The organism is Clostridium sp. UBA1652, assembly GCF_002320975.1.
In the GTDB taxonomy this organism is placed as follows: domain Bacteria; phylum Bacillota; class Clostridia; order Clostridiales; family Clostridiaceae; genus Clostridium_T; species Clostridium_T intestinale.
Genome location: NZ_DCLI01000056.1, coordinates 115,344 through 173,014, shown reverse-complemented (window position 1 = coordinate 173,014; position 57,671 = coordinate 115,344). Strand labels below are relative to the sequence as shown.

The following is a 57,671-nucleotide window of genomic DNA, read 5'->3' as shown; positions in this document are numbered from 1 at the left end:
GATTACAGAGGGCTATCACTTTATCCATCTCTGGATAGGTAGCATCAAGCTCCCACTTTGAAACAGTTTGACGAGAAACACCCATTTTTTCTGCCAACTCTTCTTGGGTCATTCCTTTATACATTTTTCTTAAAAATTGAATATTTTGTCCAAAGCTCATATTTTAATATCTCCTTTACATTATAATAAACTTATTATAATTGGATTTAGCCTTATCTTACACCAACCTTTAACTTCTTTTTTATTATTCTCTGCAATCTTAAGTTGCATATCAATTAGAAAAGGGTATATAAATTCTCTCACTCACATCCCTCTCATCATAAGCTTCCATTAAAATTTTAATTTCTGAAATGATATCAGTAATACTGCTGATATCTTCTTCAGGAATGCTAGAAATACATAATCTTAAATAATTACTATCCCTCGCTTCCCATTCTTCTTTCAAAAAGTACTCTTCCGTTGAGTTTATTAATATTCCGCGTTTTTTAAGATTGTTTTTAAGCAAAGTTATATCTATATATTTAGGTAACTTAACCCAAATAAATATTCCGTTCTCTGGAACATGCCAAATAAGGTTCTTAGGGCTCAAAGTATCTATAATCTCCTTTGCTCTTCTTAGTTTCGCTTCATAGGATTTTTTTACTTTTTTAACGTGTTTTTCGTACATACCTGATTTTATAAAAATATCTAAAGTTGCTTGGGTAAGTTTTGAGGTGTTAAGGTCACTTATATATTTAAGGTTTACTACAGATTCGTTTAAATTTTGAGGTAGTACAGCTACCCCTAATCTTAATCCAGGCATGAAGGTTTTAGAAAAACTCTTTATATAAACCGTACTTTTGGTAATATCATAATAATGAATAGGCATAGAACCTTTCTTATATCCTAAATCAGCTAAATAGTCATCCTCTATCACAATGATATTATACTTATTACAAAGTTCCGCAATTTTTTTCTTGTTATTTTCAGTGAGACTATACCCTGTTGGATTATGATGTCTTGGTATCACATAAAATGCAGCGATATCACCTTTCTTAAATAACATCTCAATCTTCTTAAAGTCAAATCCATCTTCTTTTCTTTCAATTCCCACAACATCTACTTCTAAATAACTAGCTAAGTTTAATGCAATACTATATGTAGGAACTTCTACAAGTAACTTGCCTTTATTATTTTTAAAAATAGCCTGAAATACCAAACTTATAGCCTGCTGCGCTCCATGAGTCACAATAATCCTGTCTGAAGTTGTATATACCCCATTACTTTCAAATTCAGACTTAAGTGATTCTCTAAAAGATTGCAATCCAATAGTTGATTCGTAATCAAGTAAGGTACTTTTATACTCTTCCATTGCATTATTAATTGAATGTGCAAATTCTCTATAAGGAATCAGTTTACTATCTGGTTTCACCGTAGCAAAGTCAACTTCTGTATTTTGACTAGAATATTTTTTTTCAGAATCTACAAGATAAAATCCGCCTCGTGGAATGCTATATACTTTATGTTCTCTTTCAAGTTCATTATATGCTTTATTTACAGTGATTTTATTTAATGAAAGCTTTAAAGCAACTTCCCTACAACTTGGAAGACGCATGTTTTTCTTTATTTTGCCTTCTTTAATTTGTTTAAATATAAATTCTTTAACTATATCTGTTTTACTTATATTATTCATAATTCCTCACCTCAGTTCTGTAATAGTACAGATTCTATTTTCCATAATTGAACTACCATATTTTATATTATATACTCAACCTATACCAATTAAAATAGTAAGGAATAAATAATTAAAAGAGGTGTTAGTATGAAAAATGGAATGATATTAGTACAAGTAGCCCAATATGAAGAAATAATAAAAAAGTTAAAGGAGATTCCTTTTAATACAATGTTTGCAAGTGCTGTACTGGAATCCAAAACCCCTGGAAGTGTTTTTGTTGATAATATTTACGAACCTAAAACTTTTTATATTGCTAATTTTTACGGAATGTCTCTCTTATTTGGAGAAACTGAAAATGAAGCTTTTAACCAAAGTCTCTCTGATTATATGTTAAATGTAGTTCACAATAGAATAAAACCAGAATGGCTTCAAGTGTATCCTGAGAAATGGAATGATAAATTAAAACAAATATTAAATAATAGGATAATAGATTATTCAGCATCAAAAGACACATACTCTAAGAGAAATCTTGATATATTCATTGAAAAAAATAGAAAAAGTCACTTGATTAAATGGACAAGAATAAATCTTAAATATAAAGAATTTAATGTAAATTCAGAACTTCCAGCTAAGTATAGTCTTAAGCAAATAGACTCAGATATTTATGATAATATTGAAGGTGCCGTTATACCCAAATATCTTTGGAATTCTAAAAAGCAATTTCTATCAGATGGCATTGGATACGCCTTAATGAAAGGTAATGATATAGTATCTATAGCCTTTTCTTCGTGTATAATTGGAAATTATTTAGAGATAGGTGTAGAAACCTCAAAAAGTTATAGAGGTATGGGCTTAGGAAAATATGCATGCATTGAGATGTTGAACTTCTGCAAAAAAAATAACTATGTGCCTGTCTGGGCTTGTCATAAAGAAAATATGGGGTCATTTAAGTTAGCAAAAAGTATAGGTTTTGAAGAGTGTGCTGCAATTCCATATTATGAACTTGTATCTAGTAACTAGTCTTTAAATTTAAAAGGTAGTGTTATTTTTAGAAATATAAAAAGAGGCTATCATCACTTTAAATAGCATTGTAAGTCAATAAAAATTAATGTTATACTAAATTTATAACTTTAATTTACATTGCTGTCAAAAGAGGTGAATTTTATGAAATTTACTATTGATTTCACTCCATGCAAAGTCATTAAAAATAGAGATTGCATGGAGTAATAATCTATTAAACTTTGACTTTGCATCTTAATTACTAATTATAATTAAGGAGTGGAGTTAAAATGAAAAACTTAAAATTTAATAATGAGTTAAAAAATTTTTATATATTACAATTAGGACAATTTATTTCGCAATTTGGTAATAAAATGACTAGTTTTGCATTAGTTATGTGGACATATGAAAATAGTGGTTCTGTGATATCCTCATCAGCTTTAACCGTTTGTACATTACTTCCGTCTATATCACTTAGTTTTTTTGCAGGTAGTTTTATTGATGGTTGGAATAAGAAAAAGGTAATGCTCATATCTAATGTGATTGCAACTATTTTTTCTTTGATAACATTAGTATTAATCTCTTTCAATCAATTAAATATTAGTTACTTATACTTAATTAACTTTACCTTAGGAGTGGTTGATGCATTTCAAGAACCTACCTCAAATGTGGTGATATCAATAATAGTTCCAAAGGAACATTACACAAAGATAAGTGGTATTCGTTCTTTTACAACTGCATTTAGCACTACATTTGTTCCTATTATTTCAACAGGACTTTATGCTTTGGTAGGGCTAAAAGTAATTATTATTTTTGATTTGTTCAGCTTTGTATTTGCATTTATATCTTTGTTATTTTTTGTGAGTATTCCAAATAATATTATAAAAAATCAAGATAAAAAGGAAAGTTTTTTTGCAAACTGCAAACAAGGAATTAATTATATTCTAGGTAGAAAAGATATTTTCCATCTTATAATTTTTATGGCTTTTGTAAACTTTATTGCATCTATATATAACAGCAACTTAGCACCTATGATTTTATCTAGGAATGGAAACAACAAATTAGAACTTGGTATGGTTAGCAGTATGATAGGTGTAGCTGGAATTATTGGAAGTATCATTGTAACATTAATGAAACAGCTAAAGAAAAGAATTCCTGCTATTATTAATACAATGATATTTTCATTCTTAATTTGTAACAGTATGCTAGGAATTGGTCGTAACTATCAGGTATGGATGATTGCTGTTTTTTTAGGAAATTGTTTAATTCCATTTTTAATAGCTAACGTGGAATATATTATGAGAACAGAAATACCAATAGAAATGCAAGGACGAGTTTTTTCAGCGAGAAATACCTTACAATACTTCTCTATACCAGTTGGCTACATCCTTGGTGGTATTTTAACTGATAAAATACTAGTGCCATTTATGAACAAGCCTTCAACTCTACAATTATTTTTTTCTTATATTGTTGGTAATGGTACAGGAGCAGGTAATGGTTTAATCTATATTATAATATCTCTACTAGGCTTTTTAGGATGTTGTTTCTTTAAATTTGATAAACATTTAAAATCTTTAGATAATTAAATTAACTAAAAAATTGTCGGGTTTTAAAATTCTTTTGAAGGAGTTTTTCTTATGATAATTAACGAAAGTGACCCAAGGGTTAAAAGAACCCGGGAACTGATAACTAATGCTTTTATTTCAGTAATCTCTAAAAAGGGGTTTGATTCTATAACTGTTAAGGATATAACTTCTGCAGCCACAATAAACAGGGCAACATTTTATGCTCATTTTACTGATAAGTATAACTTGCTTGACACCCTAGTAGTTGAGAAATTCAAAGAAATATTAGCCCAAAAAGTTCAGGGAGAACCTTCTCTTAACGAGAAAACTATACGAAGTCTGGTTCTTTGTATTTATGATTATTTTGAAGTAATAAAAGGGACTTGTAAATGCGGATATCTATCCATCCTTCCACTAATTGGAGACAAGATAATTGAAGAACTTTATTCTGCAACTTATAATATTCTTAAGAAGGAGCCTAAACTTGTACCAAAAAGAAATGAGGAAATTGAATTAATGGCAACAATGATTAGCACATGCATTTATAAAGCAGTTTATAGTAGAGAATTTCAAAAAATACCAATTGCTAAAGAAATACTAGTTGAAGATGTTCTTGACTTTGTTTTTAACGGATTAAATAAATATAGAGAATAATTGCAAATAAGTAACTAAAAAGTGCCACCTAAAAGGTTGGCATTTTTTAGTTACTTATTTAAACTGCTTAAAGAATTTCCAAATTTCTTTAGGTGCATCTAGATCAGCTGTACTTTTCCCCATCAATCGAGGAAACCTCTTATTTTTATTCGGAATTACATGCCCTACTCCTACTGCGGTATATAGCTCGACAGGCTTTTTCCCTTCACCTTTATATGAAACTTGAATAACTGCTGTATCCCTAGATTGTGTGTTGTGTGGTAGGAATTTGGCAATTGGAGCAGAATATATCCCATTCCTCTTGGAATAGAAATCAGCAGATTCATAAGCTGACATGGCTGTTCCCCTTGGTTTCATAAAGAATAACTGAATTACTCCTCCATGATATGGTACAACACTATCACTGGTACCTGCTATGAGAAGCATTGGAACTTCACCGTCGGTTTCTCTGCCAACAAAGTTGTCCATTGTTGGACGTGTAGCCATAATAGCTGCCAAAGCCTTAAACTCACCTGGGATTTCAGAAGCTAATCGATGTACTAACTGGCCACCATTAGAAAATCCAACCCCAAAAACTTTTTTAGTATCTATGTTATATTTTAATTGAAAGTACTGAATCATTTTCCTGACAAACTCTGCTTCATTAATATTTTCTCTTCTGGCAGGATAATCACCAACTTTTCTAGCATCATTCCAACTGCCTTTATATGCATTAGGATAAACAACTACAAAGCCTTCATTCTCTGCTATTTCATCAAATTCATATCCGGCAGCTTCTCTTACAACTTTTCCATTTTGCATGGTACCATGAAACACGAAAACTAAAGGCATATCCGCTTTATGTTTTTTGGGTATAGTTGCATAAAAATCTCTTTTTACGCCGTCTATTTCTAATGAATCACTTATTTCTATTATATCTATATCTGGCTTTTTAACTTTTGGGGAATATAAAAAATAAAAACTTAAAAATACAACTAAAAATAAAAATAGTATAACTATTAACATTATCTTCACCTTTCTATGTTCTTGATATTTACTTTAAACTTCATGTTGTAAGTATAAAGCACACAATATCAAGATACAACCGACAGATATGGATAACTGTTGTTTAAAATACACATTAACTAATGTGTATTCATCTCCTGAATTTTAAATATTCTTTATGGGATTCCCCATACAAAATTTATGCACCTTTGCCCTGTAGAAGTTCGAAGAACTTCATCAAATTCCTTTTTTAATAGCTAACGTGGAATATAATATGAGAACAGAAATCCCAAAAATAGCCTTAGACAAATCACTTTAATGTCTAAGGCTATAAACTTTGAAAATCCTATTCTATTATAACTATATTGTTTGTTTAGCAGATACAACAGTTATCTCTAATACCCTGCTTATGAAAGAAAATTTTTCTTTCATCATATCAAAATCTGAACCTTCTTCAAGGTATTTAGCAGTTCCTTCTATTAAGAATCCTGCTCCCATATGTGTATGTCCCATTACTTCTTTACTTCCTAAAGTTACCTTAACTTTATTATTTTGTTCTATGTTTTTTTGAGTTTTTCTCATTCCACCTGCTGGTATTAATAGTCTTCCATCTTCAGTAGCAACAAGATATGAATTCCAAGTATTAACTACATGCGCTTCGTTGTTACTACAAGATACTATAGCCACTACCCCTTCATGTGATATAACCTCAAGTAATTTTTCATTTAACATTTAAATTCCTCCTATGCGATTCTACAAATTTAATTACATTAAAATTTTTAAAAGTCTTAATTTGTGCACATTGACTTTCCTATGAGATAATTATACAATCAAAGTGTAATCATCAAAAGTGCCAATTCTTTTTATTTTATTGGATACAGTTTGTAAGGAGGGTGTTTTAAAGAATGATTGTTTTAAATAGTAATTCAGCAGTCCCATTATACTTGCAAATATATGAACAAATAAAAAAAAGTATAGTTTCAGGACAACTTTCGGAGGGCAGTAAACTATATTCAACACGAAGCCTTGCTACATCATTAAATGTCAGTAGAAATACAGTTGAAAGTGCTTATCTACAGCTTTGTTCAGAAGGATATATTAAAAGTAAAGCAGGTAGCGGATTTATAGTTGAAAAACTAGATAGTATGCTAATTGCTAAGTTAAAGAGAGAGCCTTCTATAAATATTGAAGAATATAAAACTAAATTATCTGATGTTAATTATGATAATAATTATAAATATAACTTTAAATATGGGGCTCTAAGTGCTTCTGATTTCCCTTTAAATCTGTGGAAAAGGTTGTCAAATAAATGTTTAGCATCTATTGATGCCGAGATGATGACATCCTACACTAATAATAAAGGTGAAGAAGGATTGCGAATAGAAATAATAGACTATTTAAATAAATCCAGAGGTGTTTCATGTAGAACAGAACAAATTATTATTACTTCTGGCTTCGAGCAATGTTTAGGTTTATTATGCCAAATGTTTAGAAATACTTCTTCTAAACTAGCTGTAGAAGATCCAGGCTACAGAGGTGTGAAAGAGATTTTATATAACCACGGCTTTGATGTCATTCCAATTGGCTTAGAAAAGGACGGAATAAATCTTAATGAACTGGAAAGCTGTTCTGCAAAAGTTGTTTATGTAACGCCATCTCATCAATTTCCCACTGGGTCAGTTATGCCTATTCAAAAAAGATTACAACTATTAGATTGGGCAAGAAGAGTAAATGGAATTATTATTGAAGATGATTATGACAGTGAATTTCGTTATAACTCTAGGCCTATACCTTCAATACAAGGTGTTGATTCAAAAGACTATGTTGTATATATTGGAACTTTTTCAAAGTCTTTGTCTCCAAGCTTACGATTAAATTACATGATATTACCTCAATCATTACTAGAAAGATATGATAAATTATTTAGTACATACCAAACTTCTGTTCCAATAGTTGAGCAAAAAATAATTCAACAGTTTATGCATTTAGGATATTGGGAAAGCCATCTGCGTAAAATATCTCTTAAAAATAAAAGAAGACACGATATCTTAATACATTCTATCAATGAATTTATGGGAGATAATGTTATTATTCATGGTAAAAATGCAGGTTTACATGTCTTACTAGAAGTAAATAATGGATTATCTGAAGAAGAACTAATAGAAAAAGCTAAAGAATATGGTGTTTTAGTTTATCCAGTGTCCATATTTTGGTTACAAAAAGATAAATATACTAATAATATGGTTTTTATTGGTTTCGGTAGGATGACTGAAAGTGAGATTACTGAAGGTATTCAGCTCCTTAGTAAGGCATGGTTTAGCAAGAATAAAAGAATAAAACTTCTTAAGAAATAATCTTTAAAAGAATAAAAGAACTTAACTTCTTTTATTCTTATATTCTAAAAAATATAAGAATATATAGTGTTAATGCGGGTTTAAAGCCTTTCAGTTACTTTTAAATAAGTTTTTCTTCCATAATAAATCTAGTTGGCCAGAATTCATAAAGACTAATTGATTCAATCCTTCCCCTAAAGCCTTTAAAGTTTTCGGAGACTAAAGGTAATGCTCTTTGAATAACATCAGGACTATCTATTAGCATAGTTGTATGAGCTGTCCAATCTAAATCATCAGCAAAGTTATTACTAAAGTACTTTTGTAAATTTAGAAGTTCATGGCTAACCAAAGGTGCTATAAATAAAACATCAAGACCAAACAATCCTATATTATTTAGCTTTATATCAAAGCTATGAAAGTTATTAGAAACTTTCTTTATTTTCTCTTTAAGAATTTCTTCTTCTGATATTTTAAAAGTTCCAAGTGTAATGTGATTAGGAAGATTAGGTGTTTGACTACCCTTAAAACCATTGTCTGATAATATCATTTGAATTTTCTTTAGCTTCTGTTCCGTTTCTTCATCATATTGCGCCATAACACATAAAAATTTATCTTTCATAATATAGATCCCCTAATAAAATATTTCACAAAACTTTTCACCATAAGGAACCTTATTCGTTTTAAAATCATCAACTACCTTTTGTTTATCATACTTCAATTGTTTATAAGTAATGTTAACCAGTTCATTGTCTATCTCCATAATAATGAACTTCACTATACCATCCTTGCCACACCCAAAAGCCCCGGGATTTAATATGTTTTTTAATGACCAATTTGTAGCATACAGAGGTAGATGAGTATGTCCAATTAAACCATAATCAACATCCTCATCATAATCATCTATAAATTCTTCTAAACTTTTCTTTTCATATAAAAGTGGAAACTCAATAATACTGTTTATCCTTGAATGCAGCATAAGAATCTTTTTGTTTTTAATATTAATTATTCTTTTAAAAGGCAGCTTTTCTAATTTATTCATTCTTTCTTCCCCGAGTTTATGAATAACCCAATCTTGATGATCCACTTCCCCTTTAGGAAACTTCATTAATTCTCTATTAAATAGGACATGTTCATTATTACCCATAATGTTTATAAACCTTTTGTCATTCATAATAATATCAAAAACTTCTACCGGATTTGGTCCTATTTGAAGAAAATCCCCAACATTTAAAATCTTTGATACTTCACAGTCTTTATTTATGTGATCCATAAAAACCTGCAATGCATGAATATTTGCATGAATGTCTGCAACTACTGCTATTCTCTCCATCATAAATCCTCCTTACTTAATAACCTCATCCTCATGTTTAAACTCCTCAACTTTTATTCCTGTATAGTCCTCTAAAAAAGTTATTGTTTCAATTCCATAAGGTGGGTTGTGAGCTCCAACAAAGGTTGTAACCCTTACTTTAATTCTAATTTTACCATCTATTTTTTCTATATTCAAAATCTTTTCATCCATATATTGCCTGCCATCGCCATAATATTGTCTTATAGCTGAATCTATATATGTAAAAAGCCTCCTGAAAATAAACTCTTGATTAAGCTTATCCTCAAAAACATAATTAGGTAGTGGATTACAACTAAAATCAATATTAGTTAGTTTTAATTCTGGTAAATTTCTAATTGAGCTTATGTCACTTATTTGATTATATGATATGTTTAATATTTGCAAGTTACACAATGAACTTAATGGATTTACACTAGTTATGTTATTATTGTTCAAATTTAAAATAGTTAAGTTATTAAGGGAACTTAGTTCCTCTAAAGATTTTATTTCGTTAAAAGATAAGGATAGATTTTTCAAAGATTTCGCTGAACTTATTCCTTTGATATTCTTAATATTATTTCTAGTTAGATTTAAAGTTTGCAAATTCTTCAGTTTTCCTAGAGAGTCAATTTCTTTAATTTCATTCCCTTCTAAACTCAAATACTCAACATTACTTAGATTTTTCAAAGAGCTTAAGTCACTAATCTTGTTTTCAGATAAATATAAATCCTTAAGCTTTGGTAAATTACTCAATGGTCTTATATCAGTTATTTTATTATTCCTTAAATTAAGACTTTCTAAGTTCTTCAAATTCTGAATTCCATCTAAGGATGTAATATCTTTATAATTAATGTCTAGACTAGTAATCGATTCTACATCAACTATGGTTAAATCTCCGTTAGGTTTATTTAAGACCTCTCTTACAGCTAATTCTAAATTTGTATCTTTAAAAATTAATTTTAATCTTTGATTATTTAATATTCTTTCTTTACCTTCAACTTTATAAAATGTGGAAAGAGTTAATATAAAAATAAACGTTATCAACTTCAAATTATAATATTTTCTCAAGGGGATACCTCCCAAAACAGTATTTATTTATAGCTTCTACTATATCAAATAATTTATGTCATAAAGTATTTTACTAAAGGGAACAAATCTGTAAAGTATGTACGCAATATCACATATTCTAGGATCAGGATAACAGATATCAAAATTAATCAACCAGTTTAGCAAATGTTACATTATATTGTGACACCCTTTTGACTTAAAAATTTTAATAAATCATTCTTTAGCTTCACAACTTCGTTGGTTGCATTATTCGCATAATCTGGTAGCATCATATCCTTGACAATTTTACTTCTTAGCCATATCATAAAGAAAAAATCCAGAACAAAATTTGGACATTTAAGTATAATTTTAAATATAGGTGGATTAATATCAACGCCAGCTTTTTGTATTGCTCTTAAATACGTTTTTAAAGTGATTGTTATTTTGTGTGCCTTTTTTTCATCACTTATATTATTTTCAAAATATAAACCGCCCAAAAGTGCAATATCCGATATTGAGTGTGTTATTAGATAGGCCTCCATATCCTTATTAATTGTGTAGGGAAGTTTTGCTGTTTTAAACATTTTTGATAGGTTTTCTACACGTTCTGTCTCTAAACCACTAATTTCTCCAACCATAGTAGCTATTAGAAACTTTGGCGCAAATCGAGCATACAGTATTCCATCTTTAATCTGTCCGCCAAAACCAGGAAAAGCTGGTAAAATCCTATCTCCAACAATATTTTGCCAGGTCGAAAACCCCATCGAAGAATTTGTCATCATAACTATATTTTTGCTTTGATTGTCTTTTAGTGCTAATAAAGCTGATTCTGATTGATCGTAATGAACTGTAACGAAAATAAAATCATATACATCATCATTCTCAAGCTTATCAATAACATTTACTTTTATAGATTTAACCGTACCCTTTTCACTATATTGTAGACCATTTTCTTTTAACGCTTTAAATCTATTAGAACGTGCAAACATAGTAACGTCAAGCCCTGCTTCAATGAATTTCATTGCGTATATGCTTCCTATAACACCTGCACCAAAAATTAAAATTTTATCTTGTTTTATTAACATAAAAACCACTCCTACTTATTCATAATATTCTCTATTGACTATCAGACAACGCGTTGTATAATAGGATTGTAAATCTTTATTATGGCTTTATCAACCATCAGATTTTTATTATTTGTTGGATGATTTTTGCTAATGGAGGATAAAATGAAAAAGCAACCCGAAATTACAGAAAAAACAAAACAAACCTTTATAGATGTTTTTTGTGAGTTATATAGTCAAAAGCCTATCGAAAAAATATCTATTAAGGATATTACTAGCAAGGCAGGATATAACCGTAGCACATTTTATCAATACTTCTCTGATATTTACGAACTGTTAGATTTTGTTGAAAATGATTTATTGAGCTACATAAAAGAGGAATTGATGAATAAGGAACCATCTACAGATCCTATACAAGATGCACTTCATTGTTTAGAAAAAAGTGATCATATCTCAACGCTTAAGGCTCTTTTGGGTGATTATGGGAGTGTTCATTTTTTAGCACGCTTGAAAAAAGAAATTCCATTTGATAGATTAGCCTCGAACTTACCAGAATATAATTTTTTAAGCCATTACTTGATTGAGTTTTACATATCAACATCACTTTCCTTATTTCGCCTTTGGCTCCAACAAGGAAAGGATCTACCTGAAGAAGATTTGATCAAGTTAGTAGATAATCTATATAAAAATGGGATAACGCCATATTCTAAAAATTGATGGAGATGTTCCTTTAAAGTTTTTCTATAATTTAAAATTTCTATCTTGTTTTTATAAAAATAAGTAAAACTTTCCACTTCATTTTCTACGGATTAAATGTCCATTAATGCATATAATAAATTTAAACTTAAGGAGGTAATCTTTATGAAAGATGAAAATGGAAAATCTGTAGGTGTATTATCACATATAGTAAAAACTCATGTGTCTGAATCTAGAAGTGAAGACATGATATCTGCTCTTACTAAAGATTTAGATTATATAAAAATTGATGATAAACTTTCAAATGAAGAAATATTATCTTATACCAATCCAAAAGTGGAGACAAATAAGCTAAATAAGCTATCGGATTCAGTTAATGTTTTAAACAATAACGAAGTTTGAAAGTTTCTGCAACTCCTAAAAATGAAAAAGAAAAATAATAATATATAATTATTTAATTCTCAAATGATTATTTAAGAATACAAGATAACAATATGACTAAACTTTTTTAAAACCCTTGCCAATACTCCAAAACCCAACAATAAACTGTTTAATGTTGGGTTTCAGAGAACTAAGATAAAAACTGCTTATTTTTTAGTGATTTATTTTGCTATTTTATTGATAAAATCAATTTCATACTGACTTTCACCATATTTATTTTCGTTGTCTATAATAGTACCCTCAGTTAAAGTAATACGCAGAACTATTGAGCTAGGATTGTCTTCATCACCAACTTCATCGAACCAATCAAAAACCTTTTTAAATTTAGCTCTGATTTTTGCATTCGTCTCTTCCTTAACCCAACCAAGATTTTCTGCTACCCCATGGAAAGCGTACCAATCGAATCCACATACAGAAACCTCATTGTTCTTCTCAATTTGCAGCATTTTATTCTTTTTTGCATCAGTAGAAACATAAAATACCCCGTCTTCATAATAAGCACATACCATTCGGACAGCAGGACGAGGATTACCAATAGCATTTGAGGATAGTGATATTGTGGCAAGGGCTATAACTACCTCTTTGTCATTTCCGCAACGTTCATCCATAAGTTTCAGCGCATTTTCATATTTACTCATTTTAATTCTCCTCTACTCAATTATTGTATTTATAGATGAAAGATCTATCTCCACAGTAGTTCCCTCATTTACATTAGATTTGATGGTTATTTTATGAGATAGTTTATCTAAAATCTTTTTACAAAGATAAAGCCCTATTCCAGTTGCCTTTTTATCCATACGTCCGTTGTATCCTGTAAATCCTTTTTCAAATACTCTAGGTAAATCTTCTTCAGCTATCCCTATTCCTGTATCCTCAATTATAAGAACTTTTTCTTTGGTTTCATGCATACGAATCGATATTTTGCCGCTTCTTGTATATTTTAAAGAGTTAGAAAGTATCTGTTCAATTACAAATGAAAGCCACTTTTCATCGGTGAGTACTGTACAATCCATCTCAATTAACTCAAGTGATATATTTTTTCTTATAAACATATGAGCATATTTTCTAACACTTTGCCTTATTATATTTAATAATTTATAATGTTGAAATACCAAATCAGAATAAGATCCATCTATTTTTAAGTAACTAAGCACCATTTCTACATATTGTTCAATCTTAAAGGTTTGTTCCAATAATTCTTTATTTTCTTCTTTTTTATCACTTTGAAGAAGCAGTCTCATTGCAGCTATTGGTGTTTTTATTTGATGAGCCCAAAGTGTATAATAATCAATCATCTCACTTTGTTTAATATCTGTTTTTGAGATGAGTTCTGTACTTTGCTCATAAAGTCTTTTTAAAATATTTTGGTAATCAGCTTCTATTAAATTATCAGCTAAAGGCATATTATCGATTCCTATATTAATATGTTTTTCTATATAAGCTAGTCCTTTATGCTTTTTATAATAGTTATTAAAATCAAAACCAATAAAAAAAGCTCCTACAACACAAGATAAAATAAATCCATAGAAAATCGTTTCAAAGGGTAATGAATATAAATAGAAAACTACTAAAAATATAGAAATGAAAATAAAGTTAATTATTAGTGCTTTTATATGATCTTTAATATAATCTAATATAATGTTCATCCTATTCCACCATATATCCAATACCTTTTTTGGTTTTAACAAAATCTAAAATATTAGCATCTGATAGCTTTTTTCTAAGTCTAGTAACATTAACAGTTAGCGTATTATCATCTATATAACTATCACTTTCCCAAAGTCTCGTCATTATGTCTTCTCTAGAAATAGCTTTACCAACGTTTTCAAATAAAATCTGAAGTATTTTAAATTCATTTTTTGTAAGCTCAATTTTATTATTGTTATATTCAAGACTTGTACTGCTAAGATTTAAAACAACTCCTTTGTGTTCTATGATATCCATTTTTCCACCAAAGGAATAAGTCCTTCTAATAAGTGCCTGAACCTTTGCTACAAGAATATTTAAATCAAAAGGTTTTGAGATAAAGTCATCCCCTCCCATATTTACTGCCATGATAACATTCATATTATCAGACATAGAGGAAATAAAAATTATAGGTACACTTGATATTTTACGAATTTCACTACACCAATGGTAGCCATTGAAAAAAGGTAACGAAATATCTAATAACACAAGTTGTGGATCAAACTCTATAAATTGAGCGATAACATCCTTAAAATCAACAACAACTTCTGTTTCATAACTCCATTGATCTAAGCTATTTTTTATTGATTTTGCAATTATCGTATCATCTTCAACAATCAAAATTTTATACATACTATACTCCTGTTTAATTATAAATTATATCTAAACTCCATAATATTATACCATAACATTACATAATTCCTCTTAATTTCTGCTAAAAATAACCAAAAGTCATTACAACATTTGCTGTAATGACTTTAAATTCTTGAGATACAGAATTTATATAATAAATCCTGCAACTATTGCTAAAACTACAATAATTGGTGCTGGTATTTTTTTAGATATTAATAGTCCCATTGTAATCAGTGTGACAATAATATTATCAATCACTAATCCACTTTTTTGCATTAAAATCACAGCAGCTACTGCAATTAATCCACCAGCAACAGCGTTTATTCCTTTTAATGATACTTTTATACCTTTAATCTTTTTAAGATTCTCCCATATTGGATAAATAAAGTAGATTAAAAGAAGTCCTGGTAAAAATATTCCTATTCCTCCTGCTAAAGCTCCTAATACTTGATTTAATACACTTCCTCCGCGTGCTGCCATACCTCCAGCATAAGCACTAAAGCTAAACATTGGACCAGGTAACCCTTGAACAAGACCATAACCAGTTAGAAACTCTTCATTTGTCATATATTGATTCACTTGTACAAGGTCACTATGCATAACAGGAACCACTACCTGCCCTCCACCAAAAACTAAATAACCATAACGATAAAAACTTTCAAACAAGTGAACTATTTTGTTATCCCATAATAATGTAAGAGCAATACTACCAAATGTTATAAAAATAAAAGCAATTAAATAGACCCAAGGGGGATTTATTTTAACTCTATTCCAAAGATTTTTTTCTTTAGAATTTATAATACTAACAACCCCACCAATAATTAAAACCAGTGGGAAAACCCAAGCCTCACGAATAAAATAAGTTGTTATAGCACCAAGAAGGAATAATCCTATGGTAATCTTATCTGTTACAACTTTTACACCAATTCTATATGCTGCTACAACAATAAACCCTACAGCCATTGGACCAATATAGCGGAGGCCAGCTTCAGATATATTCAAACGTCTTAAAATTTGGTATATGAATGAAAGTAATGTCATTAACGTAATTACTGGCAAAGCCCAAACTAACATTGTTAAAAATGCTAAAAGAGGACCTCCCATTTTATAACCAATTGCTACAATTGTTTGTGTACTGCTAGGACCTGGAAGAATACTGCATAAAGCAATTAATTCAACTAGTTCCTCTTCATTTAAATACTTTCTCTTTATTACCATTTGATCTGTAAATACACCATAATGAGCTTCTGGTCCTCCATATGCGCCTAAAGAACAAATAAATACATCCTTTAAAAAACTTCCCCATCCAACTCTTTTTTCATTTTTAATATTTTCATTAAATCCCATAATTTAGCCTCCTTCCAATCTTGATTTAGTATATCTATATTACTTGAATTTAAAACAACTCAGTGATATAATAATATCAGAAATTGATATCGAGTACCGATATCTAAATTATACATAGGAGTGATTTATAATGCAAGAGCAAATTTTAAGAAAATTTTTCTTAGGTTTTATTCAAATCCATATTCTTCATCATGCTAAAAAAGAACCGTTTTATGGCTCTTGGATGATAGAAGAACTTAGTGAACATGGTTATGATATGAGTCCTGGAACTCTATACCCTCTGCTTCATGGTATGGAATCAAAAGGGTTGTTAGAAAAAGAAGAAAAATTGGTAGACGGAAAAATAAGAAAGTATTATAAAAGCACAAAATTAGGTGATGAAATATTACAAGAGGCACGTAAGAAGGCCTATGAATTATTTAAAGAAATAAAAGAGTAATAAAAAGGGGGATGATTTTTATTTTCTTGTTAAGAAATGTTAAATATAAGGATGTTCTTAATATCGATAATCTAACTATTGAAAGTCATAAAGTTACTTGTATAGTAGGAGCAAGCGGCAGTGGTAAAACTACTCTATTAAGACTTCTAAATAAGTTAATAAGCCCAGATTCTGGAGAAATATTATATAATGGGGGTTCTATAAACAGTATTGATTCAGTTAAGTTAAGAAGAGATGTTGTTATGCTTCCTCAATCTCCTGCTATTTTTAATGGAAATATAAAAGATAACCTTTTAGTCGGATTAAAGTTTTCAGAAAAACCATTTGTTTCAGACACGAAGCTACTTGAAACTCTACAACTAATTAATTTAAAAAAGGATTTAAATGAAACACCTGATGCTTTATCTGGAGGAGAAAAACAAAGATTGGCTTTAGGGAGAGTTATATTAATGGATCCAGATGTACTTCTGCTAGATGAACCTTCTTCCGCACTTGATGAAGATACAGAGCATATTATTATTGATTCTTTAGTAAAGTACTCAAGAAAAAATAATAAAACACTTATCATGGTCACTCATGCTAAAAAAGTAGCTAATACTTTTTCAGATTATATTATTGAAATGAAAAATGGTGAGATTATTAGTGCTACGGAGGGATAAACTATGAATGAAGTTATTGATATTCAATTGTGGAGAATGATTGCCGCTTATATTTTTGTTGTACTTGTATTATTTATAGTTAAAAAAAGAGGTATATCAAGAGAAAAAGAAATCATTATATCAACTATAAGAATGACATTGCAACTTATATTAACTGGATATATATTAGTATATCTTTTTAATAACATAAATCCTATATTTACAATTATAGTTGTAGTTATTATGGAGATATTTGCTATAAATAATATTTGGAATAATTCAAAAGTTAAGCTATCAAAACAACTTAAAAAGATTATTGCAATCTCTATGCTGGTTGGTACACTATTAAGTTTAATCTATTTTTTATTTGTAGTAATTAATATTTCTCCTTGGTACAATCCAAGATACTTTATTCCTACTGCTGGGATGCTCATTGGTAATTCAATGACAGGTATATCTCTTGGTGTAACTAGACTGGTAGATGGAATGAAGACTCAAAAACATCAACTTGAATCTGCCTTAATGCTCGGAGCTACTCCCAAAATAGCCTCAAAAGAAATAGTTGATAAAGCTTTTGACTCAGCTATTCTGCCAACTATTAATTCTATGGTAGGAATGGGAATAATATTTTTACCTGGAATGATGACAGGACAGATTTTATCAGGAACTTCTCCTTTAACAGCAATTGAATATCAAATTGCTATAATGTTAGGAATACTTGGAAGTGTAGCATTTACCGTTATAATATTTGTTCAATTTGGATATAAAACATTTTTTAACGACCAAAATCAACTAATATAGGTTCCTAATTATAATTCCCCATTGATAACTTATATGATTACCAATAGGGAATTTTATTATAATTAAAATTATATATTCATTATTTTAATTACTTCCACACTTCTTTAGCTATTTCTTGTATTAATTTAAGTTTTGTCCATTGTTCTTCTTCTGTTATCTTATTTCCTTCCTCAGTAGAGGCAAAACCACACTGTGGGCTTAGGCATAAACGCTCTAACGGAACATATTTTGAGGCTTCCTTAATACGGTTTATTATAGTTTCTTTATCCTCAAGCACTGGAGACTTTGTTGTTATAAGACCTAATACTACTTTTTTATCTTCAGCTAGATATTTAAGTGGTTCAAAGTTACCAGAACGTTCATCATCAAATTCTAAATAAAAAGCATCAACATTTTCATTTTGGAAAAGATCTTCAGCTACAGGCCCATAGCCACCTTGACAAGCCCAAGTGGAATGGAAGTTACCACGGCATATATGAGTTGTAATCACCAAGTCTTCCGGCTTACCTTCAATTGCAAGATTATTAACCTTCAGTAATTTATCAATAACCTTTTGTAGTCCAGCTTCATCTGTTCCAAGTATAAGGCAAGCATTAGGATCTACGCAAACTCCCCAAGTACAATCGTCAAATTGTATATTTCTACAACCTGCTTCATATAGCTCTTTAATTATTTTCTTGTATCCATCAGCAATATCCTGAATTAAATCTTCTTCATTTTCATAAATAGCTTTAGTACTTTCTTGATTTCCAGCAGTTATCATTTGAAATAAAAATTGTGCTGGCGCTGGTATTGTCTGACGTGCAACTCTACCCTCATCTTCATATTGTTTTACAAATTTAAAATGTTCAACAAATGGATGATTTTCAACAGATAATTCTGAAGTAAGGAATGTGTCATCAATCAATGCTGGCTCACCATGGAATGGTATTCCTGTTTTGGTTTTTGCATGTCCAACTCCATTAAATGCCCACATAAAATCAAGATGCCATGAACTTCTTCTAAATTCTCCATCTGTTATAACTTGAAGTCCTACTGCTTTTTGTTTTTCTATCAAATCTATAATAGCTTTATCTTCAACTCTTTTTAATTCTTCTCCACTTATTTTCCCTTCAGCAAACTCACTTCTTGCTTGTTTTAACTCCTCTGGTCTTAAAAAACTTCCTACAATATCATATTTAAAAGGTGCATTATTACTCATTTTACCCGCTCCTAACTTATTTAATTTAAATTATTTTTTTCTCTTTAAGATAAGTATAAGTTATATTTATAATATTTAAAAATACAAAAAAATGTGTGTTTGTTATAGCTTTAAACTATATCAAGCACACATTAATATTCTGTTAAACATATTCAGATACGTGTCTTTTTAAAGACTCCATATATGCCTTCCCATACCTACTAAGAGGCATATTCTTTTGAGTAATTGTCCCTATACGCATATACTCATCAACCATAAGAGGTTTAGCTATAATGTTTTCTCCATTTAATTCTTTGCTTATTACGCCACTACTTACTGTGTATCCATTTAAACCAATAGCTAGATTAAATAAGGTAGCTCTATCTCTTACTTTAATATTTCTATTACGATCAAGGGTACTTAGGATTTCCTCTGAAAAATAGAAAGAATTATAATCCCCCTGTTCAAAAGAAAGATAAGGATAGTCATCTAATTCTTCTAAAGTAAGAATATCTCTATCTGAAAGCTGGTGTTTTGAGCTAATAAACACATGTGGTTTTGCTATAAAAAGTTCTTGAAACTCCAGTGAATTTTGCTTAATTAGTTTCATAATAACCTCTTGATTTTTAGAAGAAGTATATAGAATTCCTATTTCACTTTTTAATCTGCTTACATCCTCAATAATCTCATAGGTTTGAGTTTCTCTAAGGGTAAAATCATATTGATTTCCGCCAAATTCTCGAATAACATCAACAAAAGCATTTACAGCAAAAGAATAATGCTGAGTAGATACCGAAAATCTTGGACTTTGCTTCTTAAGATTTAAAAATCTTTCTTCGAGTAAGCTAGCTTGCTCTAGAACTTGTCTTGCATAAGCCAGAAATTCATCCCCAACATTTGATACTACAATACCTTTATTAGTTCTATTAAATATAGTAATCTGCATTTCATTTTCAAGTTCTTTAATAGCCTTCGTAAGGCTAGGTTGAGAGATAAACAACTCCTTAGCAGCTTCACTAATGGTTCCTTTATCCGCAACCGTTACAACATATTTTAACTGCTGTAATGTCATATTTTTCTCTCCCTATTCTTTTCTTAATATATCTACTGTATGAGCACTTGCCCCTAGTAAATCAGCTCTTTCGCAAGTTGAAAAATGATAATCCATAAAAAGTTTAAAGGTTTCATCATCCATTGCATTTATAGTAGATCTCATATAGTTAGCCGGTCCATCTGCTGCTATTAATTTCACTCTTTGAATACCAACAGCTTCATTAATCTTATTAATATCCTCAATTCTTACATATTCATATAAGTCTTCTGGTTTAGCTACAACATGAAAATCATCAGTCAGCTTTCCATTTTTAATGCTTTCACGAATATTATTTTCCTTAAAGCCGTATGTAATTACACTATATTCGTTCATAATGTATGCAACTAATATAATTCCTCCAGATTTAGTTACTCTCTTTGCCTCTTCTAGAGCTTTCACCTTATCTTCATGAGTGTATAAATGATACATTGGCCCAAATACCAAAGTCACATCAAAAGTATTTTCTGAAAACCTAGATAGATTTAATGCTGTTCCTTGATAAGCCTTTACGTTGCTTCCTTTTGATTTTAAAACACCAAGATTGTGTTTTACAAGTTCTACTGCGGTAACATCGTAACCTTCATTTGCTAAAGCTACTGAGTATCTGCCTGTTCCAGCCCCAACATCTAAAATCTTTGCTTCTTTATTATTCTCTAAATATTCATGTATATATTTCATAGAGGTTAAAAACTCTACTTGCGCATATTTTCTAGTTAACCTCTTATCTTCACAAAATTTATTATAATGTTTCTCTAATTCCATTGTCATATTTTATATACCTCATCAATTATTATATTATAAAAAAGATTATACTATATTCTTAAAGTTTTCTATAGACAATTTCCTCAATTATCTTTGCCATTTCTTCTGGTGACTCTCTATGTTCCTTTTCTAACCATCGTGTTGTTATACTCCAAAAACCACCAATATTAAAAAAGTGAGCATAGTAATAACTATCTTGATTATCTTTTGTAAACGCTACTTCATCAGGATTAACATGTTCAACCATTACTGCAACTTTTACCATGAATTCAGGTAATCTATCCCCAATAAAATATAGCATATTAGATTTACGTAGTAATATAAGTAAATCTAAGTGCTTATTCCAAAACTCAAAGTAAGACAAGCTTACAGAATATAAAGTCATTTCATTTTTACTAAGTATAATTTCTGCAAAATCTTTCATGATAACATTAGAGAAAAGAAGTAATATTTCATCTTTACTTCTAAAGTAACGATAAAAAGTTCTACGCCCTATATGCGCTTCTGAAACAATGTCAACAATAGTAATTTCTCTATAATTTTTCTTATTCATTAATGAAAGCAAGGCATTTATTATCCATTCTTGTGTTTGAGTGCATGTAATATCTCCCATGTCTACTCCTTTTGGCACACTTTTTAAATATTGTGCCCATTTTTATCTAAATATTGTAAAATGTCTTTGTGAGTATTATACTGCATTTATAGAGCTTGGCACAAGTGTGCACATAGGATATTTAATATATTGGGAGGTTATTTTGTGATAGATATAAAGAATGAATTTGAAAAATATAATAGTATAATGCCAATTCAAAATGCAAATATAAACGGAAGTGATTTTTCATATCGTTATTATAAAAATTTACATCCTGAAAATGATGTTACATTAGTTTTTTTAGCTGGTGGTACTGGGCTTGCTGATGGAGTTTTTCTACTTTGTAGTTCATTTATTAGTAAATATAGCTTACTTACATTTAATTATCCACTAGGTTTTAATACAAATGCTAAACTTGCAGATGCTTTAGCTGAGTTACTTTGTCAACTAGACGCTCATAACGTGTATTTGGTAGGTCAGTCCTATGGGGGCTTGTTTGCTCAAGTTATGGCAAAACGTCACCCAAGATTATTAAAAGGTTTAATATTATCAGGCACTTGTTCAATGTATAATGATTTAACGTACAATGGAATTACTAATATAGTAAAATTTATAAATCCCAAAAAACTAAAAAAGAATCTTATGATAGATAAATTTATCCCTACAAAATTGTTAATTCCATTCCTAAAACTTGCATTTAAAAAGGTTTCCCCCAATAAAGAATTTGAACATAAGTTAGCTAGTATAGCTGATATATTAAAAGGATCTATAACAAAAAAATATTGGTATCACATGGATTTATTAATAGGTGACTTAATGAATGAGTATGGAACTCATAAGCCAGAGGATTTTGAATCTTTCTACAATGAAGTAATGATTATTTTCTCTGAAGAAGATACTATCTTTAGTGATGAGCTGAAGAATGCTTTAATTAGATTAATGCCACACCCAACTGTCATACGTAACATGGAGGGTGGGCATCTTGCCTTACTTATAAACCCTGAGGAATATACAAATAAGATAACTTCGTTTATTTCTGAACGAAATTGATAATAAAATTTATTTATATATCAAATTGGAGTAAGAGTGCATTTAAACTACTTTCCTAACTACAGCTTGAGGCTTAAATATAGTTCTAAAAACCAAACGCACTAATGGTCCTACATAGAAAATTTGTAAAAATAGTGCCATAGGGAAGTTTTTAATAATAGCATTCATCCATAATAATGGAACCTCTATTGTTAATCCATTATGGAGAATAGTAGCTGCTAAACTCATTAAAGGAGCCATTATGCAAACTGTAAATGATGATATAGCGAGTATTATAAATATTGGTTTGTCTGTTGGTGATACAATTCTAAATGCAAGTTTTTTAGCTAATTTTCCTACTATTAATTTTTCTGCTATAAAAGCTATTAAATATATTGGCCACATAGCTAGAATAGCTTGTACAAATGTTTCATATTGTAATCCACCTGTTGCAATAGCAATATTATAAACAGTCATAATATATACCATTGGAAATACCATAATTAGTGTAAAGATTATTTCTTCAAATTTTGTTTTTGGCATGTTAACCCTCCTAAATAATAAAATAAAAAACATGTGGTGCTTGTGCGTAAATCAGATTTACGTGCAAAGCACCACATGTTTCGTTGATTATTATATCAATGCAAATTAAAAAAAGTCAATAAAATTAATTTATATTTTTCCAATTCTCATTTAGGGAGTAAATAACTTCATTAGAAGAATTATATAATTTTATATCACTCATAGAGATTTTTTCATCGTCTATTTTATTATTAGTTAAAATATAGCTTGATTTATTTTCACCACTTTCCTCTATATTAACCCCTTCTGATAATTCAACTACTGCTTTTTTAGTTTCTTTTTTTAAGTTTTCATCCATTATAATAATGATAGCATATGGATTTTTAGGTGAAATTCCAGCAACAAAAACTTTACTTTCTTTTTTAGAAACAGAACTCATAATATATCTACTTTGAACTTCTCCTTTATGATCTGAATATAAAGTATAAAATCCAACTTGATTGCCATCATAAAATGGTACGATAGTATATTCATTGTGTATAGCTTTTTTATCCAAAAAGCTTACATTATTAGTTTCTATAAATTCCTGAACTTGTGAATCAGTCGGTGCTTTATATGTGTTTGAATCAACCTTAGTTTTATAGTTATAATAAAGTAATAATATCAAAATAGCAGTTCCTATTATTATAAACCACTTATTTACTGCTTGCTTCATCCATACCCCCTATTAATTAAAATATCTCTTAAATATTTATTTAATGATAATACATTAAGCCCCCACTGAATCAAAATGTGATTCTTGTCCATTTTTAAATACTTTAATATATTCATATTTTTTATCAGGGGTGATCTTAAATATCAACTTATTAAAAACTATTAAATTGCTTTAAATTTCTTTAAGGCTTTAGCTATTCCATCATTATTTACTGCATCAGTAACATAATAAGCTATTGACTTTATCTCATCTGTCCCATTTCCCATTGCTATTCCATGTTTTACAAGCTTAATCATTTCAATATCGTTTTGAGCATCTCCAAAGGCAAATGTATCTTCTTTTGAAATTCCTAATTTGTTAAATAAGAATTCCACTGCTGTACCTTTTGATAATCCAGGAAGATGGATATCCATTCTAATATTGGCTTCAACATAAGGGTGTACACTCCAGTTTTTTGGTAGTTCTTCTTTAAAAGAAAGCATGTCCTTCTCTGTTTCAAATAGTACTGTAGACATGTTAGCATGTACATCTTCAATCTCCCATGATAAAAATGCATCTTTAGGTTTATCTTTTGTACCTAAAAATAATTCTCTATGTTTTATATTCAAAGGATTATCTAAATCATTACTCCATGTACCATCAATTCCACTAAATATATATTCAGCATTATATTTTTTAGACAGGTTTATAATGTATTTTATATCTTCTACAGAAAGACAGTTATCATACAATACCTCATCTTTAAAGACTATATAATTTCCATTACAAAATATATACCCATCAAAATCTAAATTAGAGATACTTGTAGGTGCTTTTGATCTTGCAGTTGCAACAACAGTATAATTTCCTTTAGATCTAAACTCATTTAATGCTTTAACAGTACTTTCAGCAGGTTCCACCATTCCAGAAGGCACATCCACCATAGTTCCATCAATATCTAAAAATGTTATCTTATTTGCCATTTCGCCACTCCCCTACATTATTAATATATATTAATTCTACCATAAGAAAGTGAATATTTAGTTTCTTTATTTGAAACAAGTACCTTCTATTCAACTAATAGTTAACTATACTATTTCTCTTTTAAAATAAAACCATTTGCCATCTACACCTGATAATTCCCAACCTTCTTTACCAAGAACATTTAGCTTTTCACTAATTTCCTTATTATATTTTTTCTTATCTGTTTTAAGTATACTACTTAACTCAATCTGAATTTGTTCAACTCTGTACTCATATTGTTTCATATAATCCCCTCCAAAATATGGTTTAATTCTCAATAATTTAATTTTACAGCTAAGCTTCGTTGAAATGCAAGTATCTATAAAAAAGTCGCCAAGGCGATTATGAGCCGTCGACTTTTTTTTGCGCATCTGCCTTTCCAAACGCATGTGAGGAAAAACTGGCAGGCGCTCAATTTTCTTGTTTTTTTATTCTTTAGTAGCTTCATGTAGCCTTCTTATATTCATATCTAATTTAAGTTATCCACAACTTTGAAATAATATAATTTCCTAAAGAATAAAATAAGCAGCCAATAACTTTTTATATGATTAGTTATTGACTGCTTAAAACTCTAGATAATTTTTTCTTTTCTTAACAAGCAACTATCTCTTTAATATTAAATTCCCTTCCGCTCAATATATCAAAATCATCATTTCCACACTTCGGGCATTTATGGTTGCTCTCTAATAGATTAAAAACCTTGTTGCACTCTTTGCAGATAGCATTACAGGGTAATACCTCTATTTCAAGTTTTGCATTTTCTAATATTGTCCCTTCAGATGCCATGGGATAACAGGCTTTAATATACCTTGGAACCATAGATGAAATTTCACCTATCTGAAGTACTAGGGTTTCTATTTTTGTTATTGAATTTTGTTTTGCAAACTTTTCTACAGTTTTAACTACTTCAATCATAACTCCAACTTCATGCAATTAAACTCACCTCGTTCTACTTTGAGAAAACTGAACCTATAGATTTTTTAACTTTTTTTACTGCTATTCTTCCTTGACGTTTAATAACATGTTTAATTACAGTAGATTTCATATCCTTAAACTCAACTCCTGCACTATCATATTTTCTAACAAGGCTAATTGCGTCAAACTTACATTTAGTTGTGCATATTCCACAGCCAACACATTGATATTGATCAACTACAGTTGCACCACAGCCTAAACAACGTTCAGTTTCTTTTTTTACCTGATCTTCTGTAAATGTAACACGTAAATCTTTAAAGGTTTCTTTTGATTTGCTGCCCTCTACATGAAGAGTTCTTTGTCTTGGTAGACTATCATATCCATCTTTATCTAGGTTTTCTTTATCAAAAGCATGATATTCTCTTTCTCTACCTATAATTAAATTATCTCCGTGAAGATAACGATGTATGGAGGTTGCTCCTTGCTTGCCTAATGCTATAGCATCAATTGCAAATTTAGGTCCCGTTACAGCATCTCCTCCTCCAAAAACATCTTCTTCTCCTGTTTGATAACTTAGTGACTGAACTTTTAGAGTTTTATTAGGATTTAACTCAAGTTTTGAATCCTTTAATAAATCTCCCCATTCTATACCTTGTCCAACAGAAATTAGAACATTATTTGTTCTAACTAACGTAGTCTGATTTTCATCAAATTTAGGGTTAAACCTATTATTTTCATCAAATACAGAAATACATTTTTTAAATTCAACTCCAACTACTTGACCATTTTCTTGAATAATTGCTTTAGGACCCCATGAATTATTTATTGAAATGTCTTCTGATAAAGCTTCTTCTATTTCTTCCTCAAGTGCTGGCATCTCTTCTCTACTTTCTAAACAATACATACTTATATTAGAAGCTCCCATTCTTTCAGCTGTTCTAGCAACATCTATAGCAACATTTCCGCCACCAATTACAACTGCATCACCTTCTAATTTAACTTCTTCACCTAGATTTACTTTTCTTAAAAATTCTACGCCTGTTATTACTCCTTCAGCATCTTCACCTTCAAGACCTAATTTCCTTCCACCTTGAGCACCAATAGCTAAATAAAAAGCCTTATAACCAAGATTTCTTAGTTCATTAAGAGTAATATTCTTACCTACTTCTACTCCAGTTTTAAATTCTACTCCTAACTCCTTTAAAACTTCTATTTCAGAATTAACTATTTCCTTACCTAATCTAAATGATGGAATTCCAAGAGTAAGCATTCCTCCAAGTTTATTTTGCTTCTCAAATACTGTTACCTTATAACCTTCAGCACCTAAGAAGTAAGCACAAGATAGTCCAGCTGGACCACCACCTATAATAGCTATCTTTTCTTCTCTTTTTGCTTTTTTATCTGGTACAAAACGATGTTCTGCTTTTAAGTCTTGATCAGCTATGAATTTTTTAATTTCATCAATTGCAAGTGGTTCATCTACACCTGATCTAGTACAAGCACTTTCACATTTTCTTGGACAAATACGTCCACAAACTGCTGGAAATGGATTTTCCTTTTTTATAAGTTCTAAAGCTTCTTTATATTTTCCGTAAGATGCCATCTTAACATACCCTTGAACTGCTATGTGGGCTGGACATTCTGATTTACATGGGCTTGTTCCACTTTCTTCAACTACTTTTCTAGTTCTATAATTAAAATCCCATCTATCCTTTCCCCACTGGGTATCATAAGGGGTTTCTTTTTCAACTGGAGCTTTAATAGGTTCCTTAGTGCAAAGACTTAATCCTAAAGTTAATGCATTTGATGGACAATTCTCTACACATTCACCACAAGCAACACATTTATCTATATCTACCTGCGAAACGTAATTAGAACGAGACCAATCAGGGTTTCTATAAAGGTTTGCATTTCTTAAACCAAAACATGAACAGCCGCAACAATTGCAAATAGCTAAAGCATTTCCAGGACCTGATAGATTAGGAATCTGATGCATCAAGCCTTCTTTTTCAGCTTTTAAACAAATCTCTCTAGCTTCTTCTTTAGTAACTTCTCTACCTTTTCCTGTACGAATATAATATTCAGCTGCTGACCCTAGACGTATGCATATGTCCTCAACAGTGTGTCCACACCCTTCGCCAATAACCCTCATAGAAGCACGACAAGCACAATCAGTAACTGCAAAGACATCATGTTTTTCTATAAGTGTTTCTATTTCTTCATAGGAAGCCTTTCTTGTATCTCCATCTATAGCACTTTGGATAGGTATAACTCTCATTACACCTAAGCCTACTGGGATATTTCCTGCCATTAATGCCCCAAGTTTTCTTGTATATTCTTCAAAACATTCCGCTATTACTGGATACTTTTCTACGTTTTCCTTATTGTCAACCATATACTCCATAACACCTGGAACAAAAAGTTCAAGACAGTACACGTCTACACCATCTTCTTTTTCAACCTTAATAGATCCATCTACAGCCATCTTGTATAAAATCTTCTCAACTTCATCCTCTGGTCTACCACAAAGCTTAGATACTTCCTTGACTGTTTTAGGCTTACGAATTTCTAAATAAAGTGCTATTTCAGCTTCCTCATCTGAAGTTACAGGTTCCAAAATTCTATATTCAGGATCTGTTGGTTTTACTTTTACTAACCCACCAGTAATACCAGCAGCAATTTTATTAGATAATTCAAGTACTTTTTTCTTTACCATATTAATACCCTCCCAAAATAACTGCTAATTCTCATTCCACATTTTCACTTCATTACGTATCCACTCTATCCACTCATCCATTCCTTCACCTTTTTTAGCTGAGATTGGAATAACCTTAATATTAGGATTTAATTTTTTCACACGTTCTTTTACAGCTTCTAAATCAAAATCGAAATAGTCTAAAGCATCAATCTTATTTACTAAAACAACATCAACAATAGAAAACATTAAAGGATATTTTAGAGGCTTGTCATCTCCTTCTGGTACACTTAAAATCATTGCATTTTTAGAGGCTCCTGTATCAAATTCTGCTGGACACACTAGATTTCCTACATTCTCTAAAATTGCAAAATCAATTCCTTCTGTTCCAAGACCTAATAAACCTTGTTTTGTCATATCAGCATCAAGATGGCACATTCCTCCTGTGTGTAATTGTATTACCTTAACCCCAGTTTTTGAAACTGTGTTAGCATCAACATCTGAATCAATGTCTGCTTCTAAAACTCCTATGCTCATTTCATTCTTTAGGGCTTCAATGGTTCTTAAAACTGTAGTTGTTTTACCTGAACCTGGTGAGGACATAAGATTTAATAAAAAGGTTTTATCTTTCTTTAAATCTTCTCTAAGTAAATCAGCTTGTCTATCATTATCTTCAAAAACACTTTGTTTAATCTCAAGAATTTTATATTCGTCCATAAAAATTTACTCCTCCATCAATTATTAAATTCTCATATTATTTAGTTTATTAACCACAACTTTATACTCACCAAGTTGCTTAATTTCTTTGTATTCACTAAGGTCTGTATATAACTCTCCAAGATAAGGATTTCTTTTTGTTCTAACAACCTTATAAATCATATAAATAAATACCAATACATTTGCAGCTAAGGATGCTAAACTAAATGCGATTAGTGGTAATTGATTATAAGATGAAGCAACTGCAAAGGCTCCCTTATCTATAAAAGCTGGGAAGGTTTGGGCAAACATACACCATATTGCTAATGTTTGGGCACGATGTTGAAGCCATGCACCTTTTCCTGATGTAAAAGCACAAAGAGTTGGGGCTAAAAGTAAAGCAAACCCACAATACCATGAATGTCCTGGAAGACAGTTATAGGTATATGCAAAATTCCATAAATCATAGGCAACTATCCAAAACCAAAGCATATCTGGCCAAAGCATGTCTCTACTATTGTCATTTTTAGTTTTCTTTCTTATGGTAATTCCAATCCAACCAGTTATGGTTATAATATTCAAAATACCAGCTATAGCATTCATAAAATTCCATGGTCCACCAAGTACATACATGCCATCTGCTATACCGCCACCAGCATATTGAAAACCTACTTGAAAATCACGTGCAACAGCTTCCATTATGTTTATAGCAAGAATAAGTGGTGGGAAACATAAAGCCCATTTTTTATCTGCAAGCCTCCACTCCTTACCTGTAAACCTATTTTTAAACTTAAGATGTCTTATACACCAAAAACCAATACATCCAGCTGTAGCAGAATAAACTTTTGCAAGATGAAACCAGTCAGTATATGTAGTATCACTTAATACTGTAAACCATAAAACTGAAAGAATTACTGGTAGTGCAACAAAACAAAATAATCCCACGTACTTATTTTTTCTAGCAACTTCGTTAAATACAAAAAGGGCTATAAATATTAATATCCATATTCCCCATACACTTAAAAAAGTAGCTCCTTCAGAGTAATTAAAAACAAACATAATCTCTCCCCCTAATAATTTGTAAAATCATTCCTTAGTATTAATTTTACATTTATAGCAATTAGTTTTTCAATAGACAAAAAAAAGAAAGTGTCTACTTTGAACACTTTCCTAATATATGAAACTATTAATTATTTTAATCCTTCTTTTATAAAGATATCTATAGAGCGAGGAATACTTCCTGTTATCATTATAAGAAGTTTTTTAAGAATAACCTCTGGTTCTTCCACCATGCCTTCACTAACCCAATCGCCTATAATCCCATTAAACACATGTCTATAAAAATTAACTATAAAATTTTGATCATTTTCATTTAATATTACGCCCATCTCAATTGAACATTCGTTAACAACACTACTAAGTAAATTTCTAGAAAGCTCAGATATATAAATATTAGCCTCTGACCAATAGGAAGAATTATAAACATGCAAAATCATTTTAGAATTTTTCTTAAAATAATGCATGGTAGCTAAAAAACCTCCACCCCATGTTTCAAAGGTCCTATTTTGGGCAATTTCTTGTGATAATTCATCATAAAATATACATTTAAAAATATCCATGATATCACTAAAATAATTATAAAAGCTCTGCCTATTAACATCACAATGCTCACAGATTCCTGTAACCGTGATTTTATCTAATGATTTTTTATTCAATAATTCTTTAAAAGAGTTAATTATAGCTGTTTTGGCATTTTGTTTCATAATCTTCTCCATAAAAATCTATTCTAGTTTCTTCCCTGTGAGTATTTCAAACAGTTTATTAGAATTTTCTTCATTTAACTGAATATATTTACCATCAAATATAAGTGCAACTTTATTTCTATCTGGACTTATCCATAAAGAAACATTTTTGCGGTTAGATTTATCTTCATCATTGTTCATAAAATAAAATTGATAATCAGGCGGATAGGGCATATCAACCTTAGCGCTTGACCAATGACTTTTATTAAGAATATTTTTTACTGATTTTACGCTGTCAGGATCATTGATTTTACTGTAATATTCATATGTGCCAACTTTATCAGTTTGTTTTTCGACAATAATCAAATTACCTTCAAACTTTCTGCTAAAGAAATAAATTAGAACAATAACTAAAAATATTGTCAGTAAAAATATATAAATAACTTTCTTTCTCAAATCTATTCCCTTTCACAAGTAAAAATAATCTATTTGCATGTAATTATACCATATTTTTCATAATAAATGTATTCAATTATAACGCCCTAAATTCTCCGCCTTCTTTTATATAGTAATAGTAATGATTTAGAGCCATATCTATTATTTTATTTAATGGGATATTAATATCTGGATGTAGTAGTTTTAATTCTCCCATTCTTCTAATTGTTATATTTCTTAGTAAATAACTTCTTTTACTTTGTCCTTCTTCTTCACTCATAACTCTCGTCAATCTATCAATATTGTTTGATGAACTCTTGGCTTTATTTTCATCATTAATTTTTATTTTCTCAACATTTTCTTCTTCACTCTGTAGCTCCCCATTATCTATTATTACTTTAGTATTTTTATTAATGGTACTATGAAAAATTTCTCTTTCCACATAATCATATGGTTGCATTATAGCCCAATCTTCTATTATGTCCTCTTCGGAAGAATCCTCATCTGTGAACTCTGGATTTTCTCTTTTATCTGTCATATTAATAACCTCGCTATTTATTATCTTTACTACAATTATATTCTTAAGGAGGAACTTTGGTTCTAAAGTTCTTATATTCTTTTATTCTAAAGTTACTATCATCTTTGGTTCTAAAATTCTTATATTCTTAGCTTCCAAAGTTCCTTTATTCTTCTCGTCTAAACTTCTTTTATTCTTTTACAGAAAAGTTCCATATAGAAAAAGAAGCGTCTCTGAATTAAATCCTAATGCACCACCAGCTTATCTTCTTGTTTTAGCAAAAAAACATTAAAGAAAGGGACTGACCCATTAGTAGTGCGGCAGCCCCTTGTAATATTTTATTGTTAAACTAATCCTCTTATCCAATTCTTCATTTCCTCTGGTGTATTGAAATTATTTTTAACTTCGTATATTTTCCCACTCTGATTTCAGTATTGCATATTCATAGGTATCCATCCATAATGGCTCTCCATTATTATCTGTTTTAAAATAAACATTTTGTAATAGCAAACCTTCTCTTCTCATACCTAAACGTTCAAGTAGCTTCCAGGAATTATTATTTTTAGGACTACACATTGCAATAACACGTCTAACATTTAGATTTGTAAATGCATAATTAATTAATGCTCTAGCGCTTTCTGTAGCATAACCCTGCCCTTGATATTTTCTATTAAATACGTAGCCAAGCTCCCAGGTATCAAAGTCTCCTTTAGAGAAGTACAAGTTTCCTATTAATTTTTTATTTTCTCTTAAACAAACTCCATAAAAATTATTATCACCGGATCTTCGTACAGCCTCTTCCTTAGCCTTTTTTTCATTAAATACGTGGTATGGTTCAAACTTAACCACCTCTTCATCTGATAGGTATTCATAAAGGTCTTGCCAATCATCTTTTTCAAATCTTCTTATAACTAGTCTTTCTGTAATTATATTTTCCATCTCAATCTCCTTAATTTTATTATAGGAGAAAATCCTCCCTGTATTCTGTGATTTTAAATTTCTAGGAATATATATTGATATATATTTTTCTATATAGCTATATAACTATATATAGTATTTATGCGGCCTCAGGGGATTTTCAATTAAAAATAGGTAACTTAACGCTCAATAAATAATTAAAGATTCTTAAAAGAGTCTGTAACAAAACAATTATCATAATTTTGCTACAAACTCTTAATTAAAAATATTAAGATAACCAAACCTCTCTAGTAGAATTTTCTTTCCAAGTTCCAAAGCTTTTATAAAATTTTACTTTAATTCCACCGCCACTTAAATAAGTTTCTTTACTACTATCTGATATTGCCCAAGTGTTCTCTATTTCTATTGAAGCGTTTTGATTATCTATGCTAATGTCCTTAAAAGTTAAATAAAGAAAATCTCCCTCTTTATTAGCTTTCTCTTTTATTTCATAAGGTGTCATAACTATTAATTTTTGCTTTAAAACTTCAGTCAGGATTTCATTATCTAAATTCTCTGAGGATACAACGATATTCTCATAATCTTTTACAATATTATAATCTGGAAGCTCACCATTTTCTAAAGCTATTTTAATGGTCTTACCTATTAATTCCTCTTTTGAATTAGAATCCCTTTTGTAAAAAAAGATAAATGTAAGGGTCACCAGTATAATAACTATAGTTATTAATAGGCCCCTTTTTCTATTACCCAAAATAAATACCCCCTATATACTTAAGTTAAGTTATAAAATGTATTCAAGTTGACAATCACAAGGCTCTTTCTCAACATGCTTTTTATCATACTCTACTGCTTCAACACATCCTAAGGATTTATAAAAAGCTTGAGATTCAACTGATGAGTGGGCAGAAATATATAGCTTTTTGGCACCACGAGCTTTTGCCCATTTAGACGCAAGTTTAAAAAGTTCTCTTCCTATTCCATAACCCCTCATGTCTTCAGAAACATGGATACTTGAAAGATTTATATAATCTCTATTTTTACCTAAAAAATCACCATCAACTGATGTAAATCCTTTTAAGATCCCATCTGAAAAGGCACCATATACTATCCCATCTGTATTTATAACCCCTTTAAGACATTCCGAAAGGAAAGCATATTCTTCTTTTCCCCATTCCTCAACAAAACGAACTTCCTTAATAAGCCATTCTCCATCTATTTTTCTCCAACAATGAGTAACATTTTGATGACGCTTAAAATTATCAAAAAGCTCTATATTAAGTTCTTCTATTTGTATCTCTCTATAATTTATCTTATTTTTTAAATTTTCCATATCCTTTACCTCTCTAAAAAACATTATTTTATTGTCTTTCGCATCCCTTTGTAATTAACATATCTAGGTTAATCTTTAAAATATTTAGTAGTTTTTTCACTATTAAAATATTCTATGGGTACCTCAACAAATGCAACCAGTTTTTTTGATTTAACAAATGCGATCATATTTATTGAATCAAGATTTTCGATATTAAACATTGAGTTATAACTCTTTACTCCATCATCCTTAAATATATTATTTGGATTTGAATAAGGAATAAATATATACATTGTGTCCCACTCAAAATCAGTAACTTCTGAAAAATCTACATGTCCTGATTGTTTTAAGGTGTCTACTATTTTATGTCTTAGGGCTGTATCTTCACTTATTTTCCTAGACTTTCTAAAATTAATAAACATAGACAGTAGTATAATTATAAAAATTAAACCCACAATAAGATATTTTTTCTTCATAAGTCCTCCTGTATCTTTATTATGGTAATAATATCACATAATCACAATTAGTTTATTACTCTTTTATTACATTTAATTCACTTACTTGTTTCTCACTAAAAAGCACAGTAACAGCATAAACACGATCATATCCAAGCTCTTTATATTTTTCTGGTGTATAAAAATAGTCCACTGTATGCGCAGTCATGGTATTACCAGAAGTTACCCCTTGAACAACTAAAGGAATTTCTTTATCGTAGGTAATCTCGGCTTTATTATCTAGAAATGAGCTGAGTTGTCCCATAGTTGAAGGCTCTTGTGGTTTCTCAGTTGAAAATTTAGTTGAAGCACTTGAATTTTCACTTAAAAAAGCAATTCTATATCCGTAAAAATAATTATTAAAGTTGAGACTTAATCTTCCCTTAATATCTTTAAATTCCTGACTTGTTCTCCCAATGTTAGAATCCCATTTGTTGTCTTTTAATTCATATATGCTTATCTGAATAGATTGTACTTTATCATCTAAATTAAAATCATATATAACTTGATTTTCATAATCTCCAACCAATTTAACAATATCATCTTCTGATTTTGTTAATTCTGCTTTTTGTATATATTTTTCTTTAACTTCAATTGGATTTTTAGCTTTACACGAAGTAAATATAAGCAAAGAAACAGCAAGCATAAAAACAGATAAAACCCTTTTCACAAAATTCCCCCTTTTACAGTTATACCAATCTATCCCATATACTAACCATTATACATAAACCCAAAGTGATAATAAACCTTTATATACAATAAAGGATGTAGTTAATTTGCTTTGAAACAAATATTACTACATCCTTAAAAATATTTAAAAAGGGGTTTGATAAAAAGCTAATTAATTTAAAGTCTCTAATCTTTTTTAATGGTAAGAGTTTAACTGAGATTGTACCGAAGTTAAAACCACAACATTTACTATATCTTCTACTGAACAACCTCTTGATAAGTCATTTATAGGTTTATCAAAACCTTGACATATGGGCCCTATAGCTTCTGCATTTGCGAATCTTTGTACAAGTTTATATCCAATATTACCAGACTGCAGATCAGGAAACACCAATACATTGGCTCTACCAGCTACTCTACTGTTTGGTGCTTTTTGTTTTGCCACTTTCTCTACTATTGCAGCATCTAATTGTAGTTCTCCATCTATTAATAAATCTGGTCTTAAGGTTTTTGCAAGTTCTGTAGCCATTCTAACCTTTTCAACACTTTCATGGTCAGCTGACCCCATAGATGAAAAACTTAACATTGCTACTCTAGGTTCAATTTTGCAGACATTTTTTGCTGTATCTGCTGTTGCTATAGCTATTGCTGCAAGCTCCCTATAATCCGGATTAGGATTTACTGCACAGTCAGCAAACAATAACATTCCTTCTTCACCATATATTGAATTAGGTGTCATCATTATAAAAAAGCTAGATACTACAGATACACCTTTTGAAGTTTTAATTATTTGAAGACCTGGCCTTAATAAATCTCCTGTTGTATGAATCGCTCCTGAAACCATTCCATCTGCATCACAGCATTTTACCATCATAGTTCCAAAATATAAAGCATCGTTTACTATGACTTTGGCTTTTTCTATGGTTACTCCTTTATTTTTTCTTAGCTCATAAAATCTATCAATGTAATAATTAAGCTTATCTGATTTTTTAGGATCTACTATTAATATTTCATCTATATTGGCACCCAAATATTCAGCTTTTTTTGATATATTTTCATAATTTCCAATAAGAATAGGCTCAGCAACTTTTAACTCCTTTGTTTTGCTTGCTGCAAGTATAGTTCTTTCCTCTTCTCCTTCTGGCAAAACAATTCTTTTAACATTGGCTTTTGCTAGATCATATAGCTTATTTAAAAGCTCCATTTCTTTCCTCCTAATCCTTGAGTATTATTTGGGTGGCATAACTATCGCTTTTCCCTTAACAACAATATCTCCTTTTTGATTTGTACAAATAGTTTCTAAAATTAATCTATTTTTTTCTTCTAATTTTTCTATAACTTCCACTGTTGCGGTTATTGTATCACCAAATTTAACTGGTGATGTAAATTTCAATTCTTGCGATAGATATATTGTGCCTGGTCCTGGAAGATGCATTCCTAAAACAGTAGATATATATCCTGCTGACAACATACCATGAGCTATTCTTCCTTTAAACATAGTGTTTTTTGAATATTCTTCATTAAAATGTGCAGGATTTAAATCTCCACTCACGCCTCCAAATAAGACTACATCAGCTTCACATACTGTTCTACTATAACTAGACTTGTCCCCTATACTTATCTCATTAATAGTTCTACCTTTCATATCCATCCTCCTACAATCTCATTTTATGAATGTAAGTTATTACTTGCATATTCCTTAAAAAAATTAATCCTTCCTACTGGAATAAGATTAATTATTTTTATTTGTTAAATTTTATATAATGAAATGAATTGTCTTGAATGTTCTTTAACTAACTCTTGCCATGTAATTTTTGTCATTGTGTTATCGCTTAAAAGTTCAACTGTAAATGCCCCTAAAAGGCTATTAATTAAGGTTAAAGCCATTATTTCAGGCTCTCCTTTTATACGTTTTTCTTCTTTTAGTTTACTAAAATATTCTTCAAGAACACTTACTAATTTTCTTGAAAGCTTAAGTTTAATAAAATCTTTTTCATTGTCTGCAAGTTTCATTTGAACCTTATAAAGCTTGGTATTTTGAATAAATAAGTTATAGATTCTCTCAGTTATTAACATCATGCTATCTTCAAAACTTAATTCTTCTGTGTCATTTAATATATAGTCAACATGAGAATCTATTACATAATGTTCAGTTGTTACTTGAAACAAGTTACTCTTAGACCCAAAATGTCTAAAAATAGTTAATTCATTAACCCCAGCTTCCTCTGCTATCTGTTTAGTTGTTGTTGGATAATATCCCTGCTCAGAAAATAGTTTTAATGCCTCATGCATTATTTTTTTACTCGTATCGTTATTGTATTTCATTTTTTCTCCCTTTCAGCAGTTATAATTATATAGTAAGTATTCCCTTACATGCTTATTATTAATATTATACTATTTTTATTTCTTTCTTAACAGACAAATATCCTTTTAATATTCCAATAAATTCATTAGGTTTTTCATACATAGATGCGTGACCACATTCTCTTATTAATATATATTTTGAATTAGTAATATTTTTATAAAGGTATTCTTGTTCTATTACTGGTGTTATAAAATCATGTTCACTACTTACAATCAAAGTATCCGTATTAATTTCATTTAATCTATCTCTTATATCATATCCTTCAGCGCTTTGTATAAGTCTTATCATTGCCATAAGAAACTCTTTTTGAAAGACTTTATATAATATTTCTTTTCTTCTATTCATCCATTCAATGTTTTTATTGTAGAAACTTGGAGAATATATTACAGGTATTGTAACATTATAAAAGGTTTCTGGATCTACTGTTTCAGCTGCATTTATCCATCCTCTTCCAATGTCCTGAAGCCATGCATTTGTACAACTTGTGGTATTAAATAGTATAAGCTTATTTAAAAAATCTTTATATTTTAATGCAAACTGTAATGCAACTTCTCCACCATAGGATATTCCGAATAAATTAATCTTATCTAATTTTAATTTATCTATCACAGTTTTAACTACTTCAACTTGTATGTCTTGCTTATATAAGCTATCCATTTTATCAGATTTTCCTTGATCTAGAAAATCAAGAAGTATGACTTTATTGTTTCTACAAAGCTCTGGAATACAGAAACTCCAACTCATATGGGACATCATTATTCCATTTAAAATTACAATTGCTTCCCCATCTCCATGTACTTCGTAATAAATATTTTTCCCCTTATATTCTACAAAAGCCACATTCCCACCTCCAACTAAACTTTTCTAAATTAACCCTAATTCCTTTGCACTTCTTAAAAGCTCCTCTTTAAACTTTGGGTGTGCTATATTTATTAATCTATGAACTCTTTCACTGATTGTAGTTCCTCTAAGTTCTGCTACTCCATATTCAGTAACAACTAAATCAACATCATTTCTTGATAAACTAACTGCTGCTCCTGGTTTTAAGAAGGGTACTATTTTTGATATCTCTTCTCTTACCCCAGTTTTTTTATTTTTTACCATAGCTGTTGAGTATAATGCTATAAAAGAACGACCATTTTTTGATCTTTGTGCTCCTATTGCAGTATCAGCTTGTCCTCCAGTTCCGCTAAATTGAGTAGATCCTATTGACTCTGATGCACATTGACCAGTTAAATCTATTTCTATTGTAGTATTAATAGAAACTTGGTTATCATTTAATCCAATTACATAAGGATCATTTGTCCAATACCCGTCCATTATCATAACTGATGGATTATCATTTATAAAATCATAAAGTTCCTTTGTTCCAAGTACAAAAGCTGCCACATGCTTTCCTTTATAACTATTTTTATTTTTTCCATTTATTACTCCTAATTTTACAAGCTTCATCATTCCTGTAGTAAACATTTCAGTGTGAATTCCTAAATCTTTTTTATCAACCAATGAAGCAGCTACGGCGTTAGGTATTCCCCCTATTCCTAGCTGAATACAATCACCATCATTTATTCTATCTGATATAAGTTTACCTATTTTTAAGTCCTTTTCATTTGGCTCTACATCAAGAAGTTCAGGAACATCGTAATGTGTTTCTATCATATAATCTACATCTTTTATGTGAACTTCAACGTCTCCTAAAGTTCTTGGAAAATTCGGATTAACCTCTAAAATTACTAAATCAGCTTTTTCTATCATTCTTTTTTCATACACATTACTTAATGAAAGTGAAACATACCCATGTTTGTCTGGTAGTGTTGCGGTTCCTATAAATATATTAGGTTTTTTATGGGCTAATCTTTTTACTGCTGCTAAATGCAGATGATTCGGGATAAATGATATGTTCCCATTTCCATGAGCTTTTCTCATTGCAGCTGTATAAAACCAACCATCCATCTTAAAAGATTTATTGTATTTAGGATTAATAAAGTATTCTGCCATTTCTATAGGTAGACAAGTAGTAACTGTTACGTCTTTCACTCTATCAGCTATCTTATGAAGGTTTTTTAGAATCTCTACAGGTTCTGCAGCTGCAAGGGCTGAAACAATAATATCCCCTGTCTTTATTTTGCCCAAGGCTTCCTCAATAGTTATATATTTTTCATTTATTACATCTTTTGATTTAATTGTTTGTAACACAATAAGACCTCCCTTAGGTTTTTATGCTATCAGCCAAAGGATTTTGACTGATAGCCAAAACATAAAGCTTATTTATTTTTTTAATATATCATTTATACTCTTAAATCCAATATGTGGAGACCATCCTGTTGGGCTCTTCAAGTCCATTTTTGCTAAAGACATCTCTTGAGTACCTAGTCTCTTTCCACCAGCAAAGTCTATACTTCCACCAAAAGGATTCTTTATTGGTTCTTTTTCCATAGCTTTTATATAGTTTTCCCAGGTTATTTCTCCATCAACTTTTTCTAAACCTTTTACAAAAAATTCAGCTGCTATCCAACCAGTCATAGCATATGCATTTGCAGTAAAGTCTTCATTGGAAGCTTGCTTAACCCATTTCTGAAATTCAGCCATAGAAGGTGATGATACATCAACCCATGCATTACCGTAAACTTCATATTTATCAGCAACATCAGCTTTTATTGCATTAACCATAGTTTTATCAACGTTTACATATGTTGTTATAGCAGGTTTTGTATTTCCTTGCTTTGCTAATTCTTTTGCTATCTGAGGAAATGTACCTTGTATTCCAGCAATTATTATTGTGTCTACATCTGAATTTTTAATCTTTGTTACAGCTGCAGAAACATCCTCAGCTCCTGGCGCAACTTGTTCACTTACAACCTCAATTCCACCAATGTTTTTAGCTTCTGTTTCAACTCCTTTAACTAAGTCTTTACCAGCATCATCATTAGTATAAATTACACCTATTTTATCTGCCTTAAATTCTCCTTTAGCCCATGCTGTCATTATACGACCTTCCATTGGATATACAGGTTGTACAGGGAATATGTTATCTCCTTCCCCTTTAGTTGCATTTTCGTTATAAAGAATTCCTGTACCTGTTGCAAAGTATACAGACGGTATTCCTATTTCTTTAAGATCATCTAATGTTGCTCCAACAACTGGAGTTCCAAAGTGACCTACTATAGCAAATACTTTTTCATCATTTACAAGTTTATCTAGTATAGCCTTTCCTTTTTCAGGGTTAAATTCATCATCTTGATGAACATACTCTATTTTTCTACCCTTAACCCCTCCACCTTCATTTACCATTTTGAAGTAAGCTTCAATACCAGCTTTAAATGGAACCCCTACTGGAGCAAATGCTCCTGATGTAGCTATGCTGTTACCTACTTTTATAGATGTTTCAGTAACTCCTTGAGCAGCTTCCTCTTTTTTACCACACCCCGCAAAAGCCATTGTTAATGTAAGTGAAGCTAAAAGTAATGAAATTTTTTTTCTCATGAAATTTCCCTCCATATATTTAATTTATTTTTGGGCTATATATTAAGGATTGCTCCCTAAAGACTTACTCTCCCCCAAGATATGCATCTAATAATCTTTTATCTTGGATTAACTCACTTGCCTTTCCTGAAATATTTATTTCTCCAACTTCTAAGACATAGGCGTAATTTGCTATTTTTAGAGTTTGAAGCGCATTTTGTTCAATTATAAGTACTGTTGTTCCTTCTTGATTTATTTCTTTTACAATTTCAAATATATTTTTTACTATAAGGGGAGCTAAGCCTAATGATGGTTCATCTAAAAGTAATACTTTAGGACTAGCCATTAAAGCTCTTGCTATTGCAAGCATTTGCTGTTCTCCACCACTTAATGTTCCTGCCACTTGTTTTCTTCTTTCCTTTAATATTGGAAAGTATCCATAAACCCTTTCAAAGTTTTTTTCTATTTCTTTCTTTTTCTTTAGAGTAAAAGCTCCTATTCTTAAGTTTTCTTCTACTGTAATATCAGCAAATATCTGCCTACCTTCAGGTGATTGAACTATCCCTAATGATGTTATTTTCTCTGGTGATAAATTAGTGATATTTTTCCCATAAAACTCTATGCTTCCACCTTCTGCGTCTACAAGTCCAGATAAAGTTTTTAAGGTAGTTGTTTTACCAGCACCATTAGCTCCAAGTAAAGCAACTATTTCCCCTTCCGTAACTTCTATATCTATTCCTTTTAAAGCTTTTATGCTTCCATATGAAACAGTAAGATTTTTTATTTTCAAAGCTAAATTATCCATCTTACTCATCCTTTCCTAAATAAGCTTCTTGAACCTCTTTATTAGTTTGAATTTCTTTAGGGGTGCCTTCTGCAAGTTTTTTCCCAAAGGATATTGCACATATTCGATCACAAATATCCATTACAAGTCTCATGTCATGTTCAACTAGTAAAATATTGCATTTATATTCATCTCTTATATTTCTAATCAATTTTGCTAACTCTAAGGTTTCAGTGTCATTAAGACCTGCAGCAGGTTCATCTAAAATTATTAATTTAGGATTACTCATAAGTGTTCTTCCAAGTTCTATCTTTTTTAATACTCCATATGGCTGACCACCTGCTAGCTCAGTTTTTTTATCTTCTAGTCCTAAAAACTTAAGAATTTTTTCTCCTTTTTCAATATTGTTTTTTTCTTCTTTTTTTGCTTTTCTAGTTCTAAATGCATTAGCAAATAAACCTGATTTATAATCAATATGAGCCCCTATAAGTAAATTTTCTAATAAACTTAAATCCTGGATAAGCTCGACATTTTGAAAAGTTCTAACAAGTCCGAGTTTAATAATATCGTGAGTATTTTTATCTACTAAATCAACATCTTGATTTTTTAAGCTTTTAAATATGACTTTTCCATGATCAGGTTTATAAAACTGTGTTATGCAATTAAATACTGTAGTTTTACCAGCACCATTTGGTCCTATAAGTCCATATATTTCACCTTCATTTATGTGAAAGCTTAAATCCTCAACAGCCTTTAAACCACCAAAAGCTATAGATAAGTTTTCAATCTTAAGCGTCTGCATTAAGCTCATTTACCTTCACCTTCTTTTTATTAATATAGTTTTTAATGTCTTTACATATATAAACCAGTCCATGTGGATAAAATAGTATTACAATTATTATTAAAACTCCGGTGAATACATAAGCAAGTCCATCTATGCTTCCTATAACAGGTAACTGCTTTAATATTAGTTCTGGAACTCCAAAAACGATTATTGAGCCTACAATTGGACCAGTAATAGTTCTTAAACCACCAATAACTATTATTGCAAGTATTTGTAGAGATAAAAGTAAATTCCATGTAGCTGGATAAGAAAATCTTATAAAATGCACATATAAAACCCCACCTAAAGATGCATATACTGTTGCAATTGCAAATGCTGTAAGCTTATATTTAAGCAAGTTTATTCCCATAGCTTGAGCTGCTGCTTCACTAACTCTCATTGTTAAAAGTGCTCTGCCTGTTGATGAATGTATAAAATTATCTGTAAGTATCATAACTAAAATCAATATAACAACAATTAATATAAAGCTTGTATCTCTATTAAAATGAAAACCAAAAATTTCTGGATAAGCTGCTTTTTTTCCTGAAAAGCCTCCTGTTATATTGTCAAATTCTATAAATATCTTTTTAAATATCTCTGATACTGCTAAGGTTGCTATTGCCAAATACATTCCTGAAATCCTTAATGATACAAGACCTATTACAAGCCCTATTATTAGAGGCACAAGTATTGATATTATAAGTGATAATAAAAAAGGTAACTTTAAATCTTGAGTCAGGTATGCAGATAAGTAAGCTCCAAGCCCCATAAATCCTGCTGTTCCTAAAGATATAAGCCCTGAATATCCTAAAAGAACATTTAATCCTATTGCTACTATTGCGTAAAACAATATTGTTCCAAAAGTAGTTATGGTAGAACTTTTAATAAGACCTATATTTTGCAAAAATGGTAATGACCCTAATACAATCCCTAGCAAAATATATTTACTATATCTATTTTCTAAAAGTTTCTTCATATTTTTGCTCCTCCTATACCTTCTTTATTATTTTCTTTCCTATTATTCCATTTGGTCTTATGACTATAAATAGCAAGATTAAAGTAAATAGTATAGGTTCTCCCCAAGTTGATGAAACATAATATATAAGTATATTTCTAAAAAGTCCGATTATATAAGCACCAATAACAGGTCCATAAAAGGTTTGAAATCCTCCAAGTACACAAGCTATAAGTGCATTAGTTTGTACATTATCCATCATTGATACGTTTACAGTAATAGCTGGTGCAAGCATAAGTGCTGCTAGTGTACCTAATGCAGCTGCAATTGCCCAAGCTCCCATAGTTACTAAAGATGTTGGAACCCCCATAAGTCTTGCTGTTTGTTCATTAGAAGCTGTAACTCTTACTGCAAGTCCCCATTTTGTATTTTGCAAAAAATAAAATAGTACTGACATTATTATTAATCCAACTGATATGTTTAATAATGCATTGTAAGATATAGATGCTCCCAATATACTTACTGTTCCACTTTCTATAAACTTAGGAAAATTTAAAGGAGTTGATCCAAATATCATTGGTGCAATACCAAGAAAAAGCATTATTATTCCAAAGGTTATGATTTGTTTTCCTACTGGGGATGTTTTTTTAGCTTTTCTGATAATAATAATATCTACTAATACCCCTGATGCAAATGCAGCAATCATTCCTACTATAGCCGCTGCCCATGCTGGTAATCCCATATGAATAAGTGCAAATGTTGCAGCAAAGGCATTAAACATTCCTATGGAACCTTGTGCAAAGTTAGTAGTTCTACTTGTTCTAAAGATTATTATTATTCCAAGGGCAGCTAGGGCATAAACACTTCCAGTTTCTAAACTACTAAAGAATATTTGAAAAAATGTATCCATATGTTAACACTCTCCCCATTTAATTACGTTTGCTGACCATACATAACCTATTCCAGCTGCTATCATAAGTACTACTGATCCATCTTTTACCTTTCCTTCTTTTAGCGCAAGTTTTAATGAAAGTATCTGATCTACTTGTCCCATATGACCATAATCAGATAAGTAAATTGATTGTTCTTCTTGTAGTCCTAGTTCTTTTAACATAAAATCGTGCATAGATTTTTTAAAATGTAAAACTGCAAGATAATCTATATCTGCTCTTCTTAAACCTGATTTTTCTAAAGCCTTATCAATACATTCAAACCAATTAGGCATTGAAACTTCATTTAGTCCATCTTTCATATGTTTAGCATCCATTAACCTAAGTGATTTATATCCTTCCAAAACATTTGATTCATTGAAAGGATTCTCAATTCCCCCTATTTCAACTCCTGCATCTCTTGCAAAAGTTCCATCAGCTTTTACATGTGAACCAAGTACAATATTTTTACCTGAATTTTTCTTTAATATAATTGCTCCACCACCTGCTGATAGATTGTACATCATTGACATATTTGAATCTGAATAATCAACAAAATCACCGTTTCTATATCCTCCAACTATCATGACAGTATTAATTGAATCATCTGCTAATAACATATCTTTAGCTATCTTTAGAGCTGATACTGTTGTACAACATCTATTTTGAATATCTATTCCCCATGCGTTTTTTGCACCAATCTTTCCTTGTATGTAAAGAGCTGATGTGGTAAGGGGATATTCTTTCCATTCCTCTCCCATACATAAGATTACATCTATTTCTTCTGGAGATATATTAGCATCTTTTAATGCATCAAATGCAGCTCTTACTCCCATCTCTTGAGTTCCATCATCTTCTCCTGGTATAGTTTTTTCTACTATTCCTAATTTTTTTATTACAGCTTCTTCACTCCAAATACCATTTGTTGCTTCAGAAATCTCCTTAGCCGTCATCTTAGTTTCTGGTATATAAAGCCCCAGTCCTACTATTCCTACACTGTTCATATTAATCCTCCATTCCAATGATATAGAATGTAAGTATTTACTTACAATTCAATTGTAAACATTTTCTTATATAGCTGTCAATATTAGTTTTTGAATTTTCTGATTATTCTTGAAAATGTATTTTTTAGAAAGAAAATTTGATAAACTATTAAATTTTCTTTAACTTTTTTTAAAACAAATAGGAGCCTGAATATTAGTTCAAACTCCTACTAAAAATTTTCTTATATTTTTAATTTTGATTCACTTATTTGCTTGGTATAAATTCAATTATTGCATTTGCAACTGCTTTCATATTATCAATCATTGGTGAATGTCCTGAATCCTTTAATAAAACTAGTTTTGAATTCTCAATATATTTATTTATATCTTCAGCCATGTATAACGGAACTACATAATCTCTATCCCCTTGCATTATCAAAACCTCAGCCTTTACAAGGGAGCATTTATTACTACCTTCTTCAACTCCATTACTTTCATTAGTCATATTAAAATGTGCCAAAGCATAATCCACATCAACTAAATTTCTCTGAGTTAGCATGTCCTCTAAGTATTCATTATATTTTTCATCTTTTGGTCTATTATGTGTATAAATAGCAGCATTCCATACGGCTTTATAGAATTCTTTATTTCTATCCTTTAAAGCATCTAATACAGGCTTAACTTGCACTGGATCTTCTGCAATCTCTTCTTTAGTTTTTAATAATACCTTCGTAGCCTGTCCACTAGAATCTTTTTTATATATAGGATACCCTTTAACCCCTACAGACTCTAATAATACTACTTTTTCTATTTTTTCTGGACAATTAGCCGCTAACTCTAAAGCAACCCCACCACCTGTTGACCAACCAATAGCTGAACATGAATTAATTCCTATAAACCCCAAAAACTCTTCAATGTCTTTTGCAAAATCATTTAATGAATTAATTGGTGTGGTATAGCTAGACTCCCCAAATCCTCGCATATCCACTGCAGTTATTTTGTACCTGTCTTTAAGTTCATCTACGAGAATATCCCAATGTTTTGATGAAGACATGTTACCATGGATAAGCAGTAAATTTTTCTCTCCTGTTCCCTCTTCCCTATATGACAGTGTTTCTCCATTAGATAAAGTTACTTTTTTTAATTCAAGAAAGTTGACCATATTTATCCCTCCTAAAATATGAAAGTAATCGCTTACATTAATATCGTATAACATTTTTAGAAAACTTACAAGCTAATAAAATAAAAAAATGTAGTAGATCTATATAAAAAATCTACTACACCTCATAATAAAGTTACTCTAAGTTTTATTAAAATTTAGATGTCCTTTTCTTTTTCACTTGCCTTTTTTAACTGATAAAGGAACTGCAAAACAGGATCATTTTTTATCTCGTCTTCTTCTTGAATTGCAGAAATCTTATCATTTAAAGATTTAAAGTCAACATATTGAGATAACTCTTCTACGGCTATTTTTAATACATCTTCATAGGTTAATCCTTGATGCTCTCTCTTAATTTCAAACTTCGGGAAATTTAAATCTGGAAAAAGATCTCTTAATGTTAATTTGTCCATATCTTGCACCACCTTTCAACAAATATCTATAGTTAATTATCGATATTTTTGAAGATTTTTTAATATATAAAGGGCTAATTAATAATTTAACTAATGGCTTTAACTTATGGAAATAAACCCAATGCTTTCATTTGTTGAGGCTAATCTTCTCTACTAAGTAAATTACTATATATCAATATTACTGTATATAAGCACTTCTGTGCTCTTCAACCTTCATTAGATTCATTATATTAATAAAAAGTTAAACACCTTATTGCTGTAGGAGATTCCGCAGGAATGCTCCATTAAATTCATTTTGATTGATAATTATGTTTAATAAAAAGTTAAACATTTAAACATTTAAACATTTAAAAAGTTAAAAAGCTGATTAGAAGTGTTCAAATTTTCTTTTTATTGAATATTATTTTATTAATTAATTAGTAATTATACTACATTTCATGTTGAGGTTAATCTAAATATCTTGTAGAAAATGGTGCTGATATTCATGCATTTCAATACATCCAATGTTAAGGTTAATCTGAGTCATTGCTTTAAGTGTAAATGGCTTAATGAATTTCAATACATCTCATGTTAAGGTTAATCAAAGGAGGTGTGAAAGGTGAGCTTAAGACAACTTTGATTTCAATACATCTCATGTTAAGGTTAATCAATGATTTTATGAACAGTATTAAGGAGGATTAAAGGATTTCAATACATCTCATGTTAAGGTTAATCGAATTTAGCTATATTGGTTGAGGGGGTATTATACGATTTCAATACATCCAATGTTAAGGTTAATCCAGTTGGCTTCCCATTCATTCCTTGTCTTAATGTATTTCAATACATCCAATGTTAAGGTTAATCGTTCTGCTACATCATGTTCTGTTTCAAATGGAAGAAATTTCAATACATCCAATGTTAAGGTTAATCTAGTTGTATCAAAAGTAGATTTACGAAAGAAAACCATTTCAATACATCCAATGTTAAGGTTAATCATTAACAGTATAAACTTCTTCATCATTCATTTTGAATTTCAATACATCCAATGTTAAGGTTAATCTCAGTAAGTGGAATAGATAAAATTAAAGCTTCTTAATTTCAATACATCCAATGTTAAGGTTAATCGTCAGCTCAGATGTCTCAGAAGATTCCGAAGCTTAATTTCAATACATCCAATGTTAAGGTTAATCCCAATAAGATCTACATTCCGGAATATGAACTAACCAATTTCAATACATCCAATGTTAAGGTTAATCAGAGGAATCTAAAAAATTTAAAAGATGGGTAACTAGATTTCAATACATCCAATGTTAAGGTTAATCAAGAAGCTTAGATAAACATTGTATAAAATGCGAAACATTTCAATACATCCAATGTTAAGGTTAATCTAACAAAACTTATTGAAGATGTAAGGACACCAATTAAATTTCAATACATCCAATGTTAAGGTTAATCTATTTTATGTTTTCCTTTTTCCCAACATCTTAATATTTCAATACATCCAATGTTAAGGTTAATCTATGTTTTTCAAATGAGTTTATATCTCGTAATGAATTTCAATACATCCAATGTTAAGGTTAATCTTTATTATGAGTACAAATATAAAAGTGGCTATAGAATTTCAATACATCCAATGTTAAGGTTAATCATATATGGAATCAGATGGAACGCTTATAGGTTTCAAATTTCAATACATCCAATGTTAAGGTTAATCCTCTTTTTAGATGAGAATATAATAAGAGTTTCTAGATTTCAATACATCCAATGTTAAGGTTAATCTTATAACTTTGACCTGAATTATCCAGTTCCTTTTTATTTCAATACATCCAATGTTAAGGTTAATCCCTTACACAGGAAAAGGACTTAAGCCAATGACATAATTTCAATACATCCAATGTTAAGGTTAATCGCGTCACAGACAGCCTTTACGCTGCTGGAGGGAGAATTTCAATACATCCAATGTTAAGGTTAATCTACGGCGTCGCCTGTTTTACTTTCTATTAAAGCGCATTTCAATACATCCAATGTTAAGGTTAATCGTTGCGAAGCAATTAAAATTATAAGCTTCCTCTTGCATTTCAATACATCCAATGTTAAGGTTAATCCCTAACGGTCAAAATGTACCACGTCCCGATAACGAATTTCAATACATCCAATGTTAAGGTTAATCCTGCTATATAATCAAGCATGTAGGCTGCATACTCATTTCAATACATCCAATGTTAAGGTTAATCCTAAGAAGTCGTCCCACTTTAAACTCATTTTAGTAGATTTCAATACATCCAATGTTAAGGTTAATCAGCATATTTAGATAGCAATTCATATGTTAATGATGTATTTCAATACATCCAATGTTAAGGTTAATCTTACACTTTAAAAACAATAACAAGTCCACGTTATAGATTTCAATACATCCAATGTTAAGGTTAATCAAGACTATCCTAGTATGAGGTTGCTTTTCTCTCAACATTTCAATACATCCAATGTTAAGGTTAATCCAGCAGAAACAGCTCAGAAAATACTCACAGAATCATATTTCAATACATCCAATGTTAAGGTTAATCTACTGTAAAATAGTCATTCCTAGAAATGAACAGTGTCTATAACATACTGATTTTTCAGCATTTGCTAGATTTTATCCCAAGCTACTCTGCTTAAGTTTTATTATATACAAAAACACCTTCTAATTGAAGCATTTTCAATTGCTAAAAGCATTTATGAATTGGGTTTAGGTTGGGATAAAACTATATTATTAATGTTTCGCCAGTAACTCCCCCTGTTCCTATAACCTCTTCTCCAAATACATTATCATTCATTAGTTTTATTATGCAGATGAAATCTTCATTTTCGTCTATTACTTTCTTTAGGTCTTTTTTGAGGCTCATTAGTCTTGAGGGAGATATTTCTCCACGAAAAACTGACTTTTGGAAATGAGATAAGTATTTTTTACATACTTTAAATACCTTATTCACTCTATTCTCTTTTACATCATAAAAAAGAAAGGCATAGTTATAATTTAGTTTTTGTTTTGTATTTGCCATAAACTACATCCCCTCTTTTATAGAATATGGAATAAAATCTTTATCTTCCATTATTGTTTTTATAAGCTTGTAACCATCTAATTTAATTGCAGTATTTAAAGATACATTTCTTTTCAATTTAGGATGCATTGTAACAGCTTGAAGTCTATCTTCTAAGGCTTGTATAAAAATATTTCTTCCCTCTTCATTTAAAATACAGTAATTCAACTTCTTATCGAAGTGCTTCTGTACATTGATTTTTCTATTGTTCACTAAATCAAATATGGTTTTAAAGGTTAAGGCTGGTTTAAATACCTCACTTAAATCTAAACTTAAAGAAAATCTCCCTTCACTTGGTTCGTGAAGAAAACTTATGCCTTGATTTAGATGAGTATTATATATAGCTGTTACTGTTTTAGCATAAAGTATACTATTACCAAAAGATATCATTGCATTTAGTGGATTATCAGGTGGTCTTTTTACTCTTTTATTAAATACAAAATCTTCTCTTAAGAAATACTTAAAGGTTGAATAAAATCTCTGCCATATTTCACCTTCTACAGCTAATATCTGCTTTATGTCAGAAGCTAAGTTTAAAGCTTCTATACTTTCTTTTTTCAAAAAATCAAGCACATCCTTTAGCTCTGTTTTACCATGTTTATAATAGTGATTTAAAACCTCAATAATATTTTCTCTTATTCCATTTACAATGGCTTTAGCTATGTACTCTCTCTTTTCCATAAAGATTTTAGCCTGTTTTATAGTTACCTTTCCACTTACTAAATATTCTTTAGGATAAAAAGTTCCGCTGTACCCTCCATAGTAGTTAAAGAAGTGGATTGTTATATTAGCTTTAGATAAAAAATCTAATAGCTTTGTATTTAAAGACACCTCATTTAGACAGTAGATTTCAGTTGTATTTTCTACTGGAATATAAACATTTTTATTATCTTTTCTGAAACATAGAGAGTTATCTTTTCTTGTAAGTTCTCCCATGGAACCTATGTATCTAGTTTTCCCCATATACTTTCACCTCTCTTATATATAGCAAAATTCATAGTAGGCACATTTCTTGCAGCCTCTTTTTAAATCAGGTGAAGGGGCTCTCTCTGAAGTTATTAGTTTTTCTATTTGTGCTTCAACTTCATTAATCTCCTTCTCATTTTCTTCGTTAAGCTCTATAAACATTGTTTTTGATTCAGATTTATTTTTTTCTATAAACTTAACCTTACCTTTTTTCTCAATACCTTTAGATTTTAGAACCTTTAAATACAATAGTACCTGCCACTTAACTGCTTCGGTATCAGCATCTGATTTTTTCATTTCAACTAGATAATCTCCTGTGATTTTATCTATTTTCACATTATCTATAGTTATCTCTGTATTTTTCTTTCCTTCTGCACTTATCTCGTGTAAAACCCTTCCTATTCTTACATCTTCACTATTATCCTCAAGGTTAATTCTGTTTCCTAGAAGCCAGCATTGTCTTTTACAATGGAAATAATAGTTTATAAGTGTACCTGTTATTTTCATAATCCTCACCTTCTAAATAATTTCATGACCATCTCTCTTATCAAAAGCCTCTCTATCAAACTTGCCATTTTTAAAATACTGCTCATATTCGGAAATCTTAAATATATCTCCAATATTATCATCATAAGAATTCTCAAACCTATAAACTTTATAGGTGAAATAACTTACTTTTTCATTTATTATAGATAATTTCACCTTCTTTTCAGCATATTCCATGGTGTTATCTTTTAATAAATTCTTATATTCATTCCATACATCTTCACCTTTTAATAACCTTCCATCCTTCATGGTTATTTCTCTAGTGAAAAATACAGTATAATCTTTTCTATCATCATCTATTAACTTCATCTTATTTTTAACTTCTTTAAAGTTTAGTCTTCCTACCGAATCGTTAATAAACTGCTTAAAGTTATATTTGTTATTTGCATTTTTTTGCTTTTCAATTTCAAGGTTTATTTTGTCATAATACTTAGGAAATATCTTTGAAAGTAGAATTTTTCTTATTTCATCATTTAATAAGGTAAAGTCAATATTTTTCCTTAAATCTTCTTTATATATTTGGTCTGCCTTATCCATGTTGAAAAAGTAAACTATTGAGTCATCTTTTATACAGGATCTATTTATTCTTCCTAAAAATTGCTCTTCTGCATCAAGTATTGAAATATCCTTAAATCCAACATCCATGTCTATATCAACACCAGCTTCTATTACTTGAGTAGCAACTAATATACACTCATAATCCTTTGAACTCTTAACCTTAGAGATAATCTTTTCTCTTTCTAACTTGTTGTCGTCTCCTGTAATTAATAAAACATCTTTTGAAATACTTCCCTCTTCTACTAATTTGTTAAAGAATTTATTAGCTGAACTTTTACTTATAAACTCTACCACTACTTTTTTCTTATTTTTACTTACTTCTTTGACTTTTTCATATAATCTATCTTGAATATCTTCCTTTACATCTAACAAAGAAAAATCCAATTTAACCCTGTCCCTAAATAAAGCTGAGTTATAATATTTATCCCTATTTTCAATTAAATAGGAGCAGCTTCCCTCACCCTTTCCTATATCCTCAAGTCTTGGAAGTGTTGCAGACATTATAATAATTTTAATGTTTAGAAGTTTACTATAGCTTTCTAAAAAGGTTATTATCTCTTTCCACAAGATATTTCTGTAACTCTGAATTTCATCTATTATCACTACACTGTTTGCAAGATGGGTTAGTGGAAAACTATCTTCTCTAGAAGTACCAAAAAGATAACTAAAGAAATTCACATGAGTAGTTAAGATTATCGGATAATGTACAAACTGTCGACTTAATAAAGAACTTTCATAATCTATAGTTGTCTTTAATCCTTCAACTTCTACACTTTTATTATCTTCATTTTCATCTATGGTTTTAATGGGAGTTACAGAGTTAATTATTGATATACTTTCTTTAAACCTAGGTTCTTTAATAAATATTTCTTCCAAAGATTTATTTGTCTGCTCTACTAAGGTGTTAAAGGGGAAAATATAAAATATCTTATTTAGTTTTTTATCTTTTTCTAACAGTTTAAAAGCTAGATTAACAGAGGTCATAGTTTTACCACTGCCTGTAGGAGCCTCAAGATAGAATATATTTTTTTCTATATTTTTAGTGATATTATCCTCTACTTCTATAAACATTTCACTTCTAAGCCTATTTATATCCTTATCTTTAAATACCTTTTCTCCAATTCCATTTAAGTAAGCTCTATGCCTTTGAATATTCTTATATTTTTCACTTGCTTTATAAATCTCATAGTAATCTTCATAATTTTCTAAGGTTCCAAAATAACTAATCTCTTTTTGATTTTCATATTCACTTGTTGCATAAAAATCACTGGTAGTTAATAAAGAGGATAGTAATTTTGAGTAAATATAAAGCTCAATTCCAAGGGTTTTTGAGAATTTATCTAGGAAATTATTTAAATCTCTATTGAATCTTGATTCAAGGTGTTTTGTAGCTATTGATATTTCAGTTATAAAATTAGGAAAAATCTCATTTCTTACTTCCAAATAATTTTTTAAAGAACGTAACAGTTCATCTTTAAACTCATCAAACTCAGCCAATTGACCATGATGTTTTGATATTACATAAGAATTAATATATAAAAAAACAAGGAGAAGTTTTCCATCTTCTCCCTTTACTTTAAATACTTCTCTAATGTAATGATTAAAATATAAAATAGAAGACAGCATCGAATGTTTATAATCATCAGTTTCTTCAGAAATCTTAAAAATTTTATTATCCATTTTTAATCTTTGAAAATTCCTATTTATCTTACCTAAATCATGCAGATAAATAGCATTACAAATCATTTCTTTCCATAGTTTAACTCTTGAGGGTTCGCTTTCTTTAAAAAAAGACTTCTCTAGATTTAGAAAAACATCATCTAAATTTTTAACTTTTACAACTTTAAGAAAGTAGCTATATACCAAATCCATATGTTCTTTTAACTTTTCTTTATGACCATCTTTTCTTGTATGAGCATAAAACTTATCTAGGTTTGAAACACTTTCTTCTATTTTAAATAGATCTACATTATCAAAATACATAAATCCTCCATTAGAAAAAATATAATATATTTTCTTCCTCTCTATATAAATTAACCTCACTTAGCTTATCTAATTTCATATTGTTAGCCATCATTGTTTCTGTAATATATTGATTAGTTGTTTCCTCAAGTTTAATAGGAAGTTTTTCTTCATACTTCCATTTGTTCTCTAAGGAATCTTCTAAATCATCAAAATCAATATCCTCATCTTGATCAGTGGAAATACTAAAATCCTTTTTAAAAACAAAACTAGTAACTTTTGTAGCTTCATTTTCTTCCTTAAGATCAACAACAGATATATCTTTAATATTGGCAATATGGTCATTTTTACCTAGATAAGGGATATAAACAAATCTCCTATTTAAAAAGCGTTCTTCAATTTCCTTAAAGATTGGCGAATCACAGAGCTTAATATAGACATTCCACTCTGGATCCTCAAGCCACTGCTCTTTGACTATAAGGTTTCCCCCTTCTTCCTTTGAAGCGTATCCCACAGAATTATTAAATATCTGAACCTTTTTACTAATGTAGGCTTCTGAATTCTTAGGTACAATAGAAACTTCAACATCCTTAAGCTTCTCATAAAACTCAGGATAAGTATCTTTTCCTTGGTCAGCATAGCCCTTTAATCCTAAAACAGCTCCTATAATTCCAAGAAGAGCAATCTTATGAATACTTCCATAGGTAAAATAGTAAAAAGAGTTAACATCAGGTTTCTTAAAGAAAGCCCCTCTGCCGTTAAGATTAAACTTTAAAGCCCTCATACTTATACCTCTTTTCTAGTAAATATATTAAAGTATTTAGCCTTTTTAATATTTCCTTCCACTCTTGTTTTGTAGTTATTGTAATATATTTCAACGCTTAAAATTCTATCTTCTAAATCATTTAAAAGCTCTTCAAATCCTAAGGTAATTACATCTATATCTTTTTTATCAAAGCTTATATATTGTGCTAAATCAGGCAAATATAATTCACTCTCTGTCTCAACAAATATTGCAAACTCATTTTCGCAGCCTACTTTTGAGTTAGTATTAAAGGCTGTAGCACTAACTAAGGCAGCTTCTTTGAACTTCTTATAATCTTCTTCTGTATAACCGTCTGTTACTCCAAGTTCAATAAATCCACTGTAAGCTAATGGATTAATAGAAAATGGGTAAAAATAATGAGCTTCATCACTTACAATTTTTGTTCCTAGAGTTGTAGAATTAGCTTCCTCATTTTCCTCTTTGTCCTTTTTCTTGTTATCTTTAGCATCTACTCTAAAAGGTGATAATATCTGTTGCTCTTCAACGCTTATATCTTTGAACTTATTAAATCCCTGCCCTATTTGAACTGCACCAGTTATACCTATGTTATTTCCCCCTTCCGCAAATGTAGCTCCAAAGTTTTTAACATCTATAGCAGTAAATAAGTTTTTAACCACAGTCTTTGTATCCTTGGCTTCTTTTAAATCTTTAACACTAAAGATTTCTTCATATCTTTCTTTTAGAGATTTAGGTCTAACTTTTATTCCCTCTTTTTTATCTTCCTCTGCTTTTAGGGATTTAATATATAATACCTTTTCACCTTTTTCCACCCAACCTCTTTTCATTGGGTATTTTAAAGCTTTATCACTTCCAAATACATCCCCACTAGATATTGATTTAGGATATCCACTAAAATCAGCATTCCAGTTAGACATTATTGATTTTATTCCTATAACTCCATAAACTCTCTTATCCATTACTCTTGTCCTCCCCTTTTTCATAAATCAATCTTGAGTATAAATATCCTGCTATAAGCATATCATCGTTAATATTCTTCTCAGGAATATACCCAAATACCATAGCTTGAAGATTATTAAATCTTTTTCTTCCATATTCAATGGTATAGTTATATTTCTTAAATAATTTTTTCAATTCAAGTTTTAGCTTTTCATCTGTTCTGCAATTTAATATTGGATTTAAAAGTGAATGCATTTTTTTAGCTGATTTATTTAAAGAAAAATAGTAGCTAACTAATTGTCCAGCTGCAAAATAATATTCATCATCACTTTCTATTTCAGATGTATCATTAAGATTGATCTTTTCTCTCACCCTATTAGATAATTCTTTTAAAATACTTCCCATATCCTTATCCCCTCCAAAATAGTTAATTATAGCCCATCTTAAGTTAAACTGTTCTCTTGGTTTTACATCTTCACATATAGAGTCTTTAATTAACTCTATAGACATTTTATTAAAACTGCTTCTTACAACCTTGTCATTGCCTTTATAAAACCAGTTAAAATAAGCATTTCTATTTAGTATAAGATTTTCTTTTAATCTTCCACTATTTATCCTTATCTCTTTAGCTTCAGTAAAATAATTTTTAGATAGTAAATTATAAAAATAAACCCTATCTATTACCATCTCTAAATCTTTCTTAGTATCTATGTGGTCATCAAGAGGTTTTTGTTTTGCTTTTTCATAATCTATAGGAATTACTTTTTTATATTTGAAATCATAAACCTTCTCGCTCATTAAAGTTATAATATCAAAATCATGAACTTCAACTTCTTTTCCTTTTTTTATTCTTAGAAAATATCCACTGAAGTTTCCTTTAGGTTTATCTCCTGGCTCTAAACATTCAATTCCCTTTTCACTTATATAGATGTTGTACTTTCCTTCAGAAACTTGATTCATTAGATAATCAAAAAACTTCTTTTGCATTAAAACTTCTTTTTCATCAATTAAATATGGAATGGTGTTTTTTCTGGTCTTATGCTCTAAATAAGGTTTTTTAGCATTTAGACCCATGTTATCATTAGGTAATCCATATATATTTCCATCAATAACTTCATTATATTGAGTGCTGTTATATATGTTTGGTAATACATACTTTTCACTCTCTTTTTTATAGATTTCAATATCCCGCTCAAAAAATATCTTTAAATAGTTTTTATCATCATTGTATTTATCACTAAGACTGAATATATTTTCTTTTATCCATGATTTTATTTTTATAAGATCTTCCTCATTAACTTTTCCGTTCTTTTCCTCAATGTTTTCATACATAAGCTTTTTTTCTTTATCAGCATATTTAATAGTTGGATCTAGTAAAATATTATAGA

At 30.0% G+C, this 57,671-nt stretch carries 62 protein-coding genes and 1 CRISPR repeat array (2 of these 63 cut by a window edge); of the genes, 10 read left to right on the top strand and 52 right to left on the bottom strand.

Going from position 1 to position 57,671, the window contains the following annotated elements; translation table 11 throughout:
- Both B3N22_RS11775 and B3N22_RS11770 read right to left on the bottom strand, forming a co-directional pair.
- Positions 1-160 carry the 5' portion of a helix-turn-helix domain-containing protein gene (locus B3N22_RS11775; protein ID WP_286907315.1) on the bottom strand. 536 nt of this gene lie to the left of the window's left edge, so 160 of the gene's 696 nt are visible here — the first part of the coding sequence; its start codon is at positions 158-160; its stop codon lies beyond the left edge, outside the window.
- A 111-nt stretch (positions 161-271) separates the two neighbouring features.
- The gene (locus B3N22_RS11770) at positions 272-1,672 is read right to left on the bottom strand and encodes an aminotransferase-like domain-containing protein (RefSeq protein ID WP_286907313.1); all 1,401 of its coding nucleotides are present in this window, start codon (positions 1,670-1,672) and stop codon (positions 272-274) included.
- A gap of 129 nt (positions 1,673-1,801) precedes the next feature.
- On the opposite strand from B3N22_RS11770, the gene B3N22_RS11765 reads away from it, so the two are divergent.
- From B3N22_RS11765 to B3N22_RS11755, 3 genes are all read left to right on the top strand, one after another.
- Positions 1,802-2,674: a GNAT family N-acetyltransferase gene (locus B3N22_RS11765; protein WP_286907311.1), complete on the top strand. Its 873-nt coding sequence runs from the start codon at positions 1,802-1,804 to the stop codon at positions 2,672-2,674.
- Between the two features lie 269 nt (positions 2,675-2,943).
- A complete protein-coding gene (locus B3N22_RS11760; RefSeq protein ID WP_286907310.1) occupies positions 2,944-4,239 on the top strand; it encodes an MFS transporter in 1,296 nt (431 codons plus the stop codon).
- 51 nt (positions 4,240-4,290) lie between these two features.
- A complete protein-coding gene (locus B3N22_RS11755) occupies positions 4,291-4,872 on the top strand; it encodes a TetR/AcrR family transcriptional regulator (protein WP_286907309.1) in 582 nt (193 codons plus the stop codon).
- Between the two features lie 54 nt (positions 4,873-4,926).
- Here the strand turns inward: B3N22_RS11755 and B3N22_RS11750 are convergent, their stop codons facing one another.
- A complete protein-coding gene (locus B3N22_RS11750) occupies positions 4,927-5,877 on the bottom strand; it encodes a CE1 family esterase (protein ID WP_286907307.1) in 951 nt (316 codons plus the stop codon).
- A 339-nt stretch (positions 5,878-6,216) separates the two neighbouring features.
- The gene (locus tag B3N22_RS11745) at positions 6,217-6,588 is read right to left on the bottom strand and encodes a pyridoxamine 5'-phosphate oxidase family protein (protein WP_021801885.1); all 372 of its coding nucleotides are present in this window, start codon (positions 6,586-6,588) and stop codon (positions 6,217-6,219) included.
- Positions 6,589-6,761: 173 nt separating this feature from the next.
- On the opposite strand from B3N22_RS11745, the gene pdxR reads away from it, so the two are divergent.
- The gene (gene pdxR, locus B3N22_RS11740) at positions 6,762-8,210 is read left to right on the top strand and encodes a MocR-like pyridoxine biosynthesis transcription factor PdxR (protein ID WP_286907303.1); all 1,449 of its coding nucleotides are present in this window, start codon (positions 6,762-6,764) and stop codon (positions 8,208-8,210) included.
- 100 nt (positions 8,211-8,310) lie between these two features.
- Here the strand turns inward: pdxR and B3N22_RS11735 are convergent, their stop codons facing one another.
- The 4 genes from B3N22_RS11735 to B3N22_RS11720 form a co-directional block, all read right to left on the bottom strand.
- Positions 8,311-8,808: a 2'-5' RNA ligase family protein gene (locus B3N22_RS11735; protein WP_286907301.1), complete on the bottom strand. Its 498-nt coding sequence runs from the start codon at positions 8,806-8,808 to the stop codon at positions 8,311-8,313.
- 12 nt (positions 8,809-8,820) lie between these two features.
- Positions 8,821-9,519 (bottom strand): metallophosphoesterase family protein, encoded by a 699-nt coding sequence (locus B3N22_RS11730; protein ID WP_286907299.1) that lies wholly within the window; start codon positions 9,517-9,519, stop codon positions 8,821-8,823.
- Between the two features lie 12 nt (positions 9,520-9,531).
- Positions 9,532-10,587 carry a leucine-rich repeat domain-containing protein gene (locus B3N22_RS11725; RefSeq protein WP_286907297.1) on the bottom strand — a complete coding sequence of 352 codons (1,056 nt, stop codon included), beginning with the start codon at positions 10,585-10,587 and terminating at the stop codon, positions 9,532-9,534.
- Positions 10,588-10,760: 173 nt separating this feature from the next.
- The gene (locus B3N22_RS11720; RefSeq protein ID WP_286907294.1) at positions 10,761-11,651 is read right to left on the bottom strand and encodes a ketopantoate reductase family protein; all 891 of its coding nucleotides are present in this window, start codon (positions 11,649-11,651) and stop codon (positions 10,761-10,763) included.
- A gap of 144 nt (positions 11,652-11,795) precedes the next feature.
- On the opposite strand from B3N22_RS11720, the gene B3N22_RS11715 reads away from it, so the two are divergent.
- Positions 11,796-12,347, top strand: coding sequence for a TetR/AcrR family transcriptional regulator (locus tag B3N22_RS11715; RefSeq protein WP_286907292.1), 552 nt, complete (start codon positions 11,796-11,798; stop codon positions 12,345-12,347).
- Between the two features lie 144 nt (positions 12,348-12,491).
- Complete coding sequence (locus B3N22_RS11710) at positions 12,492-12,728, top strand: hypothetical protein (protein ID WP_286907290.1); 237 nt, start codon at positions 12,492-12,494, stop codon at positions 12,726-12,728.
- Positions 12,729-12,928: 200 nt separating this feature from the next.
- Here B3N22_RS11710 and B3N22_RS11705 read toward each other — a convergent pair whose 3' ends face one another.
- The 4 genes from B3N22_RS11705 to chrA all read right to left on the bottom strand — a co-directional run bounded on the left by B3N22_RS11705 (position 12,929) and on the right by chrA (position 16,433).
- Positions 12,929-13,405: a pyridoxamine 5'-phosphate oxidase family protein gene (locus tag B3N22_RS11705; protein WP_286907288.1), complete on the bottom strand. Its 477-nt coding sequence runs from the start codon at positions 13,403-13,405 to the stop codon at positions 12,929-12,931.
- Positions 13,406-13,417: 12 nt separating this feature from the next.
- Complete coding sequence (locus B3N22_RS11700) at positions 13,418-14,413, bottom strand: sensor histidine kinase (RefSeq protein WP_286907286.1); 996 nt, start codon at positions 14,411-14,413, stop codon at positions 13,418-13,420.
- Position 14,414: 1 nt separating this feature from the next.
- Positions 14,415-15,086: a response regulator transcription factor gene (locus tag B3N22_RS11695; RefSeq protein WP_286907284.1), complete on the bottom strand. Its 672-nt coding sequence runs from the start codon at positions 15,084-15,086 to the stop codon at positions 14,415-14,417.
- A 147-nt stretch (positions 15,087-15,233) separates the two neighbouring features.
- Entirely contained in the window at positions 15,234-16,433 is a 1,200-nt protein-coding gene (gene chrA, locus B3N22_RS11690) for a chromate efflux transporter (protein WP_286907282.1), read from the bottom strand.
- A 130-nt stretch (positions 16,434-16,563) separates the two neighbouring features.
- On the opposite strand from chrA, the gene B3N22_RS11685 reads away from it, so the two are divergent.
- From B3N22_RS11685 to B3N22_RS11675, 3 genes are read left to right on the top strand one after another with little or no spacing between them, the layout of a single operon-like run.
- Positions 16,564-16,872: a PadR family transcriptional regulator gene (locus B3N22_RS11685; RefSeq protein ID WP_021801863.1), complete on the top strand. Its 309-nt coding sequence runs from the start codon at positions 16,564-16,566 to the stop codon at positions 16,870-16,872.
- Between the two features lie 11 nt (positions 16,873-16,883).
- Complete coding sequence (locus B3N22_RS11680) at positions 16,884-17,531, top strand: ABC transporter ATP-binding protein (protein ID WP_349676622.1); 648 nt, start codon at positions 16,884-16,886, stop codon at positions 17,529-17,531.
- A gap of 3 nt (positions 17,532-17,534) precedes the next feature.
- Positions 17,535-18,311, top strand: a complete 777-nt coding sequence (locus B3N22_RS11675) for an ABC transporter permease (RefSeq protein WP_286907278.1) — start codon at positions 17,535-17,537, stop codon at positions 18,309-18,311.
- A gap of 88 nt (positions 18,312-18,399) precedes the next feature.
- Here the strand turns inward: B3N22_RS11675 and B3N22_RS11670 are convergent, their stop codons facing one another.
- The 4 genes from B3N22_RS11670 to B3N22_RS11655 form a co-directional block, all read right to left on the bottom strand.
- Positions 18,400-19,512: a 5-methyltetrahydropteroyltriglutamate--homocysteine S-methyltransferase gene (locus B3N22_RS11670; RefSeq protein ID WP_286907276.1), complete on the bottom strand. Its 1,113-nt coding sequence runs from the start codon at positions 19,510-19,512 to the stop codon at positions 18,400-18,402.
- Between the two features lie 142 nt (positions 19,513-19,654).
- Positions 19,655-20,563, bottom strand: coding sequence for a LysR family transcriptional regulator (locus B3N22_RS11665; RefSeq protein WP_286907274.1), 909 nt, complete (start codon positions 20,561-20,563; stop codon positions 19,655-19,657).
- Positions 20,564-20,575: 12 nt separating this feature from the next.
- Positions 20,576-21,352 carry a class I SAM-dependent methyltransferase gene (locus tag B3N22_RS11660; RefSeq protein WP_286907273.1) on the bottom strand — a complete coding sequence of 259 codons (777 nt, stop codon included), beginning with the start codon at positions 21,350-21,352 and terminating at the stop codon, positions 20,576-20,578.
- A 52-nt stretch (positions 21,353-21,404) separates the two neighbouring features.
- A complete protein-coding gene (locus B3N22_RS11655) occupies positions 21,405-21,959 on the bottom strand; it encodes a TetR/AcrR family transcriptional regulator (RefSeq protein ID WP_286907271.1) in 555 nt (184 codons plus the stop codon).
- 144 nt (positions 21,960-22,103) lie between these two features.
- Between B3N22_RS11655 and B3N22_RS11650 the strand changes: the two genes are divergently transcribed.
- Positions 22,104-22,988, top strand: a complete 885-nt coding sequence (locus B3N22_RS11650; RefSeq protein ID WP_286907269.1) for an alpha/beta hydrolase — start codon at positions 22,104-22,106, stop codon at positions 22,986-22,988.
- 42 nt (positions 22,989-23,030) lie between these two features.
- Here the strand turns inward: B3N22_RS11650 and B3N22_RS11645 are convergent, their stop codons facing one another.
- The 36 genes from B3N22_RS11645 to B3N22_RS11470 form a co-directional block, all read right to left on the bottom strand.
- Complete coding sequence (locus B3N22_RS11645) at positions 23,031-23,510, bottom strand: DUF2798 domain-containing protein (RefSeq protein WP_286907267.1); 480 nt, start codon at positions 23,508-23,510, stop codon at positions 23,031-23,033.
- 124 nt (positions 23,511-23,634) lie between these two features.
- Positions 23,635-24,204, bottom strand: a complete 570-nt coding sequence (locus B3N22_RS11640; RefSeq protein ID WP_286907266.1) for a hypothetical protein — start codon at positions 24,202-24,204, stop codon at positions 23,635-23,637.
- A gap of 161 nt (positions 24,205-24,365) precedes the next feature.
- Positions 24,366-25,166, bottom strand: a complete 801-nt coding sequence (locus B3N22_RS11635; protein WP_286907265.1) for an HAD family hydrolase — start codon at positions 25,164-25,166, stop codon at positions 24,366-24,368.
- Between the two features lie 105 nt (positions 25,167-25,271).
- Positions 25,272-25,451 (bottom strand): hypothetical protein, encoded by a 180-nt coding sequence (locus B3N22_RS11630; RefSeq protein ID WP_021801853.1) that lies wholly within the window; start codon positions 25,449-25,451, stop codon positions 25,272-25,274.
- 346 nt (positions 25,452-25,797) lie between these two features.
- Positions 25,798-26,139 (bottom strand): hydrogenase maturation nickel metallochaperone HypA, encoded by a 342-nt coding sequence (gene hypA / locus B3N22_RS11625; protein ID WP_286907261.1) that lies wholly within the window; start codon positions 26,137-26,139, stop codon positions 25,798-25,800.
- A gap of 16 nt (positions 26,140-26,155) precedes the next feature.
- Positions 26,156-28,837 carry an FAD-dependent oxidoreductase gene (locus B3N22_RS11620; protein WP_286907258.1) on the bottom strand — a complete coding sequence of 894 codons (2,682 nt, stop codon included), beginning with the start codon at positions 28,835-28,837 and terminating at the stop codon, positions 26,156-26,158.
- Between the two features lie 24 nt (positions 28,838-28,861).
- The gene (gene hypB / locus B3N22_RS11615) at positions 28,862-29,533 is read right to left on the bottom strand and encodes a hydrogenase nickel incorporation protein HypB (protein WP_073016524.1); all 672 of its coding nucleotides are present in this window, start codon (positions 29,531-29,533) and stop codon (positions 28,862-28,864) included.
- Between the two features lie 24 nt (positions 29,534-29,557).
- A complete protein-coding gene (locus B3N22_RS11610; protein WP_286907253.1) occupies positions 29,558-30,571 on the bottom strand; it encodes a DUF5692 family protein in 1,014 nt (337 codons plus the stop codon).
- A 131-nt stretch (positions 30,572-30,702) separates the two neighbouring features.
- Positions 30,703-31,275, bottom strand: a complete 573-nt coding sequence (locus B3N22_RS11605; protein ID WP_286907251.1) for a TetR/AcrR family transcriptional regulator — start codon at positions 31,273-31,275, stop codon at positions 30,703-30,705.
- Between the two features lie 18 nt (positions 31,276-31,293).
- Complete coding sequence (locus B3N22_RS11600; RefSeq protein ID WP_286907250.1) at positions 31,294-31,620, bottom strand: YhfM domain-containing protein; 327 nt, start codon at positions 31,618-31,620, stop codon at positions 31,294-31,296.
- Between the two features lie 166 nt (positions 31,621-31,786).
- Entirely contained in the window at positions 31,787-32,227 is a 441-nt protein-coding gene (locus B3N22_RS11595; protein ID WP_286907249.1) for a hypothetical protein, read from the bottom strand.
- A 378-nt stretch (positions 32,228-32,605) separates the two neighbouring features.
- Positions 32,606-33,145 (bottom strand): GNAT family N-acetyltransferase, encoded by a 540-nt coding sequence (locus tag B3N22_RS11590; protein WP_286907248.1) that lies wholly within the window; start codon positions 33,143-33,145, stop codon positions 32,606-32,608.
- Between the two features lie 247 nt (positions 33,146-33,392).
- Complete coding sequence (locus B3N22_RS11585) at positions 33,393-33,875, bottom strand: hypothetical protein (RefSeq protein ID WP_286907247.1); 483 nt, start codon at positions 33,873-33,875, stop codon at positions 33,393-33,395.
- A gap of 30 nt (positions 33,876-33,905) precedes the next feature.
- Positions 33,906-34,454, bottom strand: coding sequence for a GNAT family N-acetyltransferase (locus B3N22_RS11580; RefSeq protein ID WP_286907245.1), 549 nt, complete (start codon positions 34,452-34,454; stop codon positions 33,906-33,908).
- Positions 34,455-34,522: 68 nt separating this feature from the next.
- On the bottom strand, positions 34,523-34,909 hold the full coding sequence (locus B3N22_RS11575; RefSeq protein WP_286907243.1) for a hypothetical protein: 387 nt from the start codon (positions 34,907-34,909) through the stop codon (positions 34,523-34,525).
- Positions 34,910-34,964: 55 nt separating this feature from the next.
- On the bottom strand, positions 34,965-35,597 hold the full coding sequence (locus B3N22_RS11570; protein WP_286907241.1) for a hypothetical protein: 633 nt from the start codon (positions 35,595-35,597) through the stop codon (positions 34,965-34,967).
- A 195-nt stretch (positions 35,598-35,792) separates the two neighbouring features.
- The gene (gene pta, locus B3N22_RS11565; RefSeq protein WP_286907239.1) at positions 35,793-36,800 is read right to left on the bottom strand and encodes a phosphate acetyltransferase; all 1,008 of its coding nucleotides are present in this window, start codon (positions 36,798-36,800) and stop codon (positions 35,793-35,795) included.
- Between the two features lie 24 nt (positions 36,801-36,824).
- Positions 36,825-37,241 (bottom strand): MaoC family dehydratase, encoded by a 417-nt coding sequence (locus B3N22_RS11560; RefSeq protein ID WP_286907238.1) that lies wholly within the window; start codon positions 37,239-37,241, stop codon positions 36,825-36,827.
- A 104-nt stretch (positions 37,242-37,345) separates the two neighbouring features.
- Complete coding sequence (locus B3N22_RS11555; protein ID WP_286907237.1) at positions 37,346-37,921, bottom strand: TetR/AcrR family transcriptional regulator; 576 nt, start codon at positions 37,919-37,921, stop codon at positions 37,346-37,348.
- Positions 37,922-37,985: 64 nt separating this feature from the next.
- A complete protein-coding gene (locus B3N22_RS11550; RefSeq protein ID WP_286907236.1) occupies positions 37,986-38,801 on the bottom strand; it encodes an alpha/beta fold hydrolase in 816 nt (271 codons plus the stop codon).
- A 24-nt stretch (positions 38,802-38,825) separates the two neighbouring features.
- Positions 38,826-40,157 carry an acetyl-CoA hydrolase/transferase family protein gene (locus B3N22_RS11545; RefSeq protein ID WP_286907235.1) on the bottom strand — a complete coding sequence of 444 codons (1,332 nt, stop codon included), beginning with the start codon at positions 40,155-40,157 and terminating at the stop codon, positions 38,826-38,828.
- A 72-nt stretch (positions 40,158-40,229) separates the two neighbouring features.
- The gene (locus B3N22_RS11540) at positions 40,230-41,444 is read right to left on the bottom strand and encodes an ABC transporter substrate-binding protein (RefSeq protein WP_286907234.1); all 1,215 of its coding nucleotides are present in this window, start codon (positions 41,442-41,444) and stop codon (positions 40,230-40,232) included.
- 64 nt (positions 41,445-41,508) lie between these two features.
- A complete protein-coding gene (locus B3N22_RS11535) occupies positions 41,509-42,228 on the bottom strand; it encodes an ABC transporter ATP-binding protein (protein WP_286907232.1) in 720 nt (239 codons plus the stop codon).
- A gap of 1 nt (position 42,229) precedes the next feature.
- On the bottom strand, positions 42,230-43,018 hold the full coding sequence (locus tag B3N22_RS11530) for an ABC transporter ATP-binding protein (RefSeq protein ID WP_286907230.1): 789 nt from the start codon (positions 43,016-43,018) through the stop codon (positions 42,230-42,232).
- Positions 42,996-44,006 (bottom strand): branched-chain amino acid ABC transporter permease, encoded by a 1,011-nt coding sequence (locus B3N22_RS11525; protein ID WP_286907228.1) that lies wholly within the window; start codon positions 44,004-44,006, stop codon positions 42,996-42,998. Before B3N22_RS11525 ends, B3N22_RS11530 begins: the two co-directional genes overlap by 23 nt.
- A gap of 13 nt (positions 44,007-44,019) precedes the next feature.
- Entirely contained in the window at positions 44,020-44,895 is an 876-nt protein-coding gene (locus B3N22_RS11520) for a branched-chain amino acid ABC transporter permease (protein ID WP_286907226.1), read from the bottom strand.
- Between the two features lie 3 nt (positions 44,896-44,898).
- A complete protein-coding gene (locus B3N22_RS11515; RefSeq protein WP_286907224.1) occupies positions 44,899-45,918 on the bottom strand; it encodes a 3-oxoacyl-ACP synthase in 1,020 nt (339 codons plus the stop codon).
- A 244-nt stretch (positions 45,919-46,162) separates the two neighbouring features.
- Positions 46,163-47,059: an intracellular short-chain-length polyhydroxyalkanoate depolymerase gene (gene phaZ, locus B3N22_RS11510; RefSeq protein ID WP_286907222.1), complete on the bottom strand. Its 897-nt coding sequence runs from the start codon at positions 47,057-47,059 to the stop codon at positions 46,163-46,165.
- A gap of 155 nt (positions 47,060-47,214) precedes the next feature.
- Positions 47,215-47,469, bottom strand: coding sequence for a hypothetical protein (locus tag B3N22_RS11505; RefSeq protein WP_286907221.1), 255 nt, complete (start codon positions 47,467-47,469; stop codon positions 47,215-47,217).
- 488 nt (positions 47,470-47,957) lie between these two features.
- Positions 47,958-50,012: a CRISPR direct-repeat array (repeat unit 30 nt; unit sequence ATTTCAATACATCCAATGTTAAGGTTAATC).
- A gap of 180 nt (positions 50,013-50,192) precedes the next feature.
- Positions 50,193-50,489 (bottom strand): CRISPR-associated endonuclease Cas2, encoded by a 297-nt coding sequence (cas2, locus tag B3N22_RS11500; RefSeq protein ID WP_286907219.1) that lies wholly within the window; start codon positions 50,487-50,489, stop codon positions 50,193-50,195.
- Between the two features lie 3 nt (positions 50,490-50,492).
- The gene (cas1b, locus tag B3N22_RS11495) at positions 50,493-51,491 is read right to left on the bottom strand and encodes a type I-B CRISPR-associated endonuclease Cas1b (RefSeq protein WP_286907217.1); all 999 of its coding nucleotides are present in this window, start codon (positions 51,489-51,491) and stop codon (positions 50,493-50,495) included.
- A gap of 15 nt (positions 51,492-51,506) precedes the next feature.
- Complete coding sequence (cas4, locus tag B3N22_RS11490; protein ID WP_286907215.1) at positions 51,507-52,001, bottom strand: CRISPR-associated protein Cas4; 495 nt, start codon at positions 51,999-52,001, stop codon at positions 51,507-51,509.
- 12 nt (positions 52,002-52,013) lie between these two features.
- The gene (gene cas3 / locus B3N22_RS11485; protein ID WP_286907213.1) at positions 52,014-54,581 is read right to left on the bottom strand and encodes a CRISPR-associated helicase Cas3'; all 2,568 of its coding nucleotides are present in this window, start codon (positions 54,579-54,581) and stop codon (positions 52,014-52,016) included.
- A gap of 10 nt (positions 54,582-54,591) precedes the next feature.
- Positions 54,592-55,344 carry a type I-B CRISPR-associated protein Cas5b gene (gene cas5b / locus B3N22_RS11480; protein ID WP_286907211.1) on the bottom strand — a complete coding sequence of 251 codons (753 nt, stop codon included), beginning with the start codon at positions 55,342-55,344 and terminating at the stop codon, positions 54,592-54,594.
- Positions 55,345-55,346: 2 nt separating this feature from the next.
- Entirely contained in the window at positions 55,347-56,303 is a 957-nt protein-coding gene (locus B3N22_RS11475) for a type I CRISPR-associated protein Cas7 (protein ID WP_286907210.1), read from the bottom strand.
- Positions 56,296-57,671, bottom strand: partial view of a type I-B CRISPR-associated protein Cas8b/Csh1 gene (locus tag B3N22_RS11470; protein ID WP_286907209.1) — the 3' portion only. Its footprint extends 337 nt past the window's final position; the window shows 1,376 of its 1,713 coding nt (coding positions 338-1,713); its start codon lies beyond the right edge, outside the window; the stop codon is at positions 56,296-56,298. Before B3N22_RS11470 ends, B3N22_RS11475 begins: the two co-directional genes overlap by 8 nt.

What these genes read in the sequence shown, in the direction of transcription:
- B3N22_RS11770 (WP_286907313.1), bottom strand. Translation starts at nt 1,672, where the DNA reads ATGAATAATATAAGTAAAACAGATATAGTTAAAGAATTTATATTTAAA.
- B3N22_RS11765 (WP_286907311.1), top strand. Translation starts at nt 1,802, where the DNA reads ATGAAAAATGGAATGATATTAGTACAAGTAGCCCAATATGAAGAAATA.
- B3N22_RS11760 (WP_286907310.1), top strand. Translation starts at nt 2,944, where the DNA reads ATGAAAAACTTAAAATTTAATAATGAGTTAAAAAATTTTTATATATTA.
- B3N22_RS11755 (WP_286907309.1), top strand. Translation starts at nt 4,291, where the DNA reads ATGATAATTAACGAAAGTGACCCAAGGGTTAAAAGAACCCGGGAACTG.
- B3N22_RS11750 (WP_286907307.1), bottom strand. Translation starts at nt 5,877, where the DNA reads ATGTTAATAGTTATACTATTTTTATTTTTAGTTGTATTTTTAAGTTTT.
- B3N22_RS11745 (WP_021801885.1), bottom strand. Translation starts at nt 6,588, where the DNA reads ATGTTAAATGAAAAATTACTTGAGGTTATATCACATGAAGGGGTAGTG.
- pdxR (WP_286907303.1), top strand. Translation starts at nt 6,762, where the DNA reads ATGATTGTTTTAAATAGTAATTCAGCAGTCCCATTATACTTGCAAATA.
- B3N22_RS11735 (WP_286907301.1), bottom strand. Translation starts at nt 8,808, where the DNA reads ATGAAAGATAAATTTTTATGTGTTATGGCGCAATATGATGAAGAAACG.
- B3N22_RS11730 (WP_286907299.1), bottom strand. Translation starts at nt 9,519, where the DNA reads ATGGAGAGAATAGCAGTAGTTGCAGACATTCATGCAAATATTCATGCA.
- B3N22_RS11720 (WP_286907294.1), bottom strand. Translation starts at nt 11,651, where the DNA reads ATGTTAATAAAACAAGATAAAATTTTAATTTTTGGTGCAGGTGTTATA.
- B3N22_RS11715 (WP_286907292.1), top strand. Translation starts at nt 11,796, where the DNA reads ATGAAAAAGCAACCCGAAATTACAGAAAAAACAAAACAAACCTTTATA.
- B3N22_RS11710 (WP_286907290.1), top strand. Translation starts at nt 12,492, where the DNA reads ATGAAAGATGAAAATGGAAAATCTGTAGGTGTATTATCACATATAGTA.
- B3N22_RS11705 (WP_286907288.1), bottom strand. Translation starts at nt 13,405, where the DNA reads ATGAGTAAATATGAAAATGCGCTGAAACTTATGGATGAACGTTGCGGA.
- B3N22_RS11700 (WP_286907286.1), bottom strand. Translation starts at nt 14,413, where the DNA reads ATGAACATTATATTAGATTATATTAAAGATCATATAAAAGCACTAATA.
- B3N22_RS11695 (WP_286907284.1), bottom strand. Translation starts at nt 15,086, where the DNA reads ATGTATAAAATTTTGATTGTTGAAGATGATACGATAATTGCAAAATCA.
- chrA (WP_286907282.1), bottom strand. Translation starts at nt 16,433, where the DNA reads ATGGGATTTAATGAAAATATTAAAAATGAAAAAAGAGTTGGATGGGGA.
- B3N22_RS11685 (WP_021801863.1), top strand. Translation starts at nt 16,564, where the DNA reads ATGCAAGAGCAAATTTTAAGAAAATTTTTCTTAGGTTTTATTCAAATC.
- B3N22_RS11680 (WP_349676622.1), top strand. Translation starts at nt 16,884, where the DNA reads ATGATTTTTATTTTCTTGTTAAGAAATGTTAAATATAAGGATGTTCTT.
- B3N22_RS11675 (WP_286907278.1), top strand. Translation starts at nt 17,535, where the DNA reads ATGAATGAAGTTATTGATATTCAATTGTGGAGAATGATTGCCGCTTAT.
- B3N22_RS11670 (WP_286907276.1), bottom strand. Translation starts at nt 19,512, where the DNA reads ATGAGTAATAATGCACCTTTTAAATATGATATTGTAGGAAGTTTTTTA.
- B3N22_RS11665 (WP_286907274.1), bottom strand. Translation starts at nt 20,563, where the DNA reads ATGACATTACAGCAGTTAAAATATGTTGTAACGGTTGCGGATAAAGGA.
- B3N22_RS11660 (WP_286907273.1), bottom strand. Translation starts at nt 21,352, where the DNA reads ATGACAATGGAATTAGAGAAACATTATAATAAATTTTGTGAAGATAAG.
- B3N22_RS11655 (WP_286907271.1), bottom strand. Translation starts at nt 21,959, where the DNA reads ATGGGAGATATTACATGCACTCAAACACAAGAATGGATAATAAATGCC.
- B3N22_RS11645 (WP_286907267.1), bottom strand. Translation starts at nt 23,510, where the DNA reads ATGCCAAAAACAAAATTTGAAGAAATAATCTTTACACTAATTATGGTA.
- B3N22_RS11640 (WP_286907266.1), bottom strand. Translation starts at nt 24,204, where the DNA reads ATGAAGCAAGCAGTAAATAAGTGGTTTATAATAATAGGAACTGCTATT.
- B3N22_RS11635 (WP_286907265.1), bottom strand. Translation starts at nt 25,166, where the DNA reads ATGGCAAATAAGATAACATTTTTAGATATTGATGGAACTATGGTGGAT.
- B3N22_RS11630 (WP_021801853.1), bottom strand. Translation starts at nt 25,451, where the DNA reads ATGAAACAATATGAGTACAGAGTTGAACAAATTCAGATTGAGTTAAGT.
- B3N22_RS11620 (WP_286907258.1), bottom strand. Translation starts at nt 28,837, where the DNA reads ATGGTAAAGAAAAAAGTACTTGAATTATCTAATAAAATTGCTGCTGGT.
- hypB (WP_073016524.1), bottom strand. Translation starts at nt 29,533, where the DNA reads ATGGACGAATATAAAATTCTTGAGATTAAACAAAGTGTTTTTGAAGAT.
- B3N22_RS11610 (WP_286907253.1), bottom strand. Translation starts at nt 30,571, where the DNA reads ATGTTTGTTTTTAATTACTCTGAAGGAGCTACTTTTTTAAGTGTATGG.
- B3N22_RS11605 (WP_286907251.1), bottom strand. Translation starts at nt 31,275, where the DNA reads ATGAAACAAAATGCCAAAACAGCTATAATTAACTCTTTTAAAGAATTA.
- B3N22_RS11595 (WP_286907249.1), bottom strand. Translation starts at nt 32,227, where the DNA reads ATGACAGATAAAAGAGAAAATCCAGAGTTCACAGATGAGGATTCTTCC.
- B3N22_RS11590 (WP_286907248.1), bottom strand. Translation starts at nt 33,145, where the DNA reads ATGGAAAATATAATTACAGAAAGACTAGTTATAAGAAGATTTGAAAAA.
- B3N22_RS11580 (WP_286907245.1), bottom strand. Translation starts at nt 34,454, where the DNA reads ATGGAAAATTTAAAAAATAAGATAAATTATAGAGAGATACAAATAGAA.
- B3N22_RS11575 (WP_286907243.1), bottom strand. Translation starts at nt 34,909, where the DNA reads ATGAAGAAAAAATATCTTATTGTGGGTTTAATTTTTATAATTATACTA.
- pta (WP_286907239.1), bottom strand. Translation starts at nt 36,800, where the DNA reads ATGGAGCTTTTAAATAAGCTATATGATCTAGCAAAAGCCAATGTTAAA.
- B3N22_RS11560 (WP_286907238.1), bottom strand. Translation starts at nt 37,241, where the DNA reads ATGAAAGGTAGAACTATTAATGAGATAAGTATAGGGGACAAGTCTAGT.
- B3N22_RS11555 (WP_286907237.1), bottom strand. Translation starts at nt 37,921, where the DNA reads ATGAAATACAATAACGATACGAGTAAAAAAATAATGCATGAGGCATTA.
- B3N22_RS11540 (WP_286907234.1), bottom strand. Translation starts at nt 41,444, where the DNA reads ATGAGAAAAAAAATTTCATTACTTTTAGCTTCACTTACATTAACAATG.
- B3N22_RS11535 (WP_286907232.1), bottom strand. Translation starts at nt 42,228, where the DNA reads ATGGATAATTTAGCTTTGAAAATAAAAAATCTTACTGTTTCATATGGA.
- B3N22_RS11530 (WP_286907230.1), bottom strand. Translation starts at nt 43,018, where the DNA reads ATGAGCTTAATGCAGACGCTTAAGATTGAAAACTTATCTATAGCTTTT.
- B3N22_RS11525 (WP_286907228.1), bottom strand. Translation starts at nt 44,006, where the DNA reads ATGAAGAAACTTTTAGAAAATAGATATAGTAAATATATTTTGCTAGGG.
- B3N22_RS11520 (WP_286907226.1), bottom strand. Translation starts at nt 44,895, where the DNA reads ATGGATACATTTTTTCAAATATTCTTTAGTAGTTTAGAAACTGGAAGT.
- B3N22_RS11515 (WP_286907224.1), bottom strand. Translation starts at nt 45,918, where the DNA reads ATGAACAGTGTAGGAATAGTAGGACTGGGGCTTTATATACCAGAAACT.
- phaZ (WP_286907222.1), bottom strand. Translation starts at nt 47,059, where the DNA reads ATGGTCAACTTTCTTGAATTAAAAAAAGTAACTTTATCTAATGGAGAA.
- B3N22_RS11505 (WP_286907221.1), bottom strand. Translation starts at nt 47,469, where the DNA reads ATGGACAAATTAACATTAAGAGATCTTTTTCCAGATTTAAATTTCCCG.
- cas2 (WP_286907219.1), bottom strand. Translation starts at nt 50,489, where the DNA reads ATGGCAAATACAAAACAAAAACTAAATTATAACTATGCCTTTCTTTTT.
- cas1b (WP_286907217.1), bottom strand. Translation starts at nt 51,491, where the DNA reads ATGGGGAAAACTAGATACATAGGTTCCATGGGAGAACTTACAAGAAAA.
- cas4 (WP_286907215.1), bottom strand. Translation starts at nt 52,001, where the DNA reads ATGAAAATAACAGGTACACTTATAAACTATTATTTCCATTGTAAAAGA.
- cas3 (WP_286907213.1), bottom strand. Translation starts at nt 54,581, where the DNA reads ATGTATTTTGATAATGTAGATCTATTTAAAATAGAAGAAAGTGTTTCA.
- cas5b (WP_286907211.1), bottom strand. Translation starts at nt 55,344, where the DNA reads ATGAGGGCTTTAAAGTTTAATCTTAACGGCAGAGGGGCTTTCTTTAAG.
- B3N22_RS11475 (WP_286907210.1), bottom strand. Translation starts at nt 56,303, where the DNA reads ATGGATAAGAGAGTTTATGGAGTTATAGGAATAAAATCAATAATGTCT.